This is a genomic window from Actinomadura napierensis (genome assembly GCF_039529375.1).
Lineage (GTDB): Bacteria > Actinomycetota > Actinomycetes > Streptosporangiales > Streptosporangiaceae > Spirillospora > Spirillospora napierensis.
Genome location: NZ_BAAAMR010000048.1, coordinates 1 through 55,443, shown reverse-complemented (window position 1 = coordinate 55,443; position 55,443 = coordinate 1). Strand labels below are relative to the sequence as shown.

General features: G+C 73.2%; 54 protein-coding genes, 1 pseudogene and 1 riboswitch (1 of these 56 only partly in view). Of the genes and pseudogenes, 26 read left to right on the top strand and 29 right to left on the bottom strand.

Annotated features, from left to right (window positions below; translation table 11 throughout):
• From ABD296_RS25380 to ABD296_RS25360, 5 genes are all read right to left on the bottom strand, one after another.
• A protein-coding gene (locus tag ABD296_RS25380; RefSeq protein WP_344271867.1) for a peptidoglycan-binding protein crosses the window boundary here: on the bottom strand, positions 1–646 show its 5' portion. Its footprint begins 62 nt before the window's first position; only the first 646 of its 708 coding nucleotides appear in the window; the start codon lies at positions 644–646; the stop codon falls past the left edge of the window.
• Positions 643–810 carry a hypothetical protein gene (locus ABD296_RS25375; RefSeq protein ID WP_344271864.1) on the bottom strand — a complete coding sequence of 56 codons (168 nt, stop codon included), beginning with the start codon at positions 808–810 and terminating at the stop codon, positions 643–645. Before ABD296_RS25375 ends, ABD296_RS25380 begins: the two co-directional genes overlap by 4 nt.
• A gap of 194 nt (positions 811–1,004) precedes the next feature.
• Positions 1,005–1,355, bottom strand: a complete 351-nt coding sequence (locus ABD296_RS25370; RefSeq protein ID WP_344271861.1) for a hypothetical protein — start codon at positions 1,353–1,355, stop codon at positions 1,005–1,007.
• Between the two features lie 88 nt (positions 1,356–1,443).
• Complete coding sequence (locus ABD296_RS25365; protein WP_344271858.1) at positions 1,444–2,316, bottom strand: isocitrate lyase/PEP mutase family protein; 873 nt, start codon at positions 2,314–2,316, stop codon at positions 1,444–1,446.
• A gap of 235 nt (positions 2,317–2,551) precedes the next feature.
• The gene (locus tag ABD296_RS25360; protein ID WP_344271855.1) at positions 2,552–4,057 is read right to left on the bottom strand and encodes an MFS transporter; all 1,506 of its coding nucleotides are present in this window, start codon (positions 4,055–4,057) and stop codon (positions 2,552–2,554) included.
• Positions 4,058–4,170: 113 nt separating this feature from the next.
• Between ABD296_RS25360 and ABD296_RS25355 the strand changes: the two genes are divergently transcribed.
• Entirely contained in the window at positions 4,171–4,896 is a 726-nt protein-coding gene (locus ABD296_RS25355; protein ID WP_344271852.1) for a TetR/AcrR family transcriptional regulator, read from the top strand.
• Between the two features lie 10 nt (positions 4,897–4,906).
• On the opposite strand, the gene ABD296_RS25350 is transcribed toward ABD296_RS25355, so the two are convergent.
• From ABD296_RS25350 to ABD296_RS25340, 3 genes are all read right to left on the bottom strand, one after another.
• Positions 4,907–5,269 (bottom strand): hypothetical protein, encoded by a 363-nt coding sequence (locus ABD296_RS25350; RefSeq protein WP_344271849.1) that lies wholly within the window; start codon positions 5,267–5,269, stop codon positions 4,907–4,909.
• Positions 5,270–5,384: 115 nt separating this feature from the next.
• Positions 5,385–6,065 carry a class I SAM-dependent methyltransferase gene (locus ABD296_RS25345; protein ID WP_344271846.1) on the bottom strand — a complete coding sequence of 227 codons (681 nt, stop codon included), beginning with the start codon at positions 6,063–6,065 and terminating at the stop codon, positions 5,385–5,387.
• A 264-nt stretch (positions 6,066–6,329) separates the two neighbouring features.
• Complete coding sequence (locus tag ABD296_RS25340) at positions 6,330–7,868, bottom strand: alkaline phosphatase D family protein (protein WP_344271843.1); 1,539 nt, start codon at positions 7,866–7,868, stop codon at positions 6,330–6,332.
• Positions 7,869–8,156: 288 nt separating this feature from the next.
• Between ABD296_RS25340 and ABD296_RS25335 the strand changes: the two genes are divergently transcribed.
• The gene (locus tag ABD296_RS25335) at positions 8,157–8,552 is read left to right on the top strand and encodes a cupin domain-containing protein (protein ID WP_344271839.1); all 396 of its coding nucleotides are present in this window, start codon (positions 8,157–8,159) and stop codon (positions 8,550–8,552) included.
• Between the two features lie 24 nt (positions 8,553–8,576).
• Here ABD296_RS25335 and ABD296_RS25330 read toward each other — a convergent pair whose 3' ends face one another.
• From ABD296_RS25330 to ABD296_RS25310, 5 genes are all read right to left on the bottom strand, one after another.
• Positions 8,577–9,278 carry a TetR/AcrR family transcriptional regulator gene (locus tag ABD296_RS25330; protein ID WP_344271836.1) on the bottom strand — a complete coding sequence of 234 codons (702 nt, stop codon included), beginning with the start codon at positions 9,276–9,278 and terminating at the stop codon, positions 8,577–8,579.
• A gap of 143 nt (positions 9,279–9,421) precedes the next feature.
• The gene (locus ABD296_RS25325) at positions 9,422–10,765 is read right to left on the bottom strand and encodes a dicarboxylate/amino acid:cation symporter (RefSeq protein WP_344271833.1); all 1,344 of its coding nucleotides are present in this window, start codon (positions 10,763–10,765) and stop codon (positions 9,422–9,424) included.
• A 70-nt stretch (positions 10,766–10,835) separates the two neighbouring features.
• Complete coding sequence (locus tag ABD296_RS25320; RefSeq protein WP_344271830.1) at positions 10,836–10,943, bottom strand: putative leader peptide; 108 nt, start codon at positions 10,941–10,943, stop codon at positions 10,836–10,838.
• Positions 10,944–10,979: 36 nt separating this feature from the next.
• Complete coding sequence (locus ABD296_RS25315) at positions 10,980–11,186, bottom strand: hypothetical protein (RefSeq protein WP_344271827.1); 207 nt, start codon at positions 11,184–11,186, stop codon at positions 10,980–10,982.
• On the bottom strand, positions 11,179–12,405 hold the full coding sequence (locus ABD296_RS25310; protein WP_344271825.1) for a PspC domain-containing protein: 1,227 nt from the start codon (positions 12,403–12,405) through the stop codon (positions 11,179–11,181). The genes ABD296_RS25315 and ABD296_RS25310 overlap by 8 nt, the downstream gene beginning before the upstream one ends.
• Before the next feature lie 212 nt (positions 12,406–12,617).
• On the opposite strand from ABD296_RS25310, the gene ABD296_RS25305 reads away from it, so the two are divergent.
• Together ABD296_RS25305 and ABD296_RS25300 are read left to right on the top strand one after the other, a co-directional pair.
• The gene (locus ABD296_RS25305) at positions 12,618–13,793 is read left to right on the top strand and encodes an ATP-binding protein (protein WP_407061513.1); all 1,176 of its coding nucleotides are present in this window, start codon (positions 12,618–12,620) and stop codon (positions 13,791–13,793) included.
• A gap of 5 nt (positions 13,794–13,798) precedes the next feature.
• Positions 13,799–14,428: a LuxR C-terminal-related transcriptional regulator gene (locus tag ABD296_RS25300; protein ID WP_407061512.1), complete on the top strand. Its 630-nt coding sequence runs from the start codon at positions 13,799–13,801 to the stop codon at positions 14,426–14,428.
• A gap of 9 nt (positions 14,429–14,437) precedes the next feature.
• On the opposite strand, the gene ABD296_RS25295 is transcribed toward ABD296_RS25300, so the two are convergent.
• Positions 14,438–14,872, bottom strand: coding sequence for an acyl-CoA thioesterase (locus ABD296_RS25295; protein WP_344271819.1), 435 nt, complete (start codon positions 14,870–14,872; stop codon positions 14,438–14,440).
• Positions 14,869–15,195, bottom strand: coding sequence for a hypothetical protein (locus ABD296_RS25290; RefSeq protein ID WP_344271816.1), 327 nt, complete (start codon positions 15,193–15,195; stop codon positions 14,869–14,871). Before ABD296_RS25290 ends, ABD296_RS25295 begins: the two co-directional genes overlap by 4 nt.
• A gap of 144 nt (positions 15,196–15,339) precedes the next feature.
• On the opposite strand from ABD296_RS25290, the gene ABD296_RS25285 reads away from it, so the two are divergent.
• Positions 15,340–15,825 carry a DUF4190 domain-containing protein gene (locus ABD296_RS25285; protein ID WP_344271813.1) on the top strand — a complete coding sequence of 162 codons (486 nt, stop codon included), beginning with the start codon at positions 15,340–15,342 and terminating at the stop codon, positions 15,823–15,825.
• A gap of 144 nt (positions 15,826–15,969) precedes the next feature.
• Positions 15,970–16,725, top strand: coding sequence for a DUF4190 domain-containing protein (locus ABD296_RS25280; RefSeq protein WP_344271810.1), 756 nt, complete (start codon positions 15,970–15,972; stop codon positions 16,723–16,725).
• Between the two features lie 56 nt (positions 16,726–16,781).
• Here the strand turns inward: ABD296_RS25280 and ABD296_RS25275 are convergent, their stop codons facing one another.
• The 5 genes from ABD296_RS25275 to ABD296_RS25255 all read right to left on the bottom strand — a co-directional run bounded on the left by ABD296_RS25275 (position 16,782) and on the right by ABD296_RS25255 (position 21,354).
• A complete protein-coding gene (locus tag ABD296_RS25275) occupies positions 16,782–17,954 on the bottom strand; it encodes an FAD-dependent monooxygenase (RefSeq protein WP_344271808.1) in 1,173 nt (390 codons plus the stop codon).
• Between the two features lie 105 nt (positions 17,955–18,059).
• Positions 18,060–18,944, bottom strand: coding sequence for a serine hydrolase (locus ABD296_RS25270; RefSeq protein WP_344271805.1), 885 nt, complete (start codon positions 18,942–18,944; stop codon positions 18,060–18,062).
• 131 nt (positions 18,945–19,075) lie between these two features.
• Positions 19,076–19,465 (bottom strand): SRPBCC family protein, encoded by a 390-nt coding sequence (locus ABD296_RS25265; RefSeq protein ID WP_344271802.1) that lies wholly within the window; start codon positions 19,463–19,465, stop codon positions 19,076–19,078.
• A gap of 101 nt (positions 19,466–19,566) precedes the next feature.
• A complete protein-coding gene (locus ABD296_RS25260) occupies positions 19,567–20,250 on the bottom strand; it encodes a PIG-L deacetylase family protein (protein WP_344271909.1) in 684 nt (227 codons plus the stop codon).
• Between the two features lie 138 nt (positions 20,251–20,388).
• Complete coding sequence (locus tag ABD296_RS25255) at positions 20,389–21,354, bottom strand: nucleoside hydrolase (protein WP_344271800.1); 966 nt, start codon at positions 21,352–21,354, stop codon at positions 20,389–20,391.
• A gap of 106 nt (positions 21,355–21,460) precedes the next feature.
• Between ABD296_RS25255 and dhaK the strand changes: the two genes are divergently transcribed.
• The 3 genes from dhaK to dhaM are packed head-to-tail and all read left to right on the top strand — an operon-like array spanning position 21,461 to position 23,467.
• Positions 21,461–22,456 carry a dihydroxyacetone kinase subunit DhaK gene (gene dhaK / locus ABD296_RS25250; RefSeq protein WP_344271797.1) on the top strand — a complete coding sequence of 332 codons (996 nt, stop codon included), beginning with the start codon at positions 21,461–21,463 and terminating at the stop codon, positions 22,454–22,456.
• Entirely contained in the window at positions 22,453–23,079 is a 627-nt protein-coding gene (dhaL, locus tag ABD296_RS25245) for a dihydroxyacetone kinase subunit DhaL (RefSeq protein ID WP_344271795.1), read from the top strand. Before dhaK ends, dhaL begins: the two co-directional genes overlap by 4 nt.
• 4 nt (positions 23,080–23,083) lie before the next feature.
• Entirely contained in the window at positions 23,084–23,467 is a 384-nt protein-coding gene (gene dhaM, locus ABD296_RS25240; protein ID WP_344271793.1) for a dihydroxyacetone kinase phosphoryl donor subunit DhaM, read from the top strand.
• Between the two features lie 35 nt (positions 23,468–23,502).
• Here the strand turns inward: dhaM and ABD296_RS25235 are convergent, their stop codons facing one another.
• Positions 23,503–23,793, bottom strand: coding sequence for a protealysin inhibitor emfourin (locus ABD296_RS25235; protein WP_344271790.1), 291 nt, complete (start codon positions 23,791–23,793; stop codon positions 23,503–23,505).
• Between the two features lie 83 nt (positions 23,794–23,876).
• Entirely contained in the window at positions 23,877–25,346 is a 1,470-nt protein-coding gene (locus tag ABD296_RS25230) for a gluzincin family metallopeptidase (protein WP_344271787.1), read from the bottom strand.
• Positions 25,347–25,634: 288 nt separating this feature from the next.
• Here ABD296_RS25230 and pcrA point away from each other — a divergent pair, with 288 nt between their 5' ends.
• The gene (gene pcrA, locus ABD296_RS25225; protein ID WP_344271784.1) at positions 25,635–27,896 is read left to right on the top strand and encodes a DNA helicase PcrA; all 2,262 of its coding nucleotides are present in this window, start codon (positions 25,635–25,637) and stop codon (positions 27,894–27,896) included.
• Here pcrA and ABD296_RS25220 read toward each other — a convergent pair.
• Positions 27,853–28,872, bottom strand: a complete 1,020-nt coding sequence (locus ABD296_RS25220; RefSeq protein WP_344271781.1) for an Lrp/AsnC family transcriptional regulator — start codon at positions 28,870–28,872, stop codon at positions 27,853–27,855. The genes pcrA and ABD296_RS25220 overlap by 44 nt on opposite strands.
• Before the next feature lie 26 nt (positions 28,873–28,898).
• Between ABD296_RS25220 and ABD296_RS25210 the strand changes: the two are divergent.
• The 3 genes and pseudogenes from ABD296_RS25210 to ABD296_RS25200 all read left to right on the top strand — a co-directional run bounded on the left by ABD296_RS25210 (position 28,899) and on the right by ABD296_RS25200 (position 32,586).
• A pseudogene (locus tag ABD296_RS25210) lies at positions 28,899–30,379 on the top strand (MFS transporter).
• 67 nt (positions 30,380–30,446) lie between these two features.
• On the top strand, positions 30,447–31,643 hold the full coding sequence (locus ABD296_RS25205) for an amidohydrolase family protein (RefSeq protein ID WP_344271771.1): 1,197 nt from the start codon (positions 30,447–30,449) through the stop codon (positions 31,641–31,643).
• A gap of 175 nt (positions 31,644–31,818) precedes the next feature.
• The gene (locus ABD296_RS25200; protein WP_344271768.1) at positions 31,819–32,586 is read left to right on the top strand and encodes a sulfite exporter TauE/SafE family protein; all 768 of its coding nucleotides are present in this window, start codon (positions 31,819–31,821) and stop codon (positions 32,584–32,586) included.
• Positions 32,587–32,599: 13 nt separating this feature from the next.
• On the opposite strand, the gene ABD296_RS25195 is transcribed toward ABD296_RS25200, so the two are convergent.
• Positions 32,600–34,090, bottom strand: a complete 1,491-nt coding sequence (locus ABD296_RS25195) for a glycoside hydrolase family 15 protein (protein ID WP_344271765.1) — start codon at positions 34,088–34,090, stop codon at positions 32,600–32,602.
• 268 nt (positions 34,091–34,358) lie between these two features.
• Between ABD296_RS25195 and sucC the strand changes: the two genes are divergently transcribed.
• From sucC to ABD296_RS25180, 3 genes are all read left to right on the top strand, one after another.
• Positions 34,359–35,537: an ADP-forming succinate--CoA ligase subunit beta gene (gene sucC / locus ABD296_RS25190; protein WP_344271762.1), complete on the top strand. Its 1,179-nt coding sequence runs from the start codon at positions 34,359–34,361 to the stop codon at positions 35,535–35,537.
• Complete coding sequence (gene sucD, locus ABD296_RS25185) at positions 35,537–36,424, top strand: succinate--CoA ligase subunit alpha (protein ID WP_344271906.1); 888 nt, start codon at positions 35,537–35,539, stop codon at positions 36,422–36,424. Before sucC ends, sucD begins: the two co-directional genes overlap by 1 nt.
• Before the next feature lie 166 nt (positions 36,425–36,590).
• A complete protein-coding gene (locus ABD296_RS25180; protein WP_344271759.1) occupies positions 36,591–38,441 on the top strand; it encodes a cell division protein PerM in 1,851 nt (616 codons plus the stop codon).
• A 1-nt stretch (position 38,442) separates the two neighbouring features.
• Here the strand turns inward: ABD296_RS25180 and ABD296_RS25175 are convergent, their stop codons facing one another.
• A complete protein-coding gene (locus tag ABD296_RS25175; protein WP_344271756.1) occupies positions 38,443–38,931 on the bottom strand; it encodes a hypothetical protein in 489 nt (162 codons plus the stop codon).
• 106 nt (positions 38,932–39,037) lie between these two features.
• On the opposite strand from ABD296_RS25175, the gene purN reads away from it, so the two are divergent.
• The 3 genes from purN (at position 39,038) to ABD296_RS25160 (ending at position 41,623) form a co-directional block, all read left to right on the top strand.
• The gene (gene purN / locus ABD296_RS25170; RefSeq protein ID WP_344271903.1) at positions 39,038–39,742 is read left to right on the top strand and encodes a phosphoribosylglycinamide formyltransferase; all 705 of its coding nucleotides are present in this window, start codon (positions 39,038–39,040) and stop codon (positions 39,740–39,742) included.
• Positions 39,739–41,304, top strand: a complete 1,566-nt coding sequence (purH, locus tag ABD296_RS25165) for a bifunctional phosphoribosylaminoimidazolecarboxamide formyltransferase/IMP cyclohydrolase (RefSeq protein ID WP_344271754.1) — start codon at positions 39,739–39,741, stop codon at positions 41,302–41,304. The genes purN and purH overlap by 4 nt, the downstream gene beginning before the upstream one ends.
• A gap of 142 nt (positions 41,305–41,446) precedes the next feature.
• Positions 41,447–41,623, top strand: a complete 177-nt coding sequence (locus ABD296_RS25160) for a hypothetical protein (RefSeq protein ID WP_344271751.1) — start codon at positions 41,447–41,449, stop codon at positions 41,621–41,623.
• A 50-nt stretch (positions 41,624–41,673) separates the two neighbouring features.
• Here the strand turns inward: ABD296_RS25160 and ABD296_RS25155 are convergent, their stop codons facing one another.
• Positions 41,674–42,267 carry a GNAT family N-acetyltransferase gene (locus tag ABD296_RS25155; RefSeq protein ID WP_344271748.1) on the bottom strand — a complete coding sequence of 198 codons (594 nt, stop codon included), beginning with the start codon at positions 42,265–42,267 and terminating at the stop codon, positions 41,674–41,676.
• 94 nt (positions 42,268–42,361) lie between these two features.
• Positions 42,362–42,447: riboswitch (ZMP/ZTP riboswitch) on the top strand.
• Between the two features lie 46 nt (positions 42,448–42,493).
• Here ABD296_RS25155 and ABD296_RS25150 point away from each other — a divergent pair.
• A complete protein-coding gene (locus ABD296_RS25150; RefSeq protein WP_344271745.1) occupies positions 42,494–43,342 on the top strand; it encodes a bifunctional methylenetetrahydrofolate dehydrogenase/methenyltetrahydrofolate cyclohydrolase in 849 nt (282 codons plus the stop codon).
• A gap of 199 nt (positions 43,343–43,541) precedes the next feature.
• On the opposite strand, the gene ABD296_RS25145 is transcribed toward ABD296_RS25150, so the two are convergent.
• Positions 43,542–44,285, bottom strand: coding sequence for an FHA domain-containing protein (locus ABD296_RS25145; RefSeq protein WP_344271741.1), 744 nt, complete (start codon positions 44,283–44,285; stop codon positions 43,542–43,544).
• 269 nt (positions 44,286–44,554) lie between these two features.
• On the opposite strand from ABD296_RS25145, the gene ABD296_RS25140 reads away from it, so the two are divergent.
• From ABD296_RS25140 to ABD296_RS25120, 5 genes are all read left to right on the top strand, one after another.
• Entirely contained in the window at positions 44,555–44,983 is a 429-nt protein-coding gene (locus tag ABD296_RS25140; RefSeq protein ID WP_344271738.1) for a DUF3017 domain-containing protein, read from the top strand.
• Between the two features lie 139 nt (positions 44,984–45,122).
• Positions 45,123–46,340: an NADP-dependent isocitrate dehydrogenase gene (locus ABD296_RS25135; protein ID WP_344271735.1), complete on the top strand. Its 1,218-nt coding sequence runs from the start codon at positions 45,123–45,125 to the stop codon at positions 46,338–46,340.
• A 254-nt stretch (positions 46,341–46,594) separates the two neighbouring features.
• Positions 46,595–47,584 carry a malate dehydrogenase gene (locus tag ABD296_RS25130; protein WP_344271732.1) on the top strand — a complete coding sequence of 330 codons (990 nt, stop codon included), beginning with the start codon at positions 46,595–46,597 and terminating at the stop codon, positions 47,582–47,584.
• A gap of 135 nt (positions 47,585–47,719) precedes the next feature.
• Positions 47,720–49,489, top strand: coding sequence for an HSP90 family protein (locus ABD296_RS25125; RefSeq protein WP_344271728.1), 1,770 nt, complete (start codon positions 47,720–47,722; stop codon positions 49,487–49,489).
• Complete coding sequence (locus ABD296_RS25120; protein ID WP_344271725.1) at positions 49,486–52,170, top strand: hypothetical protein; 2,685 nt, start codon at positions 49,486–49,488, stop codon at positions 52,168–52,170. The genes ABD296_RS25125 and ABD296_RS25120 overlap by 4 nt, the downstream gene beginning before the upstream one ends.
• 6 nt (positions 52,171–52,176) lie before the next feature.
• Here ABD296_RS25120 and galK read toward each other — a convergent pair whose 3' ends face one another.
• Both galK and galE read right to left on the bottom strand, forming a co-directional pair.
• Positions 52,177–53,322: a galactokinase gene (gene galK / locus ABD296_RS25115; RefSeq protein WP_344271722.1), complete on the bottom strand. Its 1,146-nt coding sequence runs from the start codon at positions 53,320–53,322 to the stop codon at positions 52,177–52,179.
• Positions 53,319–54,272 (bottom strand): UDP-glucose 4-epimerase GalE, encoded by a 954-nt coding sequence (galE, locus tag ABD296_RS25110; RefSeq protein ID WP_344271720.1) that lies wholly within the window; start codon positions 54,270–54,272, stop codon positions 53,319–53,321. The genes galK and galE overlap by 4 nt, the downstream gene beginning before the upstream one ends.
• A 152-nt stretch (positions 54,273–54,424) precedes the next feature.
• Between galE and ABD296_RS25105 the strand changes: the two genes are divergently transcribed.
• Positions 54,425–55,443: hemolysin family protein (locus ABD296_RS25105; protein ID WP_344271718.1), on the top strand; the 1,019-nt coding region annotated here is incomplete at its 3' end.

Here is a 55,443-nt window from a genome sequence, read left to right as displayed (position 1 = left end):
CGCCCCACTTCTGGACGGCCTTCACCGCCGCCTCCGTCGTGTCGTCGAACCGCCCGTTGACCGCGACCTCGGAGTGGCTGCGCGCCAGCAGCAGCCCCTGCACGCTCTCGACGTGCTCGCCCGTGTCGCCCTTGCTCAGCTCCGGCAGCCTGTTCACCATGGCCTCCATCCAGTCGTCGCCGCTGTAGTCGGGCCGCCCGTAGCCCGCGATCACGTCCGCGCCGCGCACCTTGCGCTTGCAGGCGTCGGAGGTGTTGCCCTCGATCGTCTGGACCCGTCCGCCGCCCAGTGCCTTCTCGACCACGCCGACGTGGTCGATCGCGGAGATGGTGTTGGACGCGCCCCAGTCGAAGAAGACGATGTCGCCGGGCCGCGCCGCGTCGACCTGCGCGGTCGTCCCGGCGTGCCAGCGTCCGGCCTTCTGGAAGTCCTCGGCGTGCCACGGCGTGTACGCGCGGTCGCCGCCGGGCAGGACGGCGCCCGCGTTGCCGCTGTGCCGCGCCCAGTAGGTGATGGCCATGTCGCACCAGGACGCGTCGAGGAACTCGTCGCCGTGCCTGGACGCGTACTCCTTGGTGATGGTGTTCGGGCGGCCCGACATCCCGAGGGACTTGCGGGCCTCCGCCAGCATGCTCGCCGCGGTCATGCGGAACCCTCCCCGCGGAAGATCCCGTCCCTGTCCGGCTCTCCGTACAGATCGCGCAGGACCTGCTCCTCGTCCGGCTCCGTCGCGCGGTCGACACCGGGGTTCACGTCGACCTCGTCCATATGCGACGCCTCGGTGGCGTCCGTTCGTGCTTCGGGGGTCACTGTCACTCCTCGACGGCGGCGACCGCCCCGTTCCGTGGGCGATCACCAACCGACCGTAATCGGATCCCCCATACTTTTCCGGATTTCCCCCATATTCACATCGACCGCGACTGACCTGCCGAGACGGCCCCGCCACTCTCGCCACCCGGTAAGCGGACGACGCCCGCGGGCGCCGCGGGCGCCGTCCGGGAGCGTCACTCGTCGTCGGCCTCGGGCGGCGACACGGTCGTGGACGTGCCCGACAGCGACCCGTTCGACGAGCCGGGCGACATGCCGCTGGACGCGCCGCTGACCTCGTTGATGATGTCGCTGCCCGGGCTGCCGTCGCCCTTGGCGAGGTTGAACGACCGGTCGATCTCCAGCCAGCTGTCGTCGCCCGCGTCGTCGCCGGTGTTGTTGAAGGCGCTGACGAGGGTGTCCCCGGGCGCGGCCGGGGCCGCCGGCGCGGCGGGCGGCGGGGCGGACGCGGACGCCCAGGTGACCCCGGCCGTCGCGGCCGAGACGCCGCAGGCGAGGGCGGTGAGCGTGAGGAATCTGGCGAGCATGCGCATGTGGACCTTTTTTCTGTAGTGACGAAACATCGCGGCGACTCCCGGGTGGGGAATCACCGCGATGGGCGGATGTCGGGTGGGATCAGGCGGGGGTGCCCGCCATCTCCTGTTCGTCGCTCCGGTGGTGCCGGCTCATGTTGCGTTCCAGCAGGTCGATCGACTCCTTGACGCCGACGCTGTCCGGCGTCATCTCGGGCAGCCGGCCGTCGGCGCCCTTCAGTTCGAGCAGCGCCGCGTCCATGGCGCTCTGCGCCGCGAACAGGCACGGGGTGCTGTAGATCGCCACGTCCACGCCGAGCTCGGTGAGCTCGGGCAGCGAGATGCGCGGCGACTTGCCGCCGGCGATCTGGTTGAACAGCAGCGGCTTGCCGCCGATCACCTGCCGCACCCTGTGGATCCAGTCGACGCTCCGGACGCCGTCGACCAGGATGACGTCGGCGTCGGTCTCGGCGAGGGCCTGCGCGCGCCGCAGGATCTCCTCCTCGTCGGTGGCGTCGGTGCGGGCGACGACCACCAGGTCGCGGCGCGTCTCCAGCACCATCTCGAGCTTCTCGAGATACTCCGGCAGCGGAAGGATCTGCTTGCCGTCGACGTGCCCGCAGCGGCGCGGCCGCCGCTGGTCCTCCAGGATGACGCCGGACGCGCCGAACATCTCCAGCTGCTCGACGACGTGGCAGGCGACCTCCGGGTCGACGTACCCGTCGTCGATGTCGACCAGCAGGTGCCGGCCGGGGAAGGCGAGCCGCAGCCGCTGCACGAACGCGACCATGTCCGGCCAGGCGATGAAGCCGATGTCGGGCAGCCCGTAATGGGACGCGGCGAACCCGAAGCCGGACACGAAGAGGCCGTTGTAGTGCTTGGCGGCGACGGAGGCGGAGAACATGTCGAACACTCCGATGAGCGGAGTGACTCCCTCCGACATGATCTCTCGTCGTAGCTCGTCTCCGTAATTCACGTATCACTCCTCTGTTCTGGGGTGTGGCAGGTCCGGCGCCCTGAGGGGCACCGGACCGGGGGACTGTCACGCCTCGAACAACGCGGACGAGTCACTATTCCGCGTTGCGAATAGTTACTCATCCAGAACGTATAGGAGGGGCAAAGTGAATGTAGCGGTCGACTAAAATCGACTGCCCTTCGCCGGTTATGAAACGCGATATGGGGATTTGTTCTTGGCCTTTGTTTTGCCCCGGCTAGGGCGCGACGTCGACCGGTGCGGCCGACGCGTCCGGCTGCGTCGCCGGGGCCGGCCGCAGCACCAGGAACGCCAGCAGGGCCGCGGCGACGCCGGCGACCACGCCGACGACCGCGATCGTGGCCATGGAATGGGTGAACGCGTCGCGCGCCGCCGCGGCGAGGCCGGCGTCGCCCCTGGCCGCCGCGACCGCCAGCGCGTCGCCGATCGACTTGCGCGCCGGGCCGGTGACGCCGTCCGGCATGCGGCCGGAGAACGCCGCCGACAGGACGCTGCCGAGGATCGCGACGCTGAGCGCCTGCCCGAGCTGCTGGACGGTGTCGTTGACCGCCGAGCCGACGCCGGCGCGCTCGGGCGGCAGCGCGCCGAGCAGCGTCCCGTACGCCGCGGGGCCCATCGTCCCGCTGCCCATCCCCATGATGACCAGGGCGATGGCGAGCTTGGGGTAGCCGTCGCCGGGCGACAGCGTCGCCAGCACGCCGAAGCCGGCGGCGAGCAGCAGCAGGCCGGCCGCCACCGCGACCCTCGCGCCGAGCTTCTTGTCGACGACCACGCCGATCCCGTTGAACGCCATCGCGGCGACCATCAGCGGGATGAACGCGGCACCGGCCTTCAGCGGGCTGTAGTCCAGCACGAACTGCAGGTACTGGGTGAGGGCGAGCAGCAGGCCGCCCGCCGAGAACGACATCAGCACCACCGACAGGCTGGCGCCGCTGAAGTTGCGGTCGCGGAACAGGGCCGTCGGCAGCATCGGCTCCGGGCAGTGCCGCTCCCACAGGGCGAACGCGGCGATCATGACGACCGCGACCACGAACCCGCCGATCGTCCGGGCGGACGACCAGCCGTCCCGCGCCGTCTCGATCACGCCCCACACCAGGGCGGTCATCCCGACCGTGGACAGCACGGCGCCCACCACGTCGGGGCGGACGGCCGGGCCGCGCGACTCGGGGATGATCAGCAGTGCGGCGACGATCCCGACGGCCGCGATCGGGACGTTCAGCAGGAACACCGACCCCCACCAGAAGTCGCGCAGCAGCACGCCGCCGACGAGCGGGCCCGCGACGGCGCCCACCATCAGCACCGAGCTCCAGATGGCGAGGGCCTTCTTGCGCTCCTCGTCGTCGAAGACGGTGGTGAGGATCGACAGCGTGCCCGGCATCAGGAACGCGCCGCCGACGCCCATCAGCGCCCGCGCGGCGATGAGCTCGCCGGAGGAGTCCGCCATCGCGGCGAACACCGACGCGCCGCCGAACAGGACGAGCCCGGCGACCAGGCCGCGGCGGCGCCCGAACCGGTCGGACAGGGCGCCCGCGGTGAGCAGCAGCCCGGCGAAGACCAGCATGTAGGCGTCCAGGATCCACTGGATGTCGGCATTGCTCGCGTGCAGGTCCTTCACCAGCGACGGGATCGCGACGTTGAGCACCGTGTTGTCGATGACGACCACGAGCAGGCTGAGGCACAGCACGCCGAGGATCAACCAGCGGCGCGGGTCTCGGGCGGACATGGCATCCCCGTTCGTACAACGATCGAATTTTCGCACACTGTACTAACCGCGGTACGCCGTTCGTCAACCGATAATCTGGAGCGGCGAAGCACCCCCAGGTCAGAAGGACGCGCATGGCCCCTGAACACGATCCCGTCGCCACGTCGGTCTGGCTGCGCCCGGGCCGTCCGCGGCGGGGCCGCCCGCAGCTCAGCCGCGAGGAGATCGTCGGCGCGGCGGTCCGGCTGCTGGACGCCGAGGGCCCGGACGGCTTCAGCATGCGGCGCCTGGCCGCGAGCATCAGCGCGGGCGCGACCTCGATGTACTTCTACGTCGCGAACAAGGACGAGCTGCTGGAGCTGGTCGTCGACGAGATCCTCGGCGAGGTCGAGGTCCCCGACGTCGAGGCGGTCGGCTGGCGGGAGGCGGCGGCCGGGCTCGTCCGCGCGTTCCGGACCGTGCTGCTCCGCCATTCCTGGGTGATCGCCCTGTTCGGCACCCATCCCGCCATCGGGCCGAAGGCGATGCGGATCAGCGACCGCACCATCGCGCTGCTGACCGCCGCGGGCCTGTCCGGCGCGGAGGTCGCCTGGGCCAGCTCCCTGCTGATGTCGCACGCCATCGGCTACGCCACGTCCGACGCCGCGCTGGACCGCGCCACCCGCGCCGCCGGGAAGTCGGCGGCCGACCTCGTCGAGCAGCTCCGCCCCTTCGTGGAGCGCGTGGCGGACGACTACCCGAACTACGCCGGCTGGTGGCGCCAGAACGCGACGATCGACATCGACCCGGACGACGGCTTCGAGTTCGGCCTCGAACGCGTCCTCGACGGCCTGCAGGCCTGGATCGACAAGAAGTCCTGACCCCGCGCCGTCACGGCGACGGCGTGCCGCAGGTCTTGGTGATGTCGTCGGTGGCCTGAGTGAACCGGACCGTCTCGGATTCGGAGAGGAAGTTCTTCCCCGCCTCGTTGCCGCCGTTCTTCTCCAGCTTCGCGCCGACGTCCAGGACGATGTCGACCTCCTTGGCCAGGTGGTCGTCCTTCAGCTTCGGGCGGACCTTGCGGAGCGCGCCGATGATGCCCTGGACGTCGTCCGACCCGGACTGGGCCCGCAGCGCGGTGGTGATCTTGGAGCAGTCGGCCTTCCGGTGGTCGCCGCCGCCGGAGCAGCCGGGCACCAGGAGGCACAGGACGAGCGCCGCCGCGGGCGGGACGAGGATGCGCACCGGTTTCACGGCACCGATGATCCCAGGTCGGGGACTGTGCACCGTTCTGTGGGGTATGCACGCTGTGTGTTCGTCAAGTACCTGTTTGTGACCACGCTGCTGACCGTGGTCGCCTACGTCCTGCTCACCCGCTGACGCCCGGGTCCTTCCGCGCCCTGACGGCGAGGACGGTCGGGGTCGGTGCGCCGCGTTCCGCGAACCGCTCGAACGCCAGGCCCGCGGCCATGAAGGAGTGCAGCAGTTCGGGCAGCGGCCGGTGGGTCGCCCCCACCTTGTCCCGCACGCCGCGATCGGTCCAGGACGCCTTGGTCCAGTGCCCGTCAAGGTAACCGGGACCGATCACGACCGCGTCCGGGTCGCCGCGGTCGGCGAAACCGCCGCAGAAGCAGGGATGGACGCCGACATGCACGAAGATCCCGCCGGGCCGCAGCACCCGAGCCGCCTCGCGGAGCACATCCGGGTAGCCGGGCATGTCGGTGTGGACCATCACCGCGATGACGGCGGCCAGCGAGCCGTCCCGAAGGGGCAGCCGCCCCGCGTCGCCCCGAACGACGGGAAGCCGCCCACGAGCATGCCGAAGCATCCCAGCGGACAGGTCGACCCCGACAGGCACCCACCCGAGCCCGCGCACGCGGTCGGCGTGGACGCCGGTGCCGCACCCGATCTCCAGGCAGGGCTCGCGGCCCTCGCCGAGGAGTTCTTGCAGGACACCGGCCAGATCGAGCGGGTCGTTCTGGCGCTGGGCGCTGAGGAACTCGTGCTCGTACCAGTCCGCGATCTCGTCGTAGGCCGCAGTCGGTGCCATCGCCGCTCCCTTGTGAGGCGCCTCCTCGACTCTAACCAGGCGCGTCCGCCATTGGCGGTCGGTGAGGTGCGCACAAAGGTCGCCGTGGGATCGCCGCATCCGCTGAGCGGGAAACACGGGAGAACGAGGTAACGGGCGCCGGAGGGGCGGCATTCATTGTGCCGGGCCGGTGGGACGTCGATGCCGATTCCGGTCAATTGAGCGATGAAACAAAAAGAGTCGGGCGCGGCGGTCGAGGGCCGCGCCCGGCTTGGAGGGCGGTTTTCAGCGGGCGGGGGTGAGGCTTTCGGTGTGCAGCACCTTGCCGTCCAGGTCTCGGAGGTGGACGGTCAGGGCGCCCGACTGCGCGTCGATGTCGACTTCGCCGAAGAACTGGTAGCCCTCGGCGGGCGAGGTGTTCGCGTGCGGCGGGGCCTGCACGAACTTCGCCGTCGGGCCGAACGTGCCGTCGAGGGAGTTCGGGCCGAAGGCGCCGGCGTTGAGCGGGCCGGACACGAATTCCCAGAACGGGTCGAAGTCCTGGTACGCGGCCTTGGACGGGTCGTAGTAGTGGGCGGCCGTGTAATGGACGTCGGCGGTCAGCCAGACGGTGTTGCGGACGCGGTGCCTCTTGATGTCGGAGAGGATGTCCGCGATCTCCCGTTCGCGGCCGAGGGGCGCACCTTTGTCGCCCTGGGCCGCCGCTTCCTGCGCGGTGCCGTCGGGGACGACGAGGCCGATCGGCAGGTCGTTCGCGATGACCTTCCAGGTGGCCTTCGAACCGCGGAGCTCGCGCTTGAGCCAGGCGGCCTGCTCGGCGCCGAGGAGCCCGTCGCGCTGCGTCGGGGAGTCGTCGGCGTCGTTCGGGGACTTGTACGTGCGCATGTCGAGCATGAACACGTCGAGCAGCGGGCCGTAGGAGATCTTGCGGTAGATGCGCCCGCCCTTGGCGGCCTGAATGGCGATGGGCGTGTATTCGAACGCGGCGCGGCGCGCGCGTGCGGAAAGGACGTCCACCCGCTTCTCGGTGTACTGCGGGAGGTCCAGTATCTCGCCCGGGTACCAGTTGTTGAGCGTTTCGTGGTCGTCCCACTGGTAGAGCATCGGGACCTGGGCGTTGAACGCGCGGAGATTGGCGTCCTGGAGGTTGTAGCGGAACTGGCCGCGGTATTCGGCGAGCGTCTGGGCGACGGTGGACTTCTCCGGAGTGGTGAGGTTGCGCCAGGTGCGGCCGTCCGGGAGCGCCACCGTCTCGGTCAGCGGGCCGTCGGAGTAGACGAGGTCGCCGCTGCACAGGAAGAAGTCGGGGTCGACCGCGGCCATCGCCTTGAAGATGCGGTAGCCGCCGAGGTCGGGGTTGATGCCCCAGCCCTGGCCGGCGAGGTCGCCGGACCAGACGAACCGGATGTCGCGGCGGGTGCGCGGCGCCGTGCGGAGCCGTCCGGCGACCGGCTCGGACGTCAGGTGCCGGTCCAGGTCGTCCAGCCGGACCCGGTAGTGCAGCTCGCGGCCCGGCGGCAGGCCGCGCAGGAACGCCTTGCCGGTGAGGTCGGTGTCCGGGGTCAGGACGGGGCCGCGGACGGTCCTGGCGTTCCGGAAGTCGGGGCGGTCGCTGAGGTCGACGAACATCCGCGCGGGACGGTCGGCCCGCGCCCACACGACGGCCTCGTGCGCGGTGACGTCGCCGCTCTGCACGCCGTGGGTGAGCCGCGGACGGCCGGTCCGCAGCAGCCCGGCGGCGCGCGCCGGTCCGTCGTTCAGCAGGGCGAAGGCCGCTCCGGCGGTCGTCACGAGACCACCTCGCAGCACGGTGCGCCGGTCCATGCAGGCTCCGTTCCTTGATCCGTTACCGGGACGGATGGTGGCGGACCGGGACGGACCGCCGGTGCACGGCGGGTGAACGCAGGCGTTCGGCTTGACAACCGTTGGTCACGGAGTGTCTCCTTGGTTCCATGCCAGCGCGCGTTCCCGCCGACAGCCCCGTGGCCCTCCGCCGCGTGGCCAGCGCGCTGTGTCCTGCCTGTAGCCGCTGATCATCCCGTTGCACGCCGGGTGGCTCACCCGGATCCGGCTCACACCCAGGACTCCAGGACCATGGTTCCCGATCTCACTATGCGTGGCCAGGACGACCCGCACGGCCGCACGACCATCGCCCGCCCGCCGACCGTGGGGCAGCTCGCCGCCCGCGTCCACGCGCTGGCCGCGCGCCCGTCCGACTGGTGGCGCCGCCTCACCTTCGACGAGACCGGCCCGGTGCGCGTCCCGCTGGACGACCCCGACGGCACGGACGGCGTCCGGCTGTGGCTGACCACCTGGCCCCCGGGGCACGGCGCGACCGTGCACGGGCAGGTCAGCACGCTGATCGCCGGTGAGCTGGCGGAGGTGGCGATCGCGGCGGACGGGGTGACGGAGCGCCCGCTGCGGGCCAACCGGGTCCGCGTGCACGGCGGCCCGCAGACCTTCACCAACCCCGGCCCCGCGTTCGCCGTCAGCCTGCACGCCTCCTGACCGCGCCGCCCCGCCGACGACGGGTCAGTGTTCGCCGGTCAGGTACGGGGAGGCGGCCTCGCGGCCGATGAGGGGGAGCAGCACGAAGTAGGTGAGGGCCGGCAGCAGCGACGGCAGCTCCTCCGCCTCGCCCGTCTCCACCTGGACGTGGATCGCGCTGTAGATGCCGCCGACGATCGCGTCGATCACCGCGACCGGGACCGGCGGCAGCGACGGCTCGGCGAAGAACGCGCGGAACCGGGCGAGGCTGTCGATGCGCGCCTGCCGCACCTGCGGCCCGGCCGCGTTCACCTCCACCAGCGACGCCCGCGCGAACGGCGGCTGGGCGGCCAGGATCGCCAGCATCCGGCGCAGCGCCGCCTGGATCCCGTCCGGCCAGGACGGCGCCGCCTCGTACGCCTCGGTCATCCGCCGCAGCAGGATGTCCATGCCGTGCTGGTAGGCCGCCAGGAAGCAGTCGTCGAGATCAGTGAAGTGCGTGTAGAACGTCTTCTTGGTGACGCCCGCGCCCTCGGTCACCCGGCTGATCGTCGTGTGCGCGAAGCCGCGCTCGGACACCACCTGCACGAACGCGTCGATGAGCCGCTCGCGCTGGATGCCCGCGACGGTCTCCGGCGAGAGCCCGTGCCGCCCCGGCTTGATCGCGCGGCCGGGGTCCAGGGCCGACCGCGCGCCCGGGAGCACGTCCGTGCCGCCGCCCTCTGGGACACCGGGCTGCCCTGCCATCACACCTCGATCCCCGATCACCTGCCGTTGGGATCACACTACTTCGCGTTCCCGCCGGAGGGGGATGGCCGCGCGGTGCGGCGCGGGTCACACGCGGACGCCCGCGCCGATCCCGGCGCGGGCGTCCGTATGTTTCCGGCAGATCAGGCGGGAACGGGCTCGGCCTCGCGGTCGCGCCGCGGCGCCTCGTCGCCGGTCTCGCCGGTCTCGTCCGGGATGGACGGGCTGGAGGTCAGCTCCTTCGGCGGGCCGTTGAACACCGACTCGTCCAGCAGCCCCTCCGACCGGGCGACCAGCACCGGGACGGTCAGCTGGCCGGTGACGTTCAGCGCCGTCCGGGCCATGTCGATGACCTTGTCGATCGCGATCAGGTAGCCGACGGCCTGCAGCGGCAGCCCCACCGTGGTCAGCGTCAGGGTCAGCGCGACCAGCGCCGGGCCGGGCGTGCCGCCGGTGCCGAGCTGCCCGATCACCGCGGCCAGCGCGATCAGCGCGTAGTCGGCGATGCCGAGGTGCACGCCGGTGTACTGGGCGACGAACACCGCGGCCACCGCCGGGTAGATCGCGCCGCAGCCGTCGAACTTGATCGTCGCGCCGAGCGGCTGCGCGAAGCTCGCGTACTCCCGCTGGACGCCGTTGCGCTCGATCGCCACCCGCTGCGCGATCGGCAGCGTCGCCAGCGAGGACGAGGACACGAAGCCGAACTGGATCGCCGGCCAGGAGTTGCGCAGGAACTTCAGCGGGTTCACCCGGCCGAACGCGCGCAGCAGCAACGGGTAGCCGACCAGCAGCATGATCGCGACGGCCAGGTAGATCGCGCCGGTGAACTTCGCCAGCGGCGCCAGCGAGCTCGGCCCGTAGGTGGCGACGACGGAGCCGATCAGGAAGAACGACCCGATCGGGGTGAGCCGGACGACCCACCACACGACCTTCTGCATCACCACGTACAGGTCGTCGATCAGGTTCGTCAGCCGCTCGCCGCGCTCGCCGATCGCGACCAGCGCCGCGCCGAACAGCACCGCGAACGTGACGACGCCGAGCACGTTGCCGTCCGCCATCGCCTTGACGATGTTGGACGGGAACAGGTTCTGCAGCACCTGCGTCCAGGTGACGGGGTCGGTCTCGGCGGACTCGCTGGCCAGCTTCCCGAGGCCCTGCCCCGGCTTGACCAGCAGCGCGACGGTCAGCCCGATCGCGGTGGCGATCGCCGAGGTCACCACGAACCAGCCGAGCGTCTTGGCGGTCAGCCGCGCGACGCTCCCGACGTTGCGGAGCCGTCCGACGCTCACCACGATCGCCGCGAACACCAGCGGCACCACGACGACCTTCAGCAGGCTGACGTAGACGTCGCCGAAGGGGTCCAGCCAGTCGGCGGCGGTCTTCTCGCCGCCCCCGAAGTTGTTGATCAGGGCGCCGGCGGCGACGCCGAGCACCAGCGACAGCACGATCTGCTGCCAGAACTGCCATTTCCAGACACGCGGGTTCATCGAGAGGTTCTCCAGGGCAGCCGGAGGCCGGCTTGCGGGAAAGGGGATGAGAAGAAGGCGGGAGGCTGCGTCAGGCGCGACAGAGCACGCTGGCGAGGCGGCACAGGTCCACGTGCAGCCGGGCCACGAGCAGGACGCTCTTCTCGGAGAACTTCACGAAGCACTCAAACAGCCACATCCGGACCGGGTGTTCCCGGTCCGGACGTGGCCTGCGTCACCTCAGCCGTCGGCGGCGCCCTCTGGTCAGCACCCGGACGGTCCCGACGACCCCGAGCCCGATCAGCACCGCCGGCACCATCACCGCCACCGTCACGGCGTGCCCGCCGGACAGGCCGTCCGCCAGGAACGCGCCCGCCGCGACGAGGAAGAAGATCCCCGCGACCGGCCCGCCCGGGTCGAACCCGCGGCGCTTCTCAGACACGGTGGACATCCACATCCCCGACCTTTCCGCGGATTCTCAGTTCGATCTCCGGCGGGTTGCTCACCTGCGCGCCCTCGGGCTCCAGCACCCGCACGACCCTCGCGTTCGGGCCGCTCGTCGTGCGGTGCTCGATGCGCAGGTCACCGAGCGCGATGCGCGCGTCCAGCCGGACCCGCACGCCCTGCGGCACCTTCACCTCCATGCCGCCGAGCCCGACGGACGCGTCGACCGAGACGTGCTGCCCCGTCGTCAGCGGCAGCGCGGTCAGGTCGAGCGTGCCCTGCCCGAGGCCGATCCGGTACTCCTGGTGCGTGCTGGTCGCGTTCATCGGCCGCCACTCCATGTCCCCGTACTCAACGTTGTCCGGCATATGCGCCGCGACCGCCGTGGCCAGCAGCGAAAGGGTCAGCAGGGTCCCCGCGGCGGCGAGGCCGCGCGTCCGGAACCAGCCGCCGACGACCAGGCCGGCGCCCACCACCGCGAGCGCGGGCGCCATGACGATCAGCCACGAGTCGGGGGCCGGATAGCCGCGTGCCACCGGGAGGAGCGCGGCGCCGGTGGCCATCGCCGCCAGCAGCGTGATCGTCGTCGCGGGGGACCTGCGCCGGTCCCGCCTCGCCGGCGGCGGCACGTCCTCCTGCGGCTGCGCGGCGTGGGCCCGCCCGTAGGTGGCGAGGTCGATCATCCCGTCGGGCAGCCCGCCGCCCGTCCACGCCGGCGTCTCCTTCTCCAGCGACACGCTCCCGGCCGCGGCCCACTCGTCCGACGGTCCCGGCGGGTGCCCGGCGAACCGCTCCGGAACGGACCTGGCCGCACCGACGAGATCCACGCCGCGCGCGTGGGCGACCAGCATGACCAGCGCGAACACCACCAGCACGGCGATCGAGTCCGTCGAGACCCCGCCGACCAGGCTGAGCGCGACGCCCACGCACAGCAGCGCCCCGAGCGCCGACAGCACCGCGGGCGCGTCGAACCAGCGCCGGAACGCCCGCTCCGCCACCGACGACTCGCCCGGGCTCGCCGGCATCAGCAGCCCGGCGACGATGTACAGGAAGACGCCCTGGCCGTGCGCGAGGACCAGCAGCGCGAACCCCACGCGAAAGACGACGGGATCGATCCTCGTATACCGCCCCAATCCGGTACAGACCCCGATCAGGACCCGTCGCTCCGGATCCCGCGCCAGGCGCCGGTGCTCGCCGGCGTTCCGCTCCTCACCCATGCCACCATCGTGACCGCCCGCCGCCCCCGGCACCATCAGGGACGACCCTGACCGGACCCCGAGATCCCCGCGGGAACGCGCTCGACCGCGACCGCCGGGACCCTGAGGGAATTCGGGGTGGTGCCCTGATGCGGAGGCGGGCCGGGCGTGTGACGATCGGTGACGTGGGAGTACGTGGCGAAGGGTCGCAGGGCGAGGGCGCGGCGGGCGGGGTGACGTCCGCGCCCGCCGCCGTGCCCGAGGGGGCGCGGCTGGAACGGGTGCCGGACGGGCGGCTCGTCGCGGGCGTGGCCCGGGGCCTCGCCGAGCACCTGGGCGTGGACGCGTGGATCGTCCGGGCGGCGTTCGTGCTGCTGACGGTGGCGAGCGGGCTCGGGCTCGCCGCCTACGGCGCGTTCTGGATCCTGGTGCCCGCGCGGGAGGCGACGCCGGCGCGGCGCGGGCGTGACTGGGGGCAGCTGGCCGTCTACGGGGTCGTCACGGTCGGCCTGGCGGCCCTGCCGTGGGGGGCGGGCAAGGCCGGCGGGCTGATGCAGTGGGCGATCTGGCCGTTCGTGCTCGGCGGCGTCGGCGCGGCGATCCTGTGGCAGCAGGCGGACCGGGACCAGCGGCAGCGGTGGGTGCTGCCACTGCGCCAGCGGTGGCTGCGCAGCCTGCTGGGGCTGCTGCTGGTCGTCGGAGGGATCGGCGGGTTCGTCGCGCAGCGGGTGGACGTGGGGCAGGCCCGGTCGGTGATCATCGCGATGCTGATCATCCTGACCGGGGTGACGCTGATCGTGACGCCGTGGGTGCTGCGGCTCTGGCAGGACCTGGACACCGAGCGGGCCGAGCGCGTCCGGTCGCAGGAGCGGGCGGAGCTGGCCGCGCACATCCACGACTCGGTGCTGCACACGCTGACGCTGATCCAGCGGAACGCGCACGACACGCGGGAGGTGCAGCGGCTCGCCCGGTCGCAGGAGCGGACGCTGCGGACGTGGCTCTACCAGCCGCGCTCGGACCCCGACCAGACGTTCGCCGCGGCGATCAAGGCGGCGGCGGGGGAGGTCGAGGACGACCACGGCGTGCCGATCGAGGTGGTGTGCGTGGGGGACACCGCGCTGGACGAGCGGCTGGGCGCGGCGCTGCAGGCGGCGCGGGAGGCGATGGTGAACGCGGCGAAGTACGCCGAGTCGCCGTCGGTGTCGGTGTACGCGGAGGTGGAGGGCGACAAGGTCGCCATCTTCGTCCGGGACCGGGGCAAGGGATTCGACCTGGATCAGGTCCCGGAGGACCGGATGGGCGTCCGGGGGTCCATCATCGGACGTATGGAGCGCAACGGCGGCAAGGCGACCGTCCGGACCGCGCCGGGCGAGGGCACCGAGGTGCGTCTGGAGATGGAGAAGTCGTGAGCGAGCTGAGGCGGGTCGTGCTGGTCGACGACCACCAGATGTTCCGGACCGGGGTGAAGGCGGAGCTCGGCGGCGGCGTCGAGATCGTCGGGGAGGCCGGCGACGTCGACGAGGCGGTGTCGGTGATCCGGGCGACGACCCCGGACGTGGTGCTGCTGGACGTGCACCTGCCCGGGGGCGGCGGCATCGAGGTGCTGCGCCGGCTGAACGGCGTGGTGCCGTCGAGGTTCCTGGCGCTGTCGGTGTCGGACGCGGCGGAGGACGTGATCGGGGTGGTGCGGGGCGGCGCGCGCGGCTACGTCACCAAGACGATCTCGGGCCCGGAGCTGACGGACGCGATCGGCCGGGTGGCGGAGGGCGACGCGGTGTTCTCGCCGCGCCTCGCGGGTTTCGTGCTGGACGCGTTCTCCGCGTCGGACGTCCCGGCGGTCGACCCGGAGCTGGACCAGATCACGCAGCGGGAGCGGGACGTGCTGCGGCTGATCGCCCGCGGCTACGCCTACAAGGAGATCGCCAAGGAGCTGTTCATCTCGGTGAAGACGGTGGAGACGCATGTCAGCAGCGTGCTGCGCAAGCTCCAGCTGTCGAACCGGCACGAGCTGTCCCGCTGGGCCGCCGCCCGCCGCCTGGTGTAGCGCGCGGTCTCACTCCAGGCCGAGGAGTCCGGGGCTGCCCGCCCGGTTCCGCCATTCGCTCCGGGGATCGGCGACCAGCCGGCGCGTCCCGAGGTCGAGCAGCCCGCTGACGTGCGAGACCTCCGCGGCCACGACGCCGTCCGCACGCCGGAACGCGTGCCGTACGCGGTAGGTCTTGCCGCCGCTCCATTCCCATTCGCAGGTCACGTCGACCTGGTCGCCGCCCCGCAGTTCGCGGTGGTACTTGATGACGGTCTCCAGGTTGACGGGCCCCAGGCCGCCGCGGATGAGGTCATCGACGGACACCCCGGCCGCCTGCACGCATGCGAAGCGCGCGTGGTCGGCGTACTGGACGTAGAAGCCGCCGTTGAGGTGCAGTTGCGGGTCGATCTCGTAGACGCGGACCTCCATCCGGACGCTGAACGGTTCGGTGGCGACGCTCATCCGGGGTCCTCCTGTTCCGCCCGCCAGGTCAGCGAGCGCTCGGTGAGGTAGCGGCGGCCGTCGCCGCGGACCTCCAGCCAGTCGCCGCGGACCCAGCCGCCCGCGGCCTGGGGCGAGAAGCCGTGCTTGCGGAACAGGGCGCTGGCCTCCGCCCTGGTGAGGCCCCGCTCGCCCCATTCGGTGATGAGCGCGCGGTGGCGGTCCTCTTCCGGGGGCTCGGCGGGGTCGGCGGAGACCGCGTCGGCCAGTGCCGCGAACCCGGCGCTGATCTGGCGCAGCGCCGCGGCGACCCGGTCGGCTTGCGGCGTCGGCGTCGGCTCCATAAGCACAGCATAGCAATCGGTACCAATCGCAATCCAATGCGCGTGGGAGGGATGCGGCGTTTCGATGACTGTGAGCGAAATGTAATGTCCGGATTGCCGGGAACCATGATCGTTGCGAGGGCGGGTGTGGCAGCGTCGCTGCCCGTGACCTTCCCTTCCGGCCCGGGGCAGCCGAATCCCTGGGCACGCCCCACCGCCCCGCCGCCGCGCGACGGCACTCCTCAGAAGACGAACGGCCTGGCCATCGCCGCGTTCGTCACCGGCCTGCTCGGCTGCTGCAGCATTCTCGGCATCGTTCTCGGTGCCGTCGCGCTCAACCAGATCGGGCAGCGCGGAGAGAAGGGACGCGGCCTCGCCATCGCGGGCATCGTCCTGTCCGCGCTGTGGACCGTGGGGTCGGTGGCCGGCTATCTGGCGTTCTCCCGGTCCGGCTCGTCGTACGCGGACCTGTCGACCGTGCCGCGGCCGACCGTGACCGGGACACAGAAGATCGACGCGCCGACGATGCGGATCGGTGACTGCATCGACGATCCCGCGATGGCGGGAGCCCCGGCCGATGACTCGGTCCCGCCGGTGCAGGTGGAGAACGTCTCCGAGGGCAAAAAGCTCACCGGCCGTGTCGGCGGCTGACGCTTCCTGCGCCCGCTCAGTAGTCGCGGAGTTCGGCCCCGTAGGCGGGAGTACGGGGGAGGGATGGGTGTGAGCAAAATGTAATGTCCGGAATGTCGGGCATCATGATCACGTGGGCGGCGGGGTGTGGCAGGGTCGCTGCCCATGAGTTATCCACCCCCCGGGCCCGGGCAGCCGGGCGCCGGGTTCCACGACCCCTATCCGTCCCCGCCGATGCCGGTCGGGCCCGGGTACGCCGCCGGGTCGCCGCAGGACAAGACGAACGGCGTGGCGATCGCCGCGTTCGTGACCGGCCTGCTCGGCTGCTTCGGCATCGTCGGAGCCGTCCTCGGCGTCATCTCGCTCCGCCAGATCGGCGAGCGCGGCGGCAAGGGCCGCGGCCTCGCCGTCGCCGGCATCGTGCTGTCCGCCCTGTGGATCGTGGGCCCGGTGATCGGCTACCTGATGATCTCCGGCTCGGACTCCTCGTCGTCCGCCTCCGGCCCGGACGGGACGCCGAAGCCGAAGACGACCAGGCCGCAGAAGATCGACGCGTACAAGATGAAGGTCGGCGACTGCATCAACGACCCGGTCTCCTCCGGCGGCCCGTCCGCCCCGCCGGTCGAGGTGGACAGCGTCAAGAAGGTGCCCTGCACCGGCCCGCACGACGGCGAGGTGCTGGCGGTCTTCAACCTGACGCAGACCGTGATGCCGGACGACCAGCGGATGAGCGACCTGGCCTCCGCCGGGTGCAAGCTGCGCATCCAGCGCCGGCTCGACCGCGACCCGGCGGCCGCGCACCTGGCGCGGTCGTTCTACTACCCGACCGCCGACTCCTGGCGCGACGGCGACCGCGCCGTCACCTGCCTCGGGGTGAACGCCGCCGAAGGCAAGAAGCTCACCCGCCGCATCCGCGGCTGACCCCACCGGGCACTCCCCGCTGGGCGGCCGGCCCGCCGCTCAGCCCGACCCCGGCCTCAGTAGTCGCGCAGCTTGTAGGAGTTCGTGACGGCGGCGACGTCGTCCATCCGCTCCTCGCTCGCGTCGGCCACCCCGAGTTCCGCCGCCACCCGGTCGCGGTTGCGGTCCATGTTCGCGAGGGCCATCTCCTGGTTCGCGGTGACGAAGTCGCGGAGTTCGGCCTCGTAGGCGGCGAACGCCGCGCGGTGGTCGCCGCCGGCGGCCTTCAGCTCGCCGGCCAGCACGTAAGCGCCGACCATCGCCATGCTCGTGCCCTGCCCGGACGCGGGGGAGCCGCAGTACCCGGCGTCGCCGAGCAGGGCGACGCGGCCCTTGGACCAGGAGTCCATGTGGATCTGCGCCATGGCGTCGAAGTGGAAGTCCGGTGCGCCGTCCATCGTCTCCAGCAGCCCGGGGATCGCGCCGGTGGCGTCCGCGAACCGGCTCGCGAGCAGCCGCTTCTGGTCCTGGACGTCGCGCGGGTCGTAGGGGACCGGTTCCGGCGAGTCGAACCCCATGTAGACGCGGAGCTCGCCGTTCCCGCGGACGCTCATCGCCATCGCGCCCCACGCGTTCCCGGGCACCGGGAAGATCGTCTGCCAGCCGTCCAGGCCGAGCAGGTTCGGCGCCGTCCAGACGCCGAGGTAGGCGCCGAGGTGCCGCAGGAAGGCCTCCTCGGGGCCGAACGCGAGCCGCCGGACGTTGGAGTGCAGGCCGTCGGCGCCGATGACCAGGTCGAACGTCCGGGTCGTGCCGCCGTGGAAGATGACGCGGACCGTCTCGTCGTCCTGCTCCATCCCGGCGATCGAGTCGTCGAAGAGGTACTCGATCCCGTCGCCCCCGGCGCCGACGATCAGCTCGGCGAGGTCGTCGCGGAGGACCTCCACGTCCGGGCTCGCGAGGTCGCCGCCGCTGGCGGTGCGCTCGGTGGTGCTGAAGACCTCCTCGCCGTCCTGCCCGACGATCGACATCCCGCGCAGGTCGGTGGCCAGCGCCCGCGCCGCGTCGAGGACGCCCATCCGATCGGCGACGTCGAGGGCGGGGCCCCGGACGTCGATCGCCTGGCCGCCGGGACGCATCGCGGGCGCCCGCTCCACGATCGTGACCTCGAACCCGTACCGGTCGAGCCAGTACGCGAGGGCCGGGCCCGCGATGCTCGCACCGGAGATCAGGACGTTCGTGTTGCGCATGAGCTGCTCCTTCGGAGGTTTCGTGCCGCCCTCCGAAGACTCACCGGGTGCGCTGACAGAACGCTGACGCACCGCTCACAGGACCTGATGCCCCGCTGAGAGCCGTCACCCGTCGGTGCCGCGCAGCGCCGAGACGACCGCGGTCGCGACGTGCTCGACGGTGGCCACGCCCTCTCCCATCGTGGGGCTGTCGCAGCTGAACACGGCGACGAGGAAGTCGTGGCCGGGACCGGTGATGCGGCCGATGCTGTTGACCGCCCAGCCGTTGCCCTCGTACCGCAGCGGCACCCAGCCGTTCTTGAGCGCGACCCGCTCGCCGGGACGCGCCGCCGCGCTGATGCCCCACGCCTGCGCGGGGATCACCGACCGCATCAGGCGCAGGACGTACCGGCGGTTCGCCGGGGCGAGCGGGCTCGGATCGGACGCCAGCGACCGGATCAGCCGGACCTGGTCGGACGGGCTGGTCCACGACGAGCCCCACGACACCGGATACGGATCGGTGCGCTCCAAGCCGAACATTTGTCCGGCGCGCCGCAGTCCGTCATTGCGGCCGATGCCGGCGTACAGCGCGTCGGCCGCCGTGTTGTCGCTGCGCCGGATCATCCGCCCGGCCAGCGCCCGCTCGCCCTCCGACAGCCCGACCCCCTGCCACTGGTGCTGCAGCAGCAGGGCCGCCAGGATGTCGACCTTGATGACGCTGGCGGTGACGAACTGGGACGTCTCGTTCAGCCCGAACGTCCGGCCGCTGCGCAGGTCGGTCGCCATCACGCCGGCGCGTCCCGGCCGTCCCCGCAGGTAGGCGCGGAGGCCGCCGCGCAGCCGCAGCGCGTCGAACTCCGGTGCCTTCGCGACCGTCACGGCCCGCCGCCCCCCGCCGCCGGGATCCTCCGGGTGGACGGTACGGCGCAGATGCCCGTCCGCGGTCATCCCGGTCCACACGGCCACCGCGGCACCGGCGGCGACGGCGAGCACGGCGACGCTGCGTCGCATGCGATCCCCCGATTCGCGCGACGGCGGCCCGCCCCCCGGGGCCGCCATGATCACCCGGCTCCTACCCGCCGCAACGGGAAGATCACCTGCTCGGGACGGCGGCGTCCGTGCAGGTCAGCGCGGTATCGGGATCAGAACTCGACGGGCAGCCGGGCCGGGCAGCCCGGCTCGCAGCGCTCGGCGTGCCAGGCGACGCGGCGCGCGTACGAGCCGAACCGGCGGCGCAGCATCGCCCGCTTCAGCCGCGCGGCGCCCGGGACGCGGCCGTCGAACGACCCGCGCCAGCGGATCAGCGTGTTCACCCCATGCGGCTCCAGCACGATGTCGGCGCGGTAGCCGCGCGGCAGCCCGGCGAGGGCGATGTACCCGCAGTGGTGCGGCGGGTCGTAGGCGACGACCTCGTGCCGGGCGCGGGCCCAGAACGCGGCCCACTCGTCCCAGGAGTCCGCCACGAAGAGATGCTTGAAGATCACTTCCGGTGCGGCGTAGGTCGTGGCGGTGGCCTCGATCTCATGCGGCATGACATCCCCCCTGAGTCAGGACACGGCGGATGTATGCCCCGTTCAGGGAAGATTACGGCTTGTGACGGGATGTATTTGCAGCGTGACCGTCCTGCCCCGGATCAGGCGGTGTCGACGACCTGGAAGGCCTCCGCCAGGCGGCCTTCGCCGAAGCCCGCCGCCTTGGCGTTCGCCGACAGCCATCCCCGCAGCATGGTCACCAGCTCGTCGCCCATGTGGCTCGTCTGGCTGGCGTGCGCCCGCAGCGCGTTCACCTTCCGGTCGAACTGCTCGGTGACGTCGGCGTAGTGGTTCACCGTCGGACCGCCGCTGATCCACACCTCCCGCGCCGTCCACGCGTCCAGGCCCTCGTCGGCCAGCAACTCGGGGAAGGCGTACGGGTTGCGCGCGTCCGGGTACACCGCGTCCAGCGCCGCCGCGCCGACCGCCCGGTGGTCGGGGTGGCTCGGGTAGATCCGCTCGTAGTTGCGCTCCGGGCTCGGCATCACGACCCGGTCCGGGCGGACCTGCCGGATCACCCGCGCGATGTCGCGGCGCAGGTCCAGCGTGGCCTCGACCCGGCCGTCCGGGTAGCCGAGGAACCGGACGTCGGTGACGCCGACGCACTTGGCCGCCGCGCGCTGCTCCTCGCGCCGCAGGACCGCCATCTCCTCGCGGGTCACGGCGTCGTCGAACCCGCCCGCGTCGCCGTCGGTGACCATCAGGTACACGACCTCGATGCCCTGGTCGGTCCAGCCGGCCACGGTTCCCGCGCAGCCGAAGTCGACGTCGTCCGGATGCGCCATCACGGCGAGGATCCGCTGCAGCCCGCTGTCGTCCAGAACGTTGGTCACGGATTCAACAATAAATGTCCCGAACGGATACGGGCACACCGAAGATCGGGCTTTCCGCGAACCCCCTGGCCGATCGCGGACGGCGGCCGGTCAGAACGACAGCACGGCCGCCAGGAGGCGTTCCTGGAACGTCCGCACGTCGCTGCCGACCGCGACCTTCACCGGGCGGCGGGTGTCCTCGGCGGGCAGGGACCGCGCGTCCCAGACCGTCGTGCCGCGCGTCAGCTCGCCGCGCAGCTCCACCCGCACCGGGCGCTGGACGTACTCGCCGAGGCCCGGGTCGACGGCCAGCATCGCGGCGAGCGCGTCGTGGATGACGGCGCCCCGACGGCGCAGCGTCGGCGTGTAGGCGTCGGCGTAGAACTCGAGGATCCGGGCGGCGAACTGCGCGACGAGGGAGTCGTGCGCCGCCAGCCGGTCGAGCCAGTCGTCGTGCACGGCGGTCGGGTGGGTGGCGTCCAGCGGGACCAGCACGACCGGCCAGTCCGCCGCGAACACCAGGTCGGCGGCCTCCGGGTCGTGCCAGATGTTCGCCTCGGCGTGCGTGGTGATGTTGCCGGGATGGCCGAACGCGCCGCCCATCACGACGACCTCGCGGACCAGCGAGGGCAGCTCGGCGTCCAGCAGCAGCGCCGTGCCGAGGTTGGTCAGCGGGCCGGTCGCCAGCAGGGTCAGCTCGCCGGGCCGCTCCCGCGCCAGCCGGACGATCTGGACGGCGGCGGACTCCGCCACCGGCCGTCCCGCCGGTTCGGGCAGGTGCGTGTCGCCGAGGCCGTCCGTGCCGTGCCAGTCGAGCGCGTAATGGACGTCCTGGGCCATCGGGCGGGCGGCGCCGGCCGCGACCGGCACCCCCTGCTCGCCCGCCTTCACCCCGGCGGCCTCCAGCACGCGCAGCGTGTTGAGCGCGCCGGTCAGCGGGTCGATGTTGCCGTGCACCGTGCCGACCCCGGCCAGCTCCGCCTCGCCCGCCCGCACGAGCGAGGCCAGGTACAGCAGGGTCAGCGCGTCGTCGATGCCGGTGTCGCAGTCGAACAGGAACGTGGGCGCTTTGGTCACGGATGCAACCTATGACGGGCCGCCCGCCGGCGGCATCCCGATATCCGCCGCGTGAAGATCGTGATTGGGCCTGGGACGCGGCGCCGCGCCGGGGTAGAGCTGAGACATGCGCAAACTCATCAACGACCCGGCGGCCGTGGTCGCCGACGCGCTGCGCGGGCTGGCCGCCGCGCACCCGTCGCTGCGGGTCGACCCGGAGAACGGCACGGTCGTGCGGGCGGACGCGCCGCGCACCGGCAGGGTCGCCCTGGTGTCGGGCGGCGGCTCCGGGCACGAACCGCTGCACGCCGGGTTCGTCGGTTACGGCATGCTCGACGCGGCCTGCTGCGGCGAGGTGTTCACCTCGCCGGTGCCGGACCAGATCATCGCCGCGACGATGGCGGTCGACGGCGGCGCGGGCGTATTGCACCTGGTCAAGAACTATACGGGCGATGTTCTGAACTTCCGGATGGCCGCCGAGCTGGCCGAGGACGAGGACATCGAGGTCGAGGCCGTCATCGTCAACGACGACGTCGCCGTCGAGGACAGCCTCTACACGGCCGGGCGGCGCGGCACCGGCGCCACGCTGTTCGCCGAGAAGATCGCCGGGGCGCTCGCCGAGGAGGGCGCCGACCTGGCGTCCGTCGCCGCCGTCGCCCGCGAGGTCAACGAGCGCAGCCGTTCGTTCGGCGTCGCGCTGTCCCCGTGCACGGTTCCGGCCGCCGGGGAGCCCACGTTCCAGCTCGCGGACGGTGAGATGGAGCTCGGCATCGGCATCCACGGGGAGCCCGGCCGCGAACGCGTCCCGCTGGCCACCGCCGACGCGATCGTGGACGCCTCGCTGAGCGCGATCGACGCGGACATGCCGCTGTCCGGCTCCGAGGTCCTGGTCCTGGTGAACGGGATGGGCGCCACCCCGCTGATGGAGCAGTACATCGCCTACGCGGCGGCCGCCCGCTGGCTCGAAGGGCACGGCGCGACGGTCGTCCGGCCGCTGGTCGGCCCGTACGTCACCAGCCTGGAGATGGCCGGCTGCATGATCAGCGTGTGCCGGCTGACGCCCGACCTGACCCGGCTCTGGGACGCCCCCGTCGAGACCCCGGCGCTGCGGTGGGGCCGATGATGGACGGGCCGGCCTTCGCGTCCTGGATCCGGCACGCCGCCGAGCTGGTCTCCGCCGACGCCGAGCGGCTGACCAGGCTCGACGCCGCGATCGGCGACGGCGACCACGGACACAACCTCCACCGCGGCTTCACCGCCGCCGTCGCCGCGCTCCCCGACGGCGCCCCTCCCGGCAAGGTGCTGGTCGCCGCCGGGCGGGCCATCGTCTCCAAGACCGGCGGCGCGTCCGGACCCCTCTACGGGACGGCGCTGCGCCGCGCCGGCAAGGCGCTCGGCGACGCCGCCGAGGCGGACGCCGCCGCGCTCGGTGCCGCCCTGAAGGCCGCCTTGGACGGCGTCCAGGAGCTGGGCCAGGCGAACGAGGGCGACAAGACCATGATCGACGCGCTGGCCCCGGCCGTCGCCGCCTACGAGGCCGCCCTGGCGGACGGCGCGGACCTCGCCGCCTGCGTCCGCGCCGCGTCCGACGCCGCCGACGCGGGCGCCGCGGCGACCGTCCCCATGCAGGCGCGCAAGGGCCGCGCCAGCTACCTCGGCCCGCGCAGCGTCGACCACCTGGACCCGGGCGCCTCGTCCACCGCCCTGATCCTGCGCGCGCTCGCCGACGTCACCGGGCAGGAGTGAGCCGATGGTCGGAATCGTGATCATTTCGCACAGCCGGACGCTCGCGGAGGGCGTCGCCGAGGTGGCGCGCGCGATGGGCGTCGGCAAGGCCGTCGTTGAGCCGGCCGGGGGCGACTCCGAGGGCGGCCTCGGCACCAGCATCGACCTGGTCGAGGACGCCGTCCAGCGGGCCGACGGCGGCGACGGCGTGCTGCTGCTCGCCGACATCGGCAGCTCCGTGCTCACCGCCAAGATGCTCATCGAGGACGCCGACGGCGAGAACGTCCTGCTCGCCGACGCGCCGCTGGTCGAGGGCGCGGTCGCCGCCGCGTCGATGGCCGCGACCGGCGCCGACCTCGCGGCCGTGCACGCCGCGGCCGAGTCGGCCCGCGAGCACCGCAAGACCTGATCGGGGTCCGGGCCCGCGAGCAGCGCCGGACCCGGTCAGTCCGGGCCCGCGAGCAGCGCCGTGATCGGGGACGGCTCGGACGGGTCGCCGCGCACCTCGTAGACGCGGGGCGCGGCGGCGCCGTCCGGGTCGTCCACCGTCACCCGGTACCCGGGCAGGTCGGCGCCGACCTCGCCGGTGCCGCCGCGGGCCTGCGCGGCGTCCAGCGCGCGCACCGCCCGCCGGACCGTGTCCGCCCGGCCGGCGGGCAGGTCGGACGTGTCGTACCGCGCGACCACCGCCTCGCGGCCGGTGAAGCCGCCGGTGCTCTCGATCGTCACGCGCATGCCGTCCGACCTCCCTCGCCGGGCCCCGCCGGCCGGCGTGCCCACCCTCGCGCACACCGGCCGGCTCCTCGCCCGCTACCCGCTCACTTGCTGAAGGCGCGGCGCAGCTCGTCCAGCTCGTCGCGAAGGATGTCATCGTCCTCCAGCGAGCCGCGCTTCGCCAGCTTCTCCCGATCGACGACCTGGTACTCGGGCATCTGCATGGTGCCGCAGCACAGCGACCGGTCCTGCTCGGCGCGCAGGCTCGCCGAGTGCTCGTCGTGCGGCTCGACCTCCGTGACGTCCTGCCCGTCGCCGGTGTAGTCGGCGTCGGTCATCCGCATCTCGCCGCTCATCAGATCGCGCAGCGGGGTCGCCGCCGTGGTGATCTCGCGGACCGCGAACCGGTTGCGGATGAACGTCCGGTAGATGGCCGGGTCGCCGCGGCTCGCCGAGATCTGCAGCATCTTGTTCGCGACGTCGACGTACCGGGCGCCGGTGGCCGGGGCCGCCACGATCGCGTCGAACAGCAGCTTGCACAGCTGGTTCGCGACCTCGATCAGCAGGATCGTGGCGTCCCTGGTGCGGCGCTGCCGGGCCGTCTCGAACAGGTAGACGTCGGCCAGCACGTCGTAGACCGCGCCGGTGAACACCTGCGAGATCGCGTGCACCTCGTTGCCGACCTCGCTGAGCTTGAGGTCGTTGTCGGCGTTGCGCAGCCCGGCGGGCATGCCGAGCGCCTTGCCGAACTCCTCCGCCAGCTCCGGCAGGAACGACTTGTCGTGCAGGTTGGCCTTGGTGAGCGCGACGAACGCCTCCGCCTGGTCGGGCTGCGACAGCGCGAGGAAGATCGCGGTGAGGTCGCCGAACGACTCGTGCAGGCCGCCGGTCTGCGGCGGGTTGCCCGCCGCCAGCCAGCCGGGCTTCAGCCCGTCCAGCACCGAGTGGCCCGTCTCGTGCGACACGATGTCCAGCGAGCGGCACGTGTAGAGCACGTTGGACGGCGGCTGCCCCTGCGGCGTGAAGAACAGGAACTTCAGCGCCTTCGCCGTGCGGCTGTAGAAGGCGTTGGCGCCCTCCGCCGCGTGCGGGAACACCGTGATGCGGTCGGTGTTGCCGCCGACGTTCCACGCGAACGGGATCGGGTCGCCGCCGTTGTGCCGCTCGTACATCGCCAGCGTCTGCCGGACGACGGCGAACGCGTGCGCGCAGTCGAACTGCGGCGTGTTGGGGGTGAAGACGAAGTCGCCGTTGGCGTTGCGGGCGACCGGCGTCGCGCCCTGCAGCTCCGTCTGGACGCGCGCGTCCGCCGGCCCGTTCAGCACGACCGTCGGGACGAACACCGGGCGGACGCCGAGGCCGGTGACCGACGGGTCCTGCTTGTAGATGAGGAAGCGGTGCCCGGTCGCGAGCGGCACCGGGATCGGCACCGGGCGCGCGGCCGGACGGCGGACGGCCTGGACCGCCCCTTCGATGCGCAGCGGCGGCGCCATCCGCCCCATCAGGGACGCGGGGACCTCCATGTCCCGCCGGCCGCCGTTCTGGATCTGGACTTCCTCCGGGTGGATCGTCATCGATGCCACCTTCCGTCACCGTGCGCGGACCTCCGATGGCCCTGCGCGACCGCGGGCGGCCATGCGGCATCCCCGGCGTTCACCTGGCGGGATGCGGCGGCGGTGCCTCCTGCGGGACCGCCCGCCCGGCTTACGCTCCGCTCCTCACAAGGTCGAGTCAACCCGGAAAGGCGGCCGGTCCGGGCGCTGTCCTCATCCGGACTCGTGACGCCGGGGAAGCGGACGGTCACCCGCGCGCGGCGGCGACCGAGCCGAAAACGTCCGCTCCGCGCCGTACACTCGCACGTGATGTCGAAGACCGAAGCTCACCCCTTGCTCGACGGCCTGAACGAGCAGCAGCGCGCCGCCGTCGTGCACTCCGGCGGCCCCCTGCTGATCGTCGCGGGCGCCGGGTCCGGGAAGACCCGCGTGCTCACCCACCGGATCGCGCACCTGCTGGGCGAGCGGGACGCGCACCCCGGCCAGATCCTCGCGATCACCTTCACCAACAAGGCCGCCGCCGAGATGAAGGAGCGCGTCGACGCCCTCGTCGGGCCGCGCTCGCGCGCCATGTGGGTGATGACGTTCCACTCCGCCTGCGTGCGGATCCTGCGCCGCGAGGCCAAGCGGCTCGGGTTCCCCACGAGCTTCTCGATCTACGACCAGGCCGACGCGCAGCGGCTGATGGCGCTGGTCTGCCGCGAGCTGGACCTCGATCCCAAGCGGTACCCGCCGAAGTCGTTCAGCGCCCAGGTGTCGAACCTGAAGAACGAGCTGATCGACTACGAGACGTTCAAGAACCGCGCGTCCACGCACATGGAGCAGACGCTCGCCGAGGCCTACGAGATGTACCAGGCGCGGCTGCAGCAGGCCGGCGCGATGGACTTCGACGACCTGATCATGATGACGGTCAACCTGCTGCAGGTGTTCCCGGAGGCGGCCGAGCACTACCGGCGGCGGTTCCGGCACGTCCTCGTCGACGAGTACCAGGACACCAACCACGCGCAGTACGAGCTGGTCCGCGAGCTGACCGCGCCGGTCGAGGGGGTCCGGCCCGCCGAGCTGTGCGTCGTCGGCGACGCCGACCAGTCGATCTACGCGTTCCGGGGCGCGACGATCCGCAACATCCTGGAGTTCGAGCGCGACTACCCCGACGCCACCACGATCCTGCTGGAGCAGAACTACCGCTCCACGCAGACGATCCTGTCGGCGGCGAACGCGGTCATCGAGCGCAACGCCGACCGCAAGCCGAAGCGGCTCTGGTCCGACCAGGGCGAGGGCCACAAGATCACCGGCTATGTCGCCGACAACGAGCACGACGAGGCCGCGTTCGTCGCGCACGAGGTCGACCGGCTCACCGACGCCGGCGACGCCCGCCCCGGCGACGTCGCGATCTTCTACCGCACCAACGCGCAGTCCCGCGTGTTCGAGGAGGTGTTCATCCGCGTCGGCCTTCCCTACAAGGTCGTCGGCGGCGTCCGCTTCTACGAGCGCAAGGAGATCCGCGACCTGCTCGCCTACCTGCGCTGCCTCGCCAACCCCGAGGACACCGTCTCGCTGCGCCGCATCCTGAACGTGCCGAAGCGCGGCATCGGCGACCGCGCGGAGGCGTGCGTCGAGGCGTACGCGTCCCGCGAGCGGATCTCGTTCTGGCAGGCGCTGCGCGTTCCCGAGGACGTCCCCGGCATGGCGACCCGGTCGATCAACGCCGTCCGCGAGTTCGTCCTGCTGCTGGACGAGCTGCGCGCCGCCGCCGAGTCGCTCACGCCGGCCGACCTGGTCGTCCGGATCCTCGACAAGTCCGGCTACCTCGCCGAGCTGCAGGCCTCCAAGGACCCGCAGGACGAGACCCGCGTCGAGAACCTCCGCGAGCTGGAGGCCGTCGCCCGCGAGTTCGAAGAGCGGCTCGACGGCGAGTCCGCCGAGGGCCGGCTGCCCGACTTCCTGGAGCAGGTGGCGCTGGTCGCCGACGCCGACTCCATCCCCGGCGGCGCGAAGGGCGGGCCCGTCCCGCCGGGCGAGCAGCCCGAGGAGACCGACCAGGGCGTCGTCACCCTGATGACCCTGCACACCGCCAAGGGCTTGGAATTCCCCGTCGTGTTCCTCACCGGCATGGAGGACGGCGTCTTCCCGCACCTGCGCGCCATGAGCAACCCCAAGGAGCTCGAAGAGGAGCGCCGCCTCGCCTACGTCGGCATCACGCGCGCGCGGCAGCGGCTGTACCTGTCCCGCGCCACGATGCGCAGCTCGTGGGGCGCGCCGCAGGTCAACCCGCCGTCCCGGTTCCTCGGCGAGGTCCCGGGGACGCTCGTCGAGTGGGAGCGCGAGGCGTCGTCCACGTCGTCGTCGGCGATGTCGCGGATGGCGGCCCGGCCCGGCGTGAGGTCGCCGGGCAACCGGGAGGTCCCGGCCCTGTCGCCGGGCGACAAGGTCACCCACGACTCCTTCGGCCTCGGCACGGTCGTGTCCGTGGACGGGGCGGGCGACAAGGCCGCCGCCAGCGTCGACTTCGGCGGCGAGTACGGCGTCAAGCGCCTCGTCCTGCGCTTCGCCCCGGTGGAGAAGCTCTGAGGGCTCCGGCGCGTTTGAGGGTGCGCAGCACCGGGGCGGTCTCCAGGGTGCGGATGCCGTCCAGCGCGCCGAGGTCGCGGGTGAGGTAGCGGTGCAGGTCGGCGGGCCCCGTGCAGAGGGCCTGCGCCAGCAGGTTCGTGGGGCCGGTGGTCGCGGCGACGACGGCGAGCTCGTCGTGGCCGGCGATGGCGGTGGCGACGTCGTCGAGCCGCCCCGGTTCGACCTGCATCCAGATCAGCGCCTGCGTGGTGCCGCCGAGCAGCGCGGAGTCGACCTCGACGTCGAAGAACAGCGTGCCGCGGGCGCGCAGGCCGGCGAGGCGGCGCGCGGCCGTCGCCTGTGACCAGCCGGTCGCGGCGGCGAGGTCGGTGTAGCCGGCGCGGCCGTCGTGCCGCAGGACGTCCAGCAGCGCGTGGTCCGCGGGGCCGAGCGGGCGCGGGTCGGCGGCCTCGGCGGCGGGCGGTCTCAGCCGTTCCCGCTGCTCCGGGGACAGCGCGCGGGTGATGCCGCGCCAGGCGGTCGGGCCGCCGAGGTAGGTGTGCAGCATGCAGTGCGCCGAGATCGCGGTGATCCCGGCGCGGCGCGGGACGTCGCGCAGCAGCATCGCGTGCGGGGCGCCTGTGCCTTCCCTGCCACCCGTGCCACCCGTGCCGTCGGGGACGTGCACGATCGCGAAGATCTCCGTCCCGCCGGACGTCAGCTTGACCCAGGAGGTGTCGGGCCGCGCGGCGAGCGAGCGCGCGAGGGTCTGCGTGACCGCGGGCGTGCAGGTCAGCCGGACCGTCCACTGCGTCTCGGGCCCGGTGTCGCGGTTCAGGACGCCGACGACGCGCAGGCCCGCCTCGGTGCGCAGCCGCCGGTAGCGGCGCGCCACCGTCTGCGTGGAGACGCCGCAGACCTCCGCGATGCGGCTGAACGGGGCGCGCCCGTCGATGTTCAGCGCATGGATGATGGCGCGATCCAGGTCGTCCAGCATGACGATCCCTCATTTCAGCCGAACGGATGGAAGATATCCGCCATTCGCGCGCTGTGATTGGAAGGTTATACGGCTCCTCTTTGAGGCTATGGCATGAAACCGAAAGGGGACGTGCCATGCAGGCGCAAGAGGTGCACGAGGGGACGCGGGCGGCCGGCGCGTACCGGTGGCGGTGGGCGGCCCTCGCCACGCTGCTGGTGGCGGAGGCCATGAACCTGCTGGACGCGACGATCGTCCAGGTCGCGGCGCCGGTGATCCAGGGCGACCTCGGCGGCGGCGAGCCGGCCATCCAGTGGTTCAGCGCCGCCTACACGCTGCCGTTCGCCGTCCTGCTGATCGCCGGCGGGCGGCTCGGCGACATCGCGGGACGGCGCCGCGTGTTCGCCGCCGGGGTGGCCGGGTTCGCGGTGGCGTCGCTGTGCTGCGCGCTGGCGCCGGCGGCGGGCGCGCTGATCGCGGCGCGCGCCGTGCAGGGCGCGGCGGGGCCGCTGATCATCCCGCAGACGTTCGGGCTGATCCGCGCGATGTTCGACGCCGCGAGATGGCGAAGGCGCTCGGCAGCATCGGGCCGGTCATGGGGCTGGCCGCGATCTGCGGGCCGGTGCTCGGGGCCGTCCTCACGCACGCGCTGTCGTGGCGGGCGGCGTTCCTGGTGAACATCCCGCCGGCCGCCGCCGTGCTCGCGGCCGTGCCCGTGCTGCGGGAGGACCGCGCGGAGCGGCGGCCCCGGCTCGACATCACCGGCACGATCCTCGCCGTCACCGGCGCCGCGCTGGTGGTGTACCCGCTGATCCAGGGCAACTCGGCCGGATGGCCGGGCTGGATGTGGGCGATGCTCGCCGGCGGCGTGCTGGTACTGGCCGTGTTCGGCCTGCACCAGCGCCGGGCCGGCGACCCGCTCATCGAACCGAGCCTGTTCCGCGACCGCGGCTTCCCCGCCGCGCTGGTGACCTCGACGCTGCTCTTCGCCGTGATGAACGGGCTGATGGTCGTGGTCGTGCTGCAGATCCAGCTGGGCCTCGGACGGGACGTGCTGAACGCCGGGCTCACGCTGCTGCCCTGGTCGGCGGCCATGGCGGCGGCGTCGTGGCTCGCCGGCGCCCGCCTCGTCCCGCGGTTCGGCCCGCGGCTCATGTTCGCCGGGCTCGCGATCATGCTGGCCGGGGTCTGCGCGGCGATCGCCGTCTACCGGGCCTGCCCGGACGCCTACCCGTGGCCGCTGCTCGGCGCGCTGGCCGTCGCGGGCGCGGGCAACGGCCTGTTCACCGTCCCGTTCTTCACGGCGGCGCTGTCCCGCGTCCTGTCGCACGAGACGGGCTCGGCGGCGGGGCTGCTCAACGCCGTCCAGCAGTTCGGCGGGACGCTCGGCATCGCCGTCCTCGGCACCGCGTTCTTCCGCACGCTGCCGCACGGGCCCGCGTCCGCGGCCCAAGTCGCCTTCGGGATCGCAGCGGCGCTCCTGGCCGTCACGATGCTCTCCGCTGCCCTCATCCGGCCACGGGCCTGAGGGGACTACCCGCGTTCGCCCTGGTCGGGCGATGATGGTGGCGGGGACGAGGAACGGGGGCAATCCCATGCCGGTCATACGGGCGGGACGTGCGTTCGACGGGGAGCGGGAGCTGCCTGGCGGGGCCGCCGTCTTCGTCGAGGACGGCCGTATCCGCGGTGTGGAGCCCGCCGACGCGCCCATCCCGGACGGCTGGGAGGTGGCCGACTTCCCCGGCGGCACCGTCCTGCCGGGCCTGATCGACATGCACGTCCACCTGTGCGGCGACAGCCGGAACGGGGCACTGGACCGGCTCGCCGACTACACCGACGCGGACCTCGGCGCCGTCATCGACCGGGCCCTGCGCGACCAGGCGGCGGCCGGGGTGACGACCGTTCGGGACCTCGGCGACCGGCGCTGGGCCGTGCTGGAGCGCCGGGACCGGGGGCCGGAGCGGGCCGTCCCGCAGATCGTCGCCGCCGGGCCGCCGATCACCAGCGCGCGGGGCCACTGCTGGTCCATGGGTGGCGAGGCGGCCGGACCGGACGGGCTGCGCGCCGCCGTGCGGGAGCGGGCCGAACGCGGCGCGGACGTCGTCAAGGTCATGGGCAGCGGCGGCGTCATGACGCCGGGCACCGAGGTGTCGCTGTGCCAGTTCGGCGACGACGACCTGCGCCTGATCGTCGAGGAGGCGCACCGCGCCGGGCTGCCCGTGACCGTCCACGCGCACGGCCTCGCCGCGGTCGAGCAGGCCGTGCGGGCCGGGACGGACGGGATCGAGCACTGCACGTGCCTCACCGAGTCCGGCGTCCGGATCCCCGGCGAACTGCTCGACGCGCTCGCCCGGCAGGAGATCACGGTCTGCCCGACGCTGGGGAAGGCGGCCGGGGTGGAACCGGCCGGCCCCGTGCTGGCGCTGCTGGAGCGGTTCGGCATGACGCTGGACGACCGGAAGGGGCACGCCGCCTCGATGCACCGCGCCGGGGTGCGGCTGGTGTCGGGGGCCGACTGCGGGATCAGCTCCGGGAAGGCCCACGGCATCCTGCCGTCGGCGGTCGAGGGCCTGGTCGGCGGCGGGGTGCCCGCCGCCGACGCGCTGGCGTCGGCGACGTCCCGCGCGGCGGAGGAGTGCGGTCTCGGCGACCGCAAGGGCCTGCTGCGCGCCGGGCACGACGCCGACCTGGTCGTCGTCGACGGCGACCGGCTCGCCGACATCGGCGCCCTGACCCGCGTCGCCGCCGTCATGATCCGCGGCGAGCGGATCGCCGCCCCGGCCCCGCGCTGACCCGCGGCTCAGCGCCCGGTGGCGACCGTGCAGGTCCTCACATAGATCAGCCTGCTGATCCCGCGCCGTCAGCGCCGGCGCCGCCGCCAGAGCCACCCTGGGCGGCCATCTCTCGGTCGGCGCTTCCGGGGCGTTATGGTCATACCTGGAATACCCATTACTTCCGGGAGGTCCCGTGCACGCCGAGCAGGTCCTTCCGATGCTGGCCGCCGCCACCTCGGCGGGCTGGGTCGACGCGGTGGTCGGCGGCGGCGGGCTGATCCAGCTGCCCGCGATGCTGCTGCTCTACCCCGGCCAGCCGGTCGCGACGGCGCTCGCCACCAACAAGCTCGGCTCCATCGCGGGCACCACCTCGGCCGCGATCGCTTACGCGCGCAAGGCCAAGCCGGACGTGCGGGTCGCCGGTCCGGCGGCGGCCCTGGCGGTGTGCTGCGCGGCCGGCGGCGCGCTGTGCGCGGCGGCGATCTCCTCGGACGTCCTGAAGCCCGTGATCATGGTGGTGCTGCTCGCGGTCGCCGCGCTGGTCGTGCTGAAGCCGGACCTCGGCCGCGTCCCCCGGCTCGTGCTGCGCACCCGGCGCCGGCTGGCCGCGGCGATCCTCGTGCCCGGCGTCGCGATCGCCTTCTACGACGGCCTCGTCGGCCCCGGGACCGGGACGTTCCTGGTCGTCGCGTTCACCGCGCTGCTCGGCATGGACTTCGTCGACGCGTCCGCCACCTCGAAGATCATCAACGCCGGGACCAACCTCGGCGCGCTCGTGGTGTTCGCGGCGCAGGGCCACGTGCTGTGGGCGCTCGGGCTCGGCATGGCCGTCTGCAACGCGGTCGGCGCCCAGCTCGGCGCCCGGATGGCGATCAGCCGCGGCTCCGGGTTCGTCCGGATCGTCCTGCTGTGCGTCGTCGCCGCGCTCGTGCTCAAGATGGGCTACGAGCAGTTCGCCTGATCCGATGCGGCGGTCAGGACGCGGGCGGGATCGGCAGCGGGTCGCGCAGCGCCGACAGCGTCAGCAGGACCAGCGAGTCCGTCCAGCCCAGCGGCGCCACGCCCGCCTGGCGGCCCGTCGGGCCGACCTTCTCGGGCAGCGCCCCCAGGGCCGTCCGGTGCGCCGACAGCCAGCCGAGCCGGGCGATCGCCTCGGTTCCGCGCCCGCCCGCCGCGGCGGACAGCCCGAACAGCGCGGTCTCCGGCGTCCACGCGACGTCCGGGGCGCCGGACCACTTCTCGCCCGGCAGCACGCCCCCGTTCGGCAGCGCCTGCCTGCGCTCGGCGTCCGCGACGGCGGTGGCCACGGCCGGATCCGACGGCGCGAACGGCGGGGCGACGAACGTCACGGACGTGTCCATCAGCCCGTCCTCCACCGGCGAGCGCGGATACCCGTAGGGCGCGAACTGCCGGTCCAGCGCCGCCGACATCCGGTGCGCGGCGGCCCGCCACTGCGCCGCCTCGCCGTCCTGGCCGTAGCTCTGCGCGAGGGCCGCCGCCGCCCGCAGGCCCGCCAGCGCGGGCCCGACCACGCCGAGCGTGGGTCGCCGCGGATCCTGCTCGCTCCCGTGGTCGCGTTCCCAGTAGTCCGACGACGGGGGCGGCAGGCCCTCCGCGTCCAGCGACCCGGCCAGGTGGTCGGCGGCGCGCCGCACCATCGGCCACAGCTCCGGCAGGTCGCCGGCGTCCGGCGCCTTCGTCCGGTAGAGCCAGCTCGCCCACAGCACCCAGCCCAGCGAGTCGAGCTGCGGCGGCCGTCCGTCCGTCACGGCGGTCCCGTCGGCGTTGTACCGCGCCGCCCAGAGCCCCTGGTCGGTCTGCACCCGCGCCAGGAACCGCAGGACGCGCCGCGCCTCCGACGGATGCCCCGTCACGGTGAACGCGGCGGCGGCGAACGCGGAGTCGCGCGGCCAGGAGTACCGCCACGCCCCGAACCAGGACGCCAGCGTCGCGCCGTTCGGCGGGGTGAGGAGCCGCAGGTCGAGCAGCGCCCGCGCCGCCATGTCCCGGAAGCCGGAGTCCGTCGGGCCCTCCGGGATGATGCCGGACGCCAGCCACGAGCTGTCGGACCGCACCGCCTGCGCCACCCGCGGGTCGTCCGCCGCGACCACGAGCGGGGTGTCGCCGCCGGACGGGATCAGCTCCACCCGGCCGTCCTTGAGCCGCACGGCGGAGCTGTCGGGCAGGTACGCGGCGCCGTCGGTGTCCTCGGGATCGAGCGGGACGCCCGCGAAGGGCCATCCGCCGCCGCCCACCAGGCCGGGGCTCGCCCAGCCGGGCGCCGCCGGTTCCGGCACGTTCGCCCCGGCCACGGCAACGAGCGCGGCGACGACGAGGAACGCGGCGCCGCGGCGGACGCGGCGGATCCGGCGCGTCCGGCGCCGCGCGGGGCGTCCGCGCACGGGAACGGGCCGGGCGGGCGCGGGTACGACGGCGGCGCGCACGTCCCCCCGGTCGTCCTCCATGGCCGCTGTCTCCCCCCTGGCCTGACACAACTACATCAAAGTACGCCAATCAGCTCATCGTCCTCGCGAACGAATGTGCCCGCCCCGGCACGCCTCGCACCCTGCGGTTTCCGGACTCCGGGTGACAAACGGACCCGGCGGCGGCAGCACGGACCGGGGTTGACTAGGCTGCATCGACGGAGCGGACCGCGGAGTGCCGGCCGCACGGACACCCGTGTACCCCCACTCGCGTGGTCATCTGGCTGTCGATCCGTTAAAGGACGCCCTCGTGGACCTGTTCGAACATCAGGCGAAGGAACTCTTCGCCGAGTACGGGGTACCGGTGCCCACCGGCAAGGTCGCCTCTACACCCCAGGAAGCGCGCGCCATCGCGGAGGAACTGTTCTCCGCGGGCAGCAAGAAGGTCGTCGTCAAGGCCCAGGTGAAGACCGGGGGCCGTGGCAAGGCCGGCGGCGTGAAGCTCGCCGACACGGCCGACGAGGCGGAGACGCTCGCCGGCCGGATCCTCGGCATGGACATCAAGGGCCACACGGTCCACAAGGTCCTGGTCGAGGAGGGCTCGGCGATCGCGAAGGAGTTCTACTTCTCCTTCCTGCTCGACCGCGCCAACCGCACCTTCCTGTCCATCTGCTCCGTCGAGGGCGGCGTGGAGATCGAGGAGGTCCCGCACGACCGCCTCGGGCTGGTGCCGATCTCCCCGCTGGACGGCGTCGACCGGGCCAAGGCCCGCGCGATCGCCGAGCAGGGCCGGCTGCCCGAGGAGGCGCTCGACGGCGCCGCCGAGCTGATCGAGCGGCTGTGGGCGGTGTTCACCGACGAGGACGCCACGCTGGTCGAGGTCAACCCGATGATCCTCACCGCCGACGGCCAGGTGAAGGCCCTCGACGGCAAGGTCTCCCTCGACGACAACGCCGGGTTCCGCCAGGAGCACGACAAGCTCGAGGACAAGGCCGCGGCCGACCCGCTGGAGGCGGCGGCGAAGGCCAAGGACCTCAACTACGTCAAGCTCGACGGCTCCGTCGGCATCATCGGCAACGGCGCGGGCCTGGTCATGTCCACCCTGGACGTGGTCGCCTACGCCGGCGAGGAGTTCGGCGGCCAGAAGCCCGCCAACTTCCTCGACATCGGCGGCGGCGCGTCCGCCGAGGTGATGGCGAACGGGCTGGAGATCGTGCTGTCGGACGCCGACGTCAAGTCGGTGTTCGTCAACGTCTTCGGCGGCATCACCGCCTGCGACGCCGTCGCCAACGGGATCGTCTCGGCCTACAAGCTGCTCGCCGAGCGCGGCGAGGCCGTCGACCGGCCGCTCGTCGTCCGCCTCGACGGCAACAACGCCGAGCTCGGACGCAAGATCCTGACCGATGCCGCACTGAGCGGCGTCCAGCAGGTCGACACCATGGACGACGCGGCCAAGCGTGCCGCCGAACTCGCCGCGGCAGGTGCATGATGGCCATCTGGCTCACCGACAACAGCAAGATCATCGTCCAGGGCATCACCGGCTCCGAGGGCTCGAAGCACGGCCGCCGCATGCTGGCCGCCGGCTCGAAGGTCGTCGGCGGCGTGAACGCCCGCAAGGCCGGCACGACCGTGGACTTCGACGGCACCGAGCTGCCCGTCTTCGGCACCGTCAAGGAGGCCATGGAGAAGACCGGCGCCGACGTGTCGGTCGTCTTCGTGCCGCCGAAGTTCACCAAGGACGCCGTCGTCGAGGCGATCGACGCCGAGATCCCGCTCTGCGTGGTCATCACCGAGGGCATCCCGGTGCACGACACCGCCTACTTCTGGGCGTACGCCGGGTCCAAGGGCGACAAGACCCGCATCATCGGGCCGAACTGCCCCGGCATCGCCTCGCCCGGCAAGTCCAACGCGGGCATCATCCCGGCCGACATCACGACCCCCGGCCGCATCGGCCTGGTGTCCAAGTCGGGCACGCTGACGTACCAGATGATGTACGAGCTGCGCGACATCGGCTTCTCCACCTGCGTCGGCATCGGCGGCGACCCGATCATCGGGACCACCCACATCGACGCCCTCAAGGCGTTCCAGGACGACCCGGAGACCGACGCCATCGTGATGATCGGTGAGATCGGGGGCGACGCCGAGGAGCGCGCCGCCGCCTACATCGAGAAGAACGTCACGAAGCCGGTCGTCGGCTACGTCGCCGGGTTCACCGCGCCCGAGGGCAAGACGATGGGCCACGCCGGCGCGATCGTGTCCGGCTCCGCCGGCACCGCGCAGGCGAAGAAGGAGGCCCTGGAGAAGGTCGGCGTCCGCGTGGGCAAGACCCCCAGCGAGACCGCCGTCCTGATGCGGGAGATCATGAAGAACCTCTGATCGTTCGATCAGGCACCGAAAGACGCCCGAGCCGCCCTGCGCGGTCCGGGCGTCTTTCGTCTTTCCCGGCCCGGCCCGGCCCGGCGCGCCGGACGGGCGGGCGACAAAGGCGACACGCCGGGCGACACGCGGAGCCGGGGGGCGGGCGTGGTGCCAGCATGGTGCGGTGAGCGACGTGAGCCGGGGACAGCGCGTGACCACGCAGGCGGCGAGGGGCGCGGGCGGGACGCCGCGCGCGCCCCGCGACGGGGCCCGGCGCGGACCCGCCGAACCGCGCCCGGCGCCGGCGCCGGGGAACGGGCGGCCCCTGTACGTGACGGGCCTCGTGGCGTCGCTGTGGTGCGTGGGGATCGGGCTCACGGTGCTGACGACCGTGACGCTGCTCGGCTGGGTCGCGGCGCCCAAGACCGCGCTCGGGCACGGGATGTCCGGGGTGTTCCGGACGGCCGTGAACTTCTGGCTCGTCTCCCACCACGCGGGGTTCTCCTACGGGCACGGCCGGGTCGGGCTGCTGCCGCTGGGCGTGCTGGTGCTGCCCGGGGCGCTGCTGTACCGGGGCGGCGCGTGGATGATCCGCGGGCTCGGGCTGCCGCCGCGGCCCCGGATCGCCGTGGTGCACGTGGCGGCGACGCTGGCCGTCCCGTACGCGCTGCTGGCCGTGCTGCTGGCGCTGGCCGCGTCCGCGCCGGAGGTGCATCCGTCGGCGTGGCAGGCGTTCGTCGGGTGCTTCCTCGTCGCCGTCATCGCGGGCGGGCTGGGCGCCGCGCGGGCCGTGGTGGCCGCGCAGGTGGCGGCGGAGGCGCGCGGGCGGCGGGTCCGGTCCGGACTGGGCGCGCTGCTGCGGCTGCTGCCGGACCGCCCGAGATCGCTGGTGATCGGGGTCGCCGGGTCGGTGGCGGTGCTGCTGGCGGCGGGCGCGGTCCTGGTCGGCGGGTCGCTGGCGATGCACATGTCCGAGTCCGACCGGCTGTACGACCTGCTCGCGCCCGGCATCGTCGGCGGCGTCCTGCTGCTCCTGGTCGAGCTGGCGTTCCTGCCGAACGCGGTGATCTGGGGCGTCGCGTACGCGGTCGGGCCGGGCTTCGCGGTCGGCGCCGGGACGAGCGTGTCGCCGACCGGCGTGTTCCTGGACACGGTCCCGGCGTTCCCGCCGCTGGCGGCGCTGCCCGAGCCCGGTCCGGCCCCCGCCGTGTCGCTGCTGGCGCTGTTGGCGCCGTTCGCGGCGGGCGCGGTGGGCGGCGTGCTGACGATCCGGACGATGCCGAGCGCGACGTCCGAGGCGGCGCCGCTGTGGGGGTTCGTGTCCGGGACGCTGACGGGCGCCGTCGTGGCGCTGCTGGCGGCGCTGTCGGGCGGTCCGCTGGGCGGCGGGCGGATGGCGACGGTCGGCCCGTCCGCGTGGCAGGTCGGGCTGCTGGCGGCGCTGGAGGTGGGGATCTCCGCGGCGATCGCGGCGTGGGCGGCGAACTGGCGGATCATGCGGCGGCCGGAGGGCGAGGAGGCGCCGTCGAAGCGTAAGAAGCGCAAGAAGCGCAGGAAGCAGCGGCCCGCCGCCCGGCTGCCCGAGGCGGCGGTTCCGCAGCCCGCGCCTGCGCCCGTCCCGGACGGGACGCCCGCGGCGGCCGAGCGGCCGACGGCACCGCGCCCGTCGCCCTCACGCCCGTCGCCGTACGCGCCCGACCCGCTGGAGTTCGAGGAGGCCGAGCCGGTCCTGGCGCCGCGCAGGCCGCGCGGCCGGGGCCGCGCCGTGGACCCGCTGCCCGAGCTGATCATGGACGAGCCCCCCGCACCCGAGCCCGCCGAGCCCGAACCCGAGCCCGCCGCTCGCGAACCCGCCGAGCCGGAGCCCGCCCCGGCGGAGCCCCAGCCGGACGAGCGGGACGGCAAGGTCGTCCTCGAAGGCCACATCGTCGAGGACGCCGAGCCCGACCCGGTGCCGCCGCCCCGCGAGGACCCCGAGCGCACCGAGAACCGCGGCGGGGCCATCTACGTGCTGCGCGACGAGCCCCGCGACTGACTCAGAGCAGGTCGCCGTACTTGTCCATGCTGCCCGCGGGCAGATCGAGCTTCTTCTCGATCTTCGGGTAGAACTCGTGCTTGCAGGCGGTCTTGTCGGCGCCGGTGTTGGACGCCCCCAGGCACTCCTGGTACCCGCTCAGCTCCGGCCACAGGAAGACCGTGAGCGCGACCGACAGGGCGGAGAACGCCAGCCCCACCGAGCCGAGCACGATGCCCGGCACCGCGCCCGGGGCCGCGCCGCGCGCCGTCCGCGCCCGGCGCCGCGCCCTGATGCCGATGACCAGCGCGGCGACGCCCAGGACCAGCCCCAGCGGGTAGAAGAAGAACGACGTCAGCAGGGCGACGATGCCGAGCCACAGGGCCCGCCGCCCGGTCCGCTCGACCGGCGGCGGCCCCGGGGGAGGGCCGAGGGGGGCGCCCGGGGGCGGCCCCGCCGGATCCCGCCCCTGCTCGACGGGGTGGGCCGGTCGACCCGGCTGCTCGCTCACGTCCGCTTCCTCCCAACCGTGGATTCAACCGCGCCGAACAGGGCCGATAGGCTGCGTGCCGAATGCCGACAACCCCACCGTCCACCCCACCGTCCACAAGGGAGTCATGGTGTCCGCCCGGCTCGTCGTCCTCGTCTCCGGCGCGGGGACCAACCTACAAGCGCTGCTCGACGCCTGCGCAGATCCAGCCTACGGGGCGAAAGTGGTGGCCGTGGGCGCCGACCGCGACGGGATCGGCGGCACCGAGCGCGCCGAGCGCGCCGGGCTGCCCGCGTTCACGCTCCGCATCCCCGACTTCCCGTCCCGCGCCGAATGGGACGCCGCCCTCGCCGCGGCGATCGCCGAGCACGAACCCGACCTGGTGGTGTCCGCCGGATTCATGAAGATCCTCGGCCCGGAGGTGCTGGCCCGGTTCGGTGGCCGCATCGTCAACACCCATCCCGCGCTGCTGCCCTCGTTCGCCGGCGCGCACGCCGTACGGGACGCCCTGGCGTACGGGGTGAAGGTCACGGGCTGTACCGTTCACTTCGTCGACGAAGGCGTGGACACCGGACCCGTCATCGCCCAGGAGACCGTCCCCGTGGGCTGGCATGACGACGAGGACTCCCTGCACGAGCGCATCAAGCAGGTGGAGCGCCGGCTCCTGGTCGACGTCGTCGGACGGCTGGCCCGCGACGGCTGGACCACGCGGGGGCGGCGGGTCTCGATGAAATGCAGAACCTGCGGCGACGGCACGTCCGGCGGCGCCGCGCCGGACGGCGGAACGTCCGGCAGTCCAGGTCAGACGGAACGAGGGGAGCTCGGCCGGTGAGTCGGGTGGCGATCAAGCGCGCATTGATCAGCGTGTACGACAAGACCGGGCTGGAGGAACTCGCCCGCGGCCTGCACGAGGCCGGGGTGGAGATCGTCTCCACCGGGTCCACGGCGGGCCGGATCTCCGCCGCCGGCGTGCCGGTGATGAAGGTGGAGAAGCTCACCGGGTTCCCCGAGTGCCTGGACGGCCGGGTCAAGACCCTGCACCCGAAGGTGCACGCGGGCCTGCTCGCCGACCGGCGCAAGGAGGACCACCTCCAGCAGCTCGACGACCTGCACGTCGAGCCGTTCGACCTGGCCGTGGTGAACCTGTACCCGTTCGCCGCGACGGTCGCGTCCGGCGCCGGGCCCGACGAGTGCGTCGAGCAGATCGACATCGGCGGCCCGACGATGGTGCGCGCCGCCGCGAAGAACCACGCGTCCGTCGCCGTCGTCGTCGACCCGTCCGCGTACGGGGACGTCCTGGACGCGGTGAAGGCCGGCGGGTTCACGATCGAGCAGCGCCGCCGCCTCGCCGCCCTCGCCTACGCGCACACCGCGTCCTACGACGTGGCCGTGGCCTCCTGGTTCGCGAGCGAGTACGCGCCCGACGAGCAGGCCGCCGAGACGCAATGGCCCGACTTCATCGGCGCCACCTGGGAGCGGTCGAACGCCCTGCGGTACGGCGAGAACCCGCACCAGCGCGCCGCCCTGTACCGGGTGCCGGGCGAGACGGGCCTCGCGGGCGCCGAGCAGATCTACGGCAAGGAGATGTCCTACAACAACTACGTGGACACCGACGCCGCCCGCCGCGCCGCCTACGACTTCACCGACCCCTGCGTCGCGATCATCAAGCACGCCAACCCGTGCGGCATCGCGGTCGGCGCCGACATCGCCGACGCGCACCGCCGAGCCCTCGACTGCGACCCGGCGTCCGCCTACGGAGGCGTGATCGCCGCGAACCGGCCGGTCACCGCCGCGATGGCGGAGCAGATCACCGGGAGCTTCGCCGAGGTCGTCGTCGCCCCGTCCTTCGAGGACGAGGCCGTCACCGTGCTGAAGAACCGGTTCAAGAACACCCGGCTGCTGATCTGCCCGGACGCCCCCGGCGGAGCCACCGAGTCCCGGCGGATCGACGGCGGGCTCCTCGTCCAGACCGTCGACCGGGTCGACGCGCCCGGCGACGACCCGTCCGGCTGGGAGCTCAAGTGCGGCGACGCCGCCGGCGAGGACACCCTCCGCGACCTGGCGTTCGCGTGGCGGGCCGTCCGCGCCGTCAAGTCCAACGCGATCCTGCTGGCCTCCGGCGGCGCCACGGTCGGCGTCGGCATGGGCCAGGTCAACCGGGTCGACTCGGCCCGCCTGGCCGTGGCGCGCGCGGGCGAGGAGCGGGCCCGCGGCTCGGTCGCCGCGTCCGACGCCTTCTTCCCGTTCCCGGACGGGCTCGAAGTGCTGATCGAGGCGGGCGTGAAGGCCGTCGTCCAGCCGGGCGGCTCGATCCGCGACGAGCTCGCCATCGAGACCGCGACCAAGGCCGGCGTCACGATGTACTTCACCGGCACGCGGCACTTCTTCCACTGATCGGACAGGCCCGGGCCCGGCGCGGCGTTCCCGCCCGCCGGGCCCGGTCTTTCCACTGTCCCGCCGGAGGTAGCCTCTGGCTGGCCGCGCCCCATGACCGTCTCTTGACCTTCGGCGCGATCGTTCGCTGAAGGAGGCGCTGATGGACTCGCTGACGACCTTCCTGGTCGCCCAGATCGGCCAGGCAGACTCGCTGCTGATGGAGTCACGCCAGGTGGTCGGGCTGGTCGCGGCGGTGCTCGCCGCGCTCCTGGCCGGGCAGCTCGGCTGGCACGGCACCGACCGGATCCTCGCCCGCCGCGAACGCGCCGACGACTAGCGCCCGGGCGGCCGGCGCGCAGCTGGCCCGGTCGGCGCGGTCTCGCGCGGCTAGCGCAGCCGCGCGCGCAGCGCCTTCGCCGCCTCCGGCCAGTCGTCGTCGGTCATCGAGAAGACGGCGGTGTCGCGGATCGAGCCGTCCGGGCGGATCCGGTGCTTGCGGTGGATCCCCTCGAACGACGCGCCGAGCCGCTGGATCGCCGCCCGCGACCGCTCATTGCGGGAATGGGTGTGCCATCCCACCCGGATCGCCCCCAGGTCGTCGAAGGCCCGTTGCAGGAGCAGCAGCTTCGACTCGGTGTTGAAACCCGTCCGCTGCCAGCGCGTCCCCAGCCACGTGTACCCGATGCACAGCCCCCGGTCCTTCGGGACGACCTCGTAGTACGACGTCGTCCCCGCGACCTCCCCGGTCGCCACGTCGATCTGCGCCCACGGCAGCCGCACGCCCTTGTCCCGCGCGATCAGGGCCGTGCTCACCATGGTGTGCACGGCGTCCGCGTCCGCCGGCTGCCGCTCGTTCAGCCACGTCCAGACGGACGGGTCCTTCGACGCGGCGAACAGGCCGTCGACATGGTCCAGGGAGAGGGGTTCCAACCGCACATAACGGCCGGTCAGGACCGGCTGCGCCAACCATTCGTCGCTCATGGCGTCCACGCTAGGACGGGCCCAAGGGCGTCCGGCAGAGCCACTTCACGGCGATTCCGGCGGACCACTCGGCGCCACCGGGGCGGCTACCATGGGGTTTCGACGCGACTGGCGCGGTCAAGGTGGATCACCACCGGGGAGCGAACGACAGTCCGGACACCGCGCGCCTGGGTGGACGGGACCTCGAGCAGGGCTCGGTCCCTGGCGACACACCGCGGAGGCATGCATGACCGCACAGATCCTGGACGGCAAGGCCACGGCCGCCGAGATCCGCTCCGACCTCAAGGGGCGCGTCGAGGCGCTGCGCGACCGCGGCGTGTCCGTGGGCCTCGGGACGGTGCTGGTGGGCGACGACCCCGGCAGCCACTCCTACGTCAACATGAAGCACCGCGACTGCGCCGAGGTCGGCATCGAGAGCATCCGCCGCGACCTGCCCGAGACCGCCTCCCAGGAGGACGTCGAGCGGGCCGTCGCCGAGCTCAACGCCGACCCCGCCTGCACCGGCTACATCGTCCAGCTGCCGCTGCCGAAGGGCCTGGACGAGCAGCGCGTGCTGGAGCTGATCGACCCCGCCAAGGACGCCGACGGCCTGCACCCGATGAGCCTCGGACGGCTCGTGCTGATGCAGCCGGGCCCGCTGCCCTGCACCCCGAAGGGCATCATCGAGCTGCTGCGCCGCTTCGACGTGCCGATCAGGGGCGCCGAGGTCACCGTCGTCGGCCGCGGCATCACCGTCGGCCGCTCGCTCGGGCTGCTGCTGACCCGGCGCAGCGAGAACGCCACCGTCACCCTCTGCCACACCGCCACCCGTGACCTCGCCGCGCACACCCGCGCCGCCGACATCGTCGTCGCGGCGGCCGGCGTCCCCGGCCTGATCACCGCCGACATGGTCAAGCCCGGCGCCGCCGTGCTGGACGTCGGGGTCTCCCGGGTCGACGGCAAGCTGACCGGCGACGTCGCGGCCGACGTCCGGGAGGTCGCCGGCTGGGTCGCCCCGAACCCCGGCGGCGTCGGCCCCATGACCCGCGCCATGCTGCTGCAGAACGTCGTGGAGGCCGCCGAGCAGACGGTCTGACGGCCTCCTCGGACAGGCGAGAGGGCCGCCACCGCACCCCTGGTGGCGGCCCTCTCCCCCTTTCGCTCGCCTTGTCGGAGGTCCCCCGGGCCGGGCCGCGCCGTCACCTGCGCGGCCCGATCCGGGCGGGTCAGGCGATCGCCCTCGACTGCGCTGCCGGTGAGGGCGATCGCACGTTCACTTCGGTCGGCCCGGCATCTCAGCTGGCCCGGCGGGTCGCCGCGGTGTGCGCCGCGGCGCGGGCCGGGCCCGTGGGATGGCCGGGGGCGTGTCCCGGTGGCCCGGTCCTGCGCGCCTCCGCCGGGCCCCGCATCCCCGGAGGACGCCCGTCGATCGGGGGGCGTCCCTGCTGGGGCACGTGGACCGGCGGCAGCGGCCGGACGAGGCCCATCGCGATGACCTCGTTGGCCAGCCGGGTGCGCCGGTTGGCCCCCTCGGGGATCCGGAACTTCTGGTAGAGCCGCAGCAGGTGCTGCTTCACCGCGGCCTCGGTCACGACCAGCTCGCCCGCGATGTCGCGCGCCGTGGCGGGGGCCACGAACGCCTCGTCGGACAGGGCGGGACGGCACAGCGCGGTCAGCACGTCGACCTCGCGGCGGGTGAGCTCGGGGGCGACGGCACGCCGCAGCTCGACGTCCGGGTCGACCTCCTCACGGGGGATGCCCCCCATCCGGCAGCGCGCCGTGCCGAAGCTCACGACGTCACCGTCCTCCAGGACACGGCGGGCGATCGGCCGGCCGTTGACACGGGTCCCGTTGCGGGACAGACCCATGTCGACGACGTAGACGTACGGACCGCGCCGCACGATCTCGGCGTGCAAACGGGACACACTCGGGTCGTCGAGGCGGATGTCTACTCCTCTCCCTCTCCCGACCGTCGTAACGTCGGGGCGCAGCGGCACCACCAGCCCGCTGTCCTCGATCCGCATGAACGGCCCCTCCACGGCAGTCCTCCCAGCTAGTTAGCGACCCCTGTCTGCCGGGTTACCCGGCCGGACCCCCGCCACACCCTCCTACTGGCGAGTAGCACCGATGGCACAAGGCATTCGGGGCTCTTCCCCACCAGCCGGACCGGGTGCGTTTCCGTCGCCGGCCCACAAGTCCGGCCGCCGATTCGCCGGGACGATCTCGCGGCCCCTCACCCCGCCCCGGAGTACCGCCGTCCGGCACCGGCGATGTCGTGCCGCGCGCCGATCGGCATTACCGTGGACCCATGAGCACGCAGGTGCACCGGCGCAGGCGGAGAGCGCCGCGGGGCAGGGGCGCCGCCCCGCACTGGCTCGCGCGGCTGCCGTACCTCATCGTGCTCAGCGGCGTGAGCGGCGGCCTGGTGCTCTGCGCCCTCAACTACTTCCGCAAGGGCTCCGGCCTGATGGCCGCCGCGCTGCTGTTCGGCGCGCTGGCGCGGCTGCTGCTGCCGGAGTCCCAGCTCGGGCTGCTCGCGGTGCGCAGCCGCCAGATCGACTGCTGGACGCTCGTCATCCTCGGCGAGATGGTGGCGTTCGTCGCGCTCAGCATTCCCCCGATGAACAAGACCGGCCTCGTCGGCGCGGGCGCGTTCGGCGTGCTGATCGCCCTGGTCATGCTGGCGCGCGGCGTGCGGCTGCTGCTCGCCCGGCGCCGGGACGGTTCGCCGGGCTAACGATGTTTCCGCAGGTCACCGGGGATGCGGCCGGTCCAGCGAGGAGCCCAGGTCTAGACCGCATCCGGGCCTCGGCTAGCCTTGCCAGTTGAGCCTTACAAGGACTGCTGGCCAGGTGTAGGAAAGGGACAGCAACAGCATGCCCAAGATCAAAGTAGCGGGCCCGGTCGTCGAACTCGACGGCGACGAAATGACGCGGATCATCTGGAAATTCATCAAGGACCAGCTGATCCTGCCCTATCTCGACGTGGACCTGAAGTACTACGACCTGGGAATCGAGCACCGTGACGCCACGGACGACCAGGTCACCATCGACGCCGCGAACGCCATCAAGGAGCACGGCGTCGGCGTCAAGTGCGCCACCATCACCCCCGACGAGGCGCGCGTCGAAGAGTTCGGCCTGAAGAAGATGTGGCGTTCCCCCAATGGAACGATCCGCAACATCCTCGGCGGCGTGATCTTCCGCGAGCCCATCGTCGTCTCGAACATCCCCCGTCTGGTCCCGGGCTGGACCAAGCCGATCATCATCGGCCGCCACGCCCACGGCGACCAGTACAAGGCGACCGACTTCGTGGTCCCCGGCCCGGGCAAGGTGACGATCACCTACACCCCGCAGGACGGCTCCGAGCCCATGGAGATGGAGATCGCCGACTTCCCGGGCGGCGGCGTCGCCATGGGCATGTACAACTACGACGACTCGATCCGCGACTTCGCCCGGACGAGCATGCGGTACGCGCTGAGCCGCGAGATGCCGCTGTACATGTCGACGAAGAACACGATCCTCAAGGCCTACGACGGCCGGTTCAAGGACCTCTTCCAGGAGATCTTCGAGACCGAGTTCAAGGCCGACTTCGAGGCCAAGGGCCTGACCTACGAGCACCGGCTGATCGACGACATGGTCGCCGCCGCGCTCAAGTGGGACGGCGGCTTCGTCTGGGCCGCGAAGAACTACGACGGCGACGTGCAGTCCGACACCCTCGCGCAGGGCTTCGGCTCGCTCGGCCTGATGACCTCCGTCCTGATGACCCCGGACGGCAGGACGGTCGAGGCCGAGGCCGCGCACGGCACGGTGACCCGGCACTACCGGCAGCACCAGCAGGGCAAGCCGACGTCGACCAACCCGATCGCGTCGATCTTCGCCTGGACCCGCGGCCTCGAGCACCGCGGCAAGCTCGACGGCCAGCCCGAGGTCATCGACTTCGCCCGCAAGCTCGAGCAGGTCTGCATCGAGACCGTCGAGGGCGGCCAGATGACCAAGGACCTCGCCCTGCTCGTCGGCGGGGACACCCCCTGGCTGACCAGCGAGCAGTTCCTGGAGGCGCTCGACACCAACCTCCAGAAGAAGATCAACGGCTGATCGCGTTCCTTCTTCGACCCGCAGGGCCGTCCCGGGTTCGTCCCGGGGCGGCCTTTCGCGTACGCGGGGTGTGAGTCATGCCGGGGTGGGCACCTGCCGGAGGGCGGGACGTCCGCGCGCGATAGCCTGGCGTCGGAAATATCTCGACGGCGAGAGAACCCGTGCGGCGGACCGGTTCCATGGGCGGCTCTTCGGCGGTCGGGTTCGAAGGATGGCCGCCTGAGCCCCGTCAGGTCACAGCAGGAGAAGGACGCATGACGCGCACCCCAGTCAATGTCACCGTTACCGGCGCCGCGGGCCAGATCGGCTACGCGCTGCTGTTCCGCATCGCCTCCGGGCACCTGCTCGGCGCGGACGTACCCGTACGCCTGCGGCTGCTGGAGATTCCGCAGGCGGTGAAGGCCGCCGAGGGCACCGCGATGGAGCTGGACGACTGCGCGTTCCCGCTGCTGACCGGCATCGACATCTTCGACGACGCCGCCAAGGCGTTCGAGGGGACGAACGTGGCGCTGCTCGTCGGCGCCCGCCCGCGCACGAAGGGCATGGAGCGCGGCGACCTGCTGGAGGCCAACGGCGGCATCTTCAAGCCGCAGGGCGAGGCGATCAACGCCGGCGCCGCCGACGACATCAAGGTGCTGGTGGTCGGCAACCCGGCCAACACCAACGCGCTGATCGCGCAGTCGCACGCGCCGGACGTCCCCGCCGAGCGGTTCACCGCGATGACCCGCCTCGACCACAACCGGGCGCTCGCGCAGCTGTCGAAGAAGGCCGGCGTGTCCGTCGCCGACATCAAGAAGATGACGATCTGGGGCAACCACTCCGCCACCCAGTACCCGGACATCTTCCACGCCGAGATCGCCGGCAAGAACGCGGCCGAGACGGTGAACGACCAGGCCTGGCTGGAGAACGACTTCATCCCGACCGTCGCCAAGCGCGGCGCGGCGATCATCGAGGCTCGGGGCGCGTCGTCGGCGGCGTCCGCGGCGTCCGCGGCGATCGACCACGTGCACACCTGGGTGAACGGCACCGCCGAGGGCACCTGGACGTCGATGGCGGTCGTGTCGGACGGCTCCTACGGCGTGCCGGAGGGCCTGATCTCCTCGTTCCCGGTCACCACGAAGGACGGGAAGTGGGAGATCGTCCAGGGCCTGGAGATCAACGACTTCTCGCGCGGCAGGATCGACGCGTCGGTGCAGGAGCTGTCGGAGGAGCGCGACGCGGTCCGCAAGCTCGGCCTGATCTGACCGGCCGTACCCGCACGCACGAGCGAGCCCCGGACCCGCGCGGTCCGGGGCTCGTTCGCGTCGTAAATCCCGCGAAACGTGTCGGCACCGGTCGTTAGGGTGTGATCGCTTCGAAGGCGACGGGGAGGGACGCGGGTGGCGGATCAGGCTTTCCAGGTGGATCTGCGCGGTGTGGTGGATCTGCTCAGCCGGCATCTGTACGCGAGCCCGCGGGTGTACCTGCGCGAGCTGCTGCAGAACGCGGTGGACGCGATCACCGCGCGGGGCGGGGGCGGCGGCCGGGTGGTGGTCGAGACCGGCGGCGGGACGCTGCGGGTGCACGACGACGGCGTCGGGCTGACGGCGGACGAGGTGCACACGCTGCTGGCGACGATCGGGCGGTCGTCCAAGCGCGACGACCTGGGGTTCGCGCGGCACGACTTCCTCGGCCAGTTCGGGATCGGGCTGCTGTCGGCGTTCCTGGTCGCGGACGAGATCGAGGTGGTGTCGCGGTCGGCGAGGGGCGGCGAGGCGGTCCGCTGGACGGGCCGGTCGGAGGGCAGTTACCGGGTCGAGCCGGGCGAGCGGGACGAGCCGGGCACGACGGTGACGCTGCGGCCGCGTCAGGGGTCGGCGGAGCTGCTGAGCGCGCCGGTCGTGGCGGAACTGGCCCGCGCCTACGGGTCGCTTCTCCCCGTCGACCTGGTCGTGGACGGGGCCACGGTCACGGGCGATGGCCCGCCGTGGCGGGCGTCCCATCCCGATCCGGCGTCGCGGCGGCGGGCGCTGGAGAGGTACTGCGAGGAGCTGTACGGGTTCACGCCGTTCGACGTGGTCGATCTGGAGGTGGCGGAGGCGGGGCTGACGGGCGTCGCGTTCGTCCTGCCGGAGCCGGTGTCGCCGACGGCCCGCTCCGCCCACCGCGTCTACCTGAAGCGGATGCTGCTGGCGGAGAGCGTGCAGGGGCTGCTGCCCGATTGGGCGTTCTTCGTCCGCTGCGTGGTGGACGCGGGGGAGCTGCGGCCGACCGCGAGCCGCGAGGCGCTGTTCGAGGACGAGCTGCTGGAGTCGGCGCGGCAGGGCCTCGGTGAGGTGCTGCGGCAGTGGCTGGTGCGGCTGTCGGAGACCGATCCGGCGCGGCTGCGCGGGTTCCTGCGGCTGCATCAGCTCGGCGTGAAGGCGATGGCGCTGCACGACGACGACATGCTGCGGATCGTCGACCGGTGGATGGACTACGAGACGTCCGCCGGCCCGATGACGCTGCGCGAGTTCCGGCGGCGGCACCCGGAGGGCCGGTTCACCGGGAGCGTGGAGGAGTTCCGGCGGCTGTCGGCGGTGGCGGGGGCGCAGGGCGTCGGGCTGGTCAACGGCGGTTACGTGCACGACACCGAGATCATCGAGCGGCTGCCGGACCTCGATCCGGACGTCCGGCTCACCCGGCTGGACGCGGCGGAGCTGACCACGACGTTCGGCGTGCTGGACCCGGCGGCGGAGCTGGCGCTGCGGCCGTTCCTGGCGGCGGCGCAGCGGGCGGTGGAGCGGCTCGGCTGCGAGGTGGTCGTCCGCGACTTCGACCCGGCGTCGCTTCCGGCGCTGTACCTGACCAGCCGGGACGCGCAGTTCCGCGACGAGCTGACGCGGGCGCGGGAGGAGGCCGGCGAGCTGTGGGCGGACGTGCTCGGCGCGGTCGGCGCGTCGACCGGCCTGGAGCGCCCGCAGCTGGTGCTGAACTACCGCAATCCGCTGACGCGCCGGGTCACGGCGCTGGGGGAGGGCGGGCCGGTGGAGCCCGCCGTCCAGGCGCTGTACGGGCAGGCGCTGCTGCTGGGGCACCATCCGCTGCGTCCCGCCGACACGGCGGTGCTGAACCGTTCCTTCATCGGCCTGCTGGAGTGGGCCGTCCACAGCCCGGAGGCCACCCAGTGAGCACCGATGACGTCTACGCGCTGATGGGGCGCGCGCAGGAGCTTCCGTACGGGGAGGCGCGGACCGTCCTGGTCGAGGACGCGCTGCGCCGCGCGGAGGAGGCCGGCGACGACGTGCTGGCGTTCCGCGTGCGGACCCGGCTGACCGACGCCTACCAGTTCGGCGGCGAGCCCGCGAAGGCGTTCGCGACGTTCGGCAGGACGCTCGCCGAGCATGACCGCGACCCGGGCCGCTTCGACGAGCCGCTCGTGCTGCTGTGGCAGATGAAGGCGGTGGTGAGTTCGCTCACGAAGTTCCCGGAGATCCCGCTCGACCGGACGCGGGCGGTGCTGGACGACATGGAGCGGCGCTACCGCGCGGGCGGGCACAGCCTCCAGGCGGTGTACCGGCGCCGGCACATCGTCGCCCGCCACATCGGCGACCCGTCGGCCGACGACTGGTTCGCCCGGTGGCGCGCCGCCCAGCGGGACCAGCTGTCGGACTGCGAGGGCTGCGACCCGACCGGCATCGTCAGCCATCTCGCCGACGCCGGCCGGTACCAGGAGGCCGCGGAGATCGCGGCGCCGGTGCTGGCGGCCGAGCTGACCTGCAAGGAGCAGCCGCAGGGCATCCAGACGGCGATGATGCCGGTGTACCTGCGCACGGGCCGGTTCGACGCGGCGGCCGACGCGCACCGACGCGCGTACCGGGTGCACCGGGGCCGGATCGCCGACCTGGGGGACGTCGCCGAGCATCTGGAGTTCTGCGCGCTGACCGGCAACGAGGCGCGCGGCGTGGAGATCGTGCAGCGGCATCTCGGGTGGCTGGACAGGGCGCCGCACGTGCACGCGGAGATGATGTTCGCCGCCGCGGCCGCGCTGGTCCTGGGCAGGGCGGCGGCGTCCGGGCACGGCGCGGCGACGGTCCGCCGGCCCGCGTCGGGTGATCGTCCGGCGGCGGACGTGCCGCTCGCGGAGCTGGGCGCCGAGCTGGAGGCCCGCGCGACGGAGCTGGCGGCCCGGTTCGACGCCCGCAACGGCACGTCCCACCAGGGCGGCAAGGTGCGCGCGATCCTGGCGGCCGAGCCGGTCGCCGGGTTCGTCCCGCTGGCTCCCCACCACCGCCGCTCGGCTCCCGCCCCGGCGGCGGAGCCCGCCGCGCGGCGGCCCGAGCCGGACGGCATCGAGACGGAGACCGACCTCGACGTACTGCTGGCCATCGGGGACGAGCGCCGCACCAGCCGTGACGCGGCCCGCACGCTGGCCGCGTGGCGGCGCTTCGACGCCGTCGCCGAGACGACCGGGCCGACGCCGCTGCAGCGGGCGCGGCGGCTGGACGCGCGGGGCGTCGAGCGGGCGATGGACGGCGACCACGAGGGCGCGATCGCCTGCTGGGAGGAGGCGTTCCGGCTGTTCGGCGAGCTGGACGAGCGGACGCGGCGGTACCGCGTGCTGAGCCGGCTCGGCGCGCTGCGCTGCGACGCGGGCGACGAGCGCGGGCTGGACGAGCTGAACGCGGCCGCCGACCACTTCACCGCGCATCCGGCCGAGGACGGCGCCGCCACGGCGGCGCTGCTGCGGCTGGCCGCCGTCCACCTGAGCCGTGACCGGCACGCCGACGTCCTCGCGGCGCTCGACCGCGTCGACCCGGACGACGCCCCCGACCGGGCGGGCGAGCTGTGGTTCCTGCGGGGCCGCGCGCTGCTGTCGGCCGGTGGGACGGGGGAGGCGGTCGCGGCGCTGCGGCGGTCCCTCGCGGAGGCCCGCGCGTCGGACGATCCGGAGCAGGCGTCCGCCCCGGCGCTGCTGCTCGCCCGGGTCCTGGTCCGCGAGCCCGCGCCGGAGGGCGGTTCCGGTTCCGGCGGGCCGGGCGAGGAAGCGTTCGCGCTGCTCGACGAGGCGATCGCCGCGATGCCCGAGCCGTCGCCGATGCGCACGTCGGCCCACACCGAGCGGGGGCTGGCGCTGCTGGCCGCGGACCGCCCCGCGGACGCCGTCGCCGACCTCGCCGAGGCCGTCGCGGCGTGGACGGCCGAGGGCATGCACGAGCAGGCCGTCCACCTGCGCGTCGATCTCGCCGCCGGCTACCTGGAGGCGGGCCGCCACCTGGAGGCCGCGGAGGTCGCCGAGGAGGCGCTGCCGCAACTCGGCGACGGGGCCGGGCGGCGCTGCCGGTTGATCCTCGCGCACGCGCAGAAGGGGCTGGGGGAGGAGGACGGCGCGGCGACGTTCGCGTCGCTCGCCGAGGAGGCCGCGAAGGACGGGCAGTCCGACGCCGTCGCGCACTTCCTGGAGGAGGCGGCCGAGATCCTGACGAACCTCGACAAGGACGCCCAGGCCGCCGAGCGGTTCGCCGAGGCGGCCGAGGCGCACGGCCGGGCCGGCGACCCGTACGGCGTCGTCCGCGCCCGCCGCCGCGCCGCGATGTGCCTGCTGTGGAGCGGCGAGCCGGAGCAGGCCGTCGCCACGGTGGAGGCGGCCCGCACGGCCCTGGAGGCCCTGCCGGACGGCCCGCCCCGCGTCTGGGAGACCGCCCTCGTCTCCTACGACCAGGCCCGCATCCTCGCCCAGACCGGGCGTCAGGCGGACGCGGAGCCGCACGCGTCCGCCGCCGTGGACGGCCTCCGGTCGCTGGACGAGACCGGCCCCGCCGACCAGGCCGCCGCCCTCCTCGCCGACATCAGGTCCGCGCTCCGCGGCTGACCCGGGTCAGGACAGCCGGCGGGCCCCGGCGGACGGGACGGCGTCGAGGAACTCCGGCGCCGTCCAGCCGCGCTTGGCGTAGGCCGCGGCGATGGCGTCCCGGACCCGCCCGGCCCGGTCGGACGCGGCGAGCACGATCACCGAGCCGCCGAACCCGCCGCCGATCATGCGGCCGCCGCGGGCGCCCGCGCGCAGCGCCGCGTCGACGGCGGCGTCGGCCTCGGGCCAGGAGATCTCGAACTGGTCGCGCAGCGACAGGTGGGAGGCGTTCAGCATCGCGCCGAGCTCGGCGACGGCGCCGGCGCGCAGCAGCCCGGTGGACGCCTCGACGCGGTGGTTCTCGGTGACGACGTGCTGGACGCGGCGGCGCAGCACCGGGTCGCGCAGCCGGCCGAGCGCGCCCGCGAGGTCCTTGACGTCGCGGAGCGCGTCGACGCCGAGCAGCGCGGCGGGCTGCTCGCATTCGGCGCGCCGCCGCCCGTAGTCGCCGCCGGTGAGGGCGTGGGAGGCGCGGGTGTCGACGGCGAGCAGGGTCAGCCCGGCCGCGGCCGGGTCGAACGGGACCTGGGACGACAGGCCGCTGCGGCAGTCCAGCAGCAGCGCGTGGCCGGGCGTGCACAGCAGCGACGCGGACTGGTCCATCAGCCCGCACGGCATGCCGACCTGGTCGTTCTCGGCGCGCTGCGCGAGCCTGGCCAGCTCCGGGCGGTCGATCTCCACGCCGTGCAGGTCGCAGAGCGCCAGCGCCGTCGCACATTCCAGCGCGGCCGACGACGACAGCCCGGCGCCCTGCGGCAGGTCGGAGTCGATCAGCAGGGACGCGCCGCCGGTGCCGTGCTCGCGCAGCACCCGCGCCGTGCCGACGGGGTAGGCGGCCCACGCGCGCTCGGCCGGCCAGCCCTCGGAGACGACCGTCCCGCCGTCGACGGGCGCGGTGACGGTGCCGTCCGCCTGGAGGGAGCGGACCTCGATCACGCCGTCGTCGCGGCGCGCGGCGGCCACCGACACGCCGCGCGGCAGCGCGAACGGCAGGACGAGGCCGTCGTTGTAGTCGGTGTGCTCGCCGATCAGGTTGATCCGCCCGGGCGCGTGCCAGACGCCCTCGGCGGCCCGCCCGAACGCGGTGCGGAACGCGGAGCCGAGATCGGTCATCGCGAGCGCAGGAAGGTCCAGGCGTCCGACACCATCGCGCGCAGGTCCCGCTCGGGCTTCCAGCCGAGCTGCGACCGGATCTTGTCCGAGGACGCGATCAGCACCGCCGGGTCGCCGGGGCGGCGCGGGTGGACCTCCGCCGGGATGTCGCGCCCGGTGACCTCGCGGCAGACCTCGATGACCTCGCGGACGGAGTTGCCGGTGCCGCTGCCCAGGTTGAAGATCTGGTGGGTGCCGGGCTCGCAGGCGTCCAGCGCGAGCAGGTGGGCGCGCCCGAGGTCGGCGACGTGGATGTAGTCGCGGACGCAGGTGCCGTCGGCGGTCGGGTAGTCCTCGCCGAACATCTTCACCGCGTCGCCGTCGCCGTTCGCGATCTTCAGCACGTTCGGGATCAGGTGGGTCTCGACGGCGTGCCGCTCGCCCTGCGTGCCGTAGGCGCCGGCGACGTTGAAGTAGCGCAGCGAGACGCCGCCGATGCCGTGCAGCCGCGCGTACTCGGCGAGCGTGGTGTCGATCGCCAGCTTGGACGCGCCGTACGGGTTGGTCGGCCGGGTCGGGTCGGTCTCCAGGATCGGCGTCGACTCGGGCTCGCCGTAGGTGGCGGCGGTGGAGGAGAACACGATCCGCGGGACGCCCGCGACGCGCATCGCCTCCAGCAGCGCCAGCGACTCGCCGAGGTTCTTGTCCCAGTACAGGCCGGGCTTCTCGACGGACTCGCCGACCAGCGACCTGGCGGCGAAGTGCAGCACCGCGTCGAAGCCGGCGCCGCCCAGCACCTCGGCGGCGGCGCCGCGCAGCGTGCCGCGCACCAGCCGGGCCCTGGCCGGGACGGCGTCCTCGTGCCCGGTGGACAGGTCGTCCAGGACGACCACCTCGTGCCCCGCCTCCAGCAGCAGTGCGGAGACGACGCTGCCGATGTAGCCGGCGCCTCCGGTGACGAGCAGCTTCACGTACGGACCTCCATCAGAGTGGACAGGACGGCGGGGTGCCGCCCAGGCTATCCGCAACCCGGGCCGCGAAAGGCCCCGCGCCACGTGCCGAGCGCGGTGCCCGTGGTGGATCGGCCGTTCGTTCGGGGCCTCTGGCGGGGAAGGTTCCTGCCATGGATCGGACGTCGGCCGGCAGGCCCGCGCCCGCTCCGGCGGCGTTCCGGCCGCCGGGGCGGCTCGCGCGGCCGTTGGTGCGGCTGCTGTCGGCCGCCACGGACCTGGTGGTGCGGCTCGCGGGCGGGGATCCGCACTCGCTCCGCGAGGAGCCGACGGCGGAGCGGATGCGCGCGCTCGTGGCGGAGAACACCCAGATCGCGGCGGACGAGCGGGCGCTGATCGAGGAGGTGTTCGCGGCGGGGGAGCGGCCGCTGCGGGAGGTGCTGGTGCCCCGCACCGAGGTGGTGTTCCTGGACGCGGCGCTGCCGCTCGGCACGGCGGCGCGGGCCGCGGCGGGCAGCCCGCACTCGCGGTTCCCCGTCTGCCGCGGCTCGCACGACGAGGTGATCGGTTTCGTCCACATCCGGGACCTGCTCGTCCCCGAGGACCGGGACCGCGCCCAGCCTGCGGGAGAGCGGCCGGTGGGGGAGCTGGTGCGGCCGGTGAAGTTCCTGCCGTCCTCGCAGCGCGTCCTGCCGGTGCTGTCGGAGATGCGGCGGGAGGGCTGCCACCTGGCGATCGTGATGGACGAGTACGGCGGCGTCGCCGGGATCGTCACGCTGGAGGACCTGATGGAGGAGCTGATCGGCGACATCCGCGACGAATATGATGTGCAGGACGCGCAGGCGCGGCGCCTGCACGGCGGGGTGGTCGAGGTCGACGGCCTGCTCAACCTGGACGACTTCGCCGCCGAGACCGGCATCCGGTTGCCGGACGGGCCGTACGAGACGGTCGCCGGGCACATCATGGCGGTGCTCGGCCGCGTCCCCGCCGAGGGCGACTCGGTGCGGGCCGCCGGCCGGGACCTGCGGGTGGCCCGGATGGACGGCCGGCGGGTGGCCCGCGTGCGCGTCACGCCGCGGGCGGCACCGCAGGCGGCCCGGCAGCCGCTGCAGCCGGTCCGGCCGGTGGTGCGGCACCCGGCACGGCCGGAGGCGGGGCGGGCGGGGGGGGGGGGGGGGGCCGGGCCCCCGGC

Coding starts and splice junctions, on each gene's coding strand:
- ABD296_RS25140 (WP_344271738.1), top strand. CDS start 44,555: ATGAGCACGCAGGTGCACCGGCGCAGGCGGAGAGCGCCGCGGGGCAGG.
- ABD296_RS25370 (WP_344271861.1), bottom strand. CDS start 1,355: ATGCTCGCCAGATTCCTCACGCTCACCGCCCTCGCCTGCGGCGTCTCG.
- ABD296_RS25275 (WP_344271808.1), bottom strand. CDS start 17,954: ATGCGCAACACGAACGTCCTGATCTCCGGTGCGAGCATCGCGGGCCCG.
- ABD296_RS25290 (WP_344271816.1), bottom strand. CDS start 15,195: ATGGAGCCGACGCCGACGCCGCAAGCCGACCGGGTCGCCGCGGCGCTG.
- sucD (WP_344271906.1), top strand. CDS start 35,537: ATGGCCATCTGGCTCACCGACAACAGCAAGATCATCGTCCAGGGCATC.
- ABD296_RS25355 (WP_344271852.1), top strand. CDS start 4,171: ATGGCCCCTGAACACGATCCCGTCGCCACGTCGGTCTGGCTGCGCCCG.
- ABD296_RS25295 (WP_344271819.1), bottom strand. CDS start 14,872: ATGAGCGTCGCCACCGAACCGTTCAGCGTCCGGATGGAGGTCCGCGTC.
- ABD296_RS25310 (WP_344271825.1), bottom strand. CDS start 12,405: ATGGGTGAGGAGCGGAACGCCGGCGAGCACCGGCGCCTGGCGCGGGAT.
- ABD296_RS25155 (WP_344271748.1), bottom strand. CDS start 42,267: ATGAGCGACGAATGGTTGGCGCAGCCGGTCCTGACCGGCCGTTATGTG.
- pcrA (WP_344271784.1), top strand. CDS start 25,635: ATGTCGAAGACCGAAGCTCACCCCTTGCTCGACGGCCTGAACGAGCAG.
- ABD296_RS25265 (WP_344271802.1), bottom strand. CDS start 19,465: ATGCCGCATGAGATCGAGGCCACCGCCACGACCTACGCCGCACCGGAA.
- dhaM (WP_344271793.1), top strand. CDS start 23,084: ATGGTCGGAATCGTGATCATTTCGCACAGCCGGACGCTCGCGGAGGGC.
- ABD296_RS25135 (WP_344271735.1), top strand. CDS start 45,123: ATGCCCAAGATCAAAGTAGCGGGCCCGGTCGTCGAACTCGACGGCGAC.
- ABD296_RS25335 (WP_344271839.1), top strand. CDS start 8,157: ATGCGTGGCCAGGACGACCCGCACGGCCGCACGACCATCGCCCGCCCG.
- ABD296_RS25230 (WP_344271787.1), bottom strand. CDS start 25,346: ATGACGATCCACCCGGAGGAAGTCCAGATCCAGAACGGCGGCCGGCGG.
- ABD296_RS25160 (WP_344271751.1), top strand. CDS start 41,447: ATGGACTCGCTGACGACCTTCCTGGTCGCCCAGATCGGCCAGGCAGAC.
- ABD296_RS25330 (WP_344271836.1), bottom strand. CDS start 9,278: ATGGCAGGGCAGCCCGGTGTCCCAGAGGGCGGCGGCACGGACGTGCTC.
- ABD296_RS25260 (WP_344271909.1), bottom strand. CDS start 20,250: ATGGCGCATCCGGACGACGTCGACTTCGGCTGCGCGGGAACCGTGGCC.
- ABD296_RS25205 (WP_344271771.1), top strand. CDS start 30,447: ATGCCGGTCATACGGGCGGGACGTGCGTTCGACGGGGAGCGGGAGCTG.
- galK (WP_344271722.1), bottom strand. CDS start 53,322: ATGACCGATCTCGGCTCCGCGTTCCGCACCGCGTTCGGGCGGGCCGCC.
- ABD296_RS25220 (WP_344271781.1), bottom strand. CDS start 28,872: ATGCTGGACGACCTGGATCGCGCCATCATCCATGCGCTGAACATCGAC.
- ABD296_RS25325 (WP_344271833.1), bottom strand. CDS start 10,765: ATGAACCCGCGTGTCTGGAAATGGCAGTTCTGGCAGCAGATCGTGCTG.
- ABD296_RS25280 (WP_344271810.1), top strand. CDS start 15,970: ATGAGTTATCCACCCCCCGGGCCCGGGCAGCCGGGCGCCGGGTTCCAC.
- ABD296_RS25340 (WP_344271843.1), bottom strand. CDS start 7,868: ATGGACCGGCGCACCGTGCTGCGAGGTGGTCTCGTGACGACCGCCGGA.
- ABD296_RS25130 (WP_344271732.1), top strand. CDS start 46,595: ATGACGCGCACCCCAGTCAATGTCACCGTTACCGGCGCCGCGGGCCAG.
- purN (WP_344271903.1), top strand. CDS start 39,038: ATGGTGTCCGCCCGGCTCGTCGTCCTCGTCTCCGGCGCGGGGACCAAC.
- ABD296_RS25360 (WP_344271855.1), bottom strand. CDS start 4,057: ATGTCCGCCCGAGACCCGCGCCGCTGGTTGATCCTCGGCGTGCTGTGC.
- ABD296_RS25345 (WP_344271846.1), bottom strand. CDS start 6,065: ATGGCACCGACTGCGGCCTACGACGAGATCGCGGACTGGTACGAGCAC.
- dhaL (WP_344271795.1), top strand. CDS start 22,453: ATGATGGACGGGCCGGCCTTCGCGTCCTGGATCCGGCACGCCGCCGAG.
- ABD296_RS25270 (WP_344271805.1), bottom strand. CDS start 18,944: ATGCGACGCAGCGTCGCCGTGCTCGCCGTCGCCGCCGGTGCCGCGGTG.
- dhaK (WP_344271797.1), top strand. CDS start 21,461: ATGCGCAAACTCATCAACGACCCGGCGGCCGTGGTCGCCGACGCGCTG.
- ABD296_RS25150 (WP_344271745.1), top strand. CDS start 42,494: ATGACCGCACAGATCCTGGACGGCAAGGCCACGGCCGCCGAGATCCGC.
- ABD296_RS25195 (WP_344271765.1), bottom strand. CDS start 34,090: ATGGAGGACGACCGGGGGGACGTGCGCGCCGCCGTCGTACCCGCGCCC.
- ABD296_RS25320 (WP_344271830.1), bottom strand. CDS start 10,943: ATGTGGCTGTTTGAGTGCTTCGTGAAGTTCTCCGAGAAGAGCGTCCTG.
- ABD296_RS25235 (WP_344271790.1), bottom strand. CDS start 23,793: ATGCGCGTGACGATCGAGAGCACCGGCGGCTTCACCGGCCGCGAGGCG.